Genomic DNA, 57,671 nt, shown 5'->3' on the forward strand with positions numbered 1-57,671 from the left:
GGGTCTTTAGCTGAACTTAGATCTTATAATCTGGCGGAGCTACTAGTTCACCTTTACTCTTCTGGTTAATCGGTATTGAAAATTAATGTTTTTATTTGAATGCAAATCTAAAGGCGGAGCTAGTTCGTTAGCCAATGACACCTTACATCGAACTGACGTTATTTAGATAAGCATGATCGAATTGCAAGTGCGGTGGCTTAAAAAACTATATATGTCAGCAAACGGAGACCTACAGAAAGGTTAACACACTCATCTTTTACTCGCTTTGCTCATGAGCGTGCTACGCTCGGTTATGCGAGGGGTTTTTTATTTTTCTTTTCGTTGTGTTGTCAAGTTACTTTGCTGCTAACTAACCGCTCTACTTTTGAGCCACACTCTTAATAGTATCCTCAATATACTTATCGGGTACTTGAATTGCAACAACTTCGCCTTTAACGGTTACCACACCATCTGCAATAACATCAACATCAATGGTTACCTTTTTTCCATCTATCTTTGTTATTCTACCGCGAATCTGAAGGGTACAGTTTATTGGGGTAGGCTTAATATACTTAACATTCAAGGAGCCCGTTAAAAATCGAAACGGTGGTTCAGTGTCCATTTCCCGATTTTCCTTCCTATACATCGCTCCCGCAGCTGAGCCGGTTGCATGACAATCAATAAGCGAAGCTAATAAACCCCCATAAACAAAACCGGGGATTGCGGTATGGTAATGTTTTGGGGTAAATGTTGTTAGCGTCTCATCCCCATCCCATACGGTTTTAATTTGATAACCATGCTCGTTTAGCTTTCCACAACCATAGCAGTGGCTTAGGTGATCGGGATAATAATCCTGAAATGCTTTAATTGCCATTATTAAATAGGTTTAGTGAACGTATAATTTTGCCTTTTATATTAATCTAATTTGCTAGTCACTGGTTGCAAGTTGCTAGTTTAGGGATTTACAGCATTTAATTCTTATTGCATTTAACTTTAATTCTAAGAAATAAAATCCTGTATTAACCAAAACATAAAACGCAAAGTATAATATCAGCAACTAGTACCTAGCAACTTGAACTATATAGAATGCTGGAAAGGTGAACTTATTTTCCTACATCCCATTTTCCTCATTCATCTCAATTCAATGAATGAACAACGTCTTAAATCGGCTCTAAGATAATATACTTGAACAATTCTTCCCAAAATATTGTTTGGAAAGTTATACCAAATTAAAGTTGTAGATAGGCCAAAGAAATTTACAACTTCTAATTTGGTTAATGCCGATGATAAATATATTTAGCCTAAACGAGTGAAGCGAAGTTTGGGCTATTATATATTTCCAAGCGGTATTAGCTTGGTTGATTTTAAGCACTATGCTATGCCCATTTCAAAAAGATAGTAGTTGAATAGCTTTGCTCAAAGGGGCACATTAACCAACTTACAGCGAAAATAACTATATTGAAGCCGTTTTTTTGGAAAAACTTAATTCTATTTCTATGAGAGCCCACTACCTACTACTCATTTTGCTGACTATAATGCTATTTGCTGGAACATCTACTAAACTTGCAGCTTTACCAGATAGGCAAGCAAGGTATGATTCAGCACTTGTTCGCGTTGAACAAGCCAATCAAAAGATAGAGCAAATAGAACTGATGATTAGAGATGGGAAACAAATGGTTAAGGAGGGAACCAAGGAAAAGAAGCGATTGACCAAAGAGATTAATTCTCTCACAAAGACTTACAATAAAAACGTTAAGGAGTATGCAGCCCAGCTAAGATCGAAGGATAAGGATGAGCGTGAAGAAGCCAAAAGTGCAGTGAATGAACTAAAAACAACGTATAGGGGCGAACTCAAAGAGCTGAAAAATTCTTTACGGGAGTTTAACACTGAACTGAACAAGGGGAATCAGCTAATCCTTAGAGGAAAAACAAAACTTAAAAGTGCTAAGGAACTCAAAAAGAGAGCCGAGCAAAAACTAAAGAGCGCAAAGCAAAACTTGAAAGATAAATGATAATTTGGAAACAAAGCAAATACGCTGTTAATGATTGGCAACTCCTACCCCGCTAGGGATCGAATGGCAAAAGGAGAGCATCGCAACTCCTATAAACACCCATTCTCGCTGGGATTGAATAACTTTGATCAATTATCGCATCTTGCGATAGGGGGAATAAATTAAGGGATTAGTTGGAAGACGGAACGTCGAAGTCAGAAGATGCTTAATAATTTGAAAATGGGGGAATTTGAAGATTTGAAAATTAAACCAATGACCCCACAGCAACACAGTAAAACAATTACATAGCATCACAGAAATACAACAACTACTGATTCCTTATTTTATTAGCTATAACAAACCCGAATATACCCGTCATTAAAATACCTAATGAGGATTGAATAACATTAAGAACGGTTAATCCAATGGAACCTGATTTTAATTCTGCGGGTGTTTGGGCTATCATATTAAAGAAACTACATAAAAACGAATACATTATTGAATTTAAGGGTACAATAAAATAGAGCAAACAAGCAAATATTGCAATTATGAAAATATACGCTCGTATGATTTTATATATGCTCTCTCCATATCCAAAGGAACAATCACAGAAATAATTCCAAAGAATTTTCCTTCTTATTTCCCTTCGCTCTTTGGATTTGAGTGTTAGTTTTAATTCGTTTTTCAGGCGTTTACGTTCTGCTCTTCTACCCTCAACGTATGCCCAGTTGGCATCGCCTAAAAAACCATTGCCAGCCCAAAGGGCATTCAAACTTTTAAAAATATTCTCGGCATGTTCTGGCATGGCAATTAATTCATTGTTGAGATTGTTAGGTTCCCACTTTGCCTTTGCAGTTGTTTTTCTAACTCCTGGCCCATTTTCCTTCCATTCTACAAGGAATTTTTTGTAATTATTTTCATCCTGCTGTAAGATGATACCATTTGCGATATTACTTTTTCTAATTATTGTTCCTTCAAAAAGGGTGTAATTAAGGCTTGAGGTAGCAATTATTGCTTTATTGAAAATATTGATTTTTAAAAAGTGTGCTCTGTAAAAATCGCAAAATGCGATATTTGAACCCTCGAATGTAGAGTTTGTAATCTCCGCATATCTAAAATCACTCCATTCAATTATTGAGTTACGAAATCTACATTTATTAATTATAGTTTCGGCAAAAGATACTTTTTTGATTGTTGGCACTAGATTATCTTTACTATATATCTGAAAGGAACAGCTTTCCATTACAGCATTATCAAACTGAATATTTTCAAGTCGGGCATCGGAAAAGTCAACATTTTTAAGCTTGGTATCTTTAAAAATAGCATTAGAAATAATTCTATCTTTTTGTTTCTCTTTTGAAAAATTTACATTGATAATGGTGCAGCCTGTAAAATTTCTGCCATTTATATCAATATCATATAAATCTAAATCTTCAAGATGTTTTTGTGCTATCAGCCGATCTAAAACATCAGAATCAATTTTTTTCATCTGTGTGAAATTTTATAAATAATTAATATAAAATCAGTTATCATTTTTCTTCGAATAATAATAATTACCTAGGCTCAGATTGAATGTCCATGTTTTGATCATTGTGTTTGATGTTCTTTACCAACAAGGACATTTCATATTATAATTCTATAATTCAATTTCTAATTGTGTTCCGTTGTTATTAATTTAAGTTTCAAGTCGCTAGTTTGGTGATTTACAGTATTTAATTTCAAAAGATAAAATTTTTTATAGATCAGAATATAGAATAAACTTCAAGATATCAGCACGTAGAGTTAATTTGGTGATTAATATATAATCATTAAATAATCTCGTAATATCAGAAATATCGATCGCTATAATGACGAAGATAGAGATTACTTCCATTTAAAAAGCAACCTTGTGGAAATTTGAATTTATCGATCAACCTATGTGAGTGATTTGCAATGTTAAAGTGCTTGATTTAAAGGTTTTTTCTGTAATTTTAGAATCGGTTAAATAACTTCTAATTTATATAGCCTGATAAGAAATATTGTAATCTTATCATACAATTTATAAATAATCAATCTTACAATAATCCCCAAAAAGAGAGAACGGCAATTAGTAACTAGAATGTTCATTGAAATATTTTGAAATTCCAACTCTTGTATAAATCATAATTTAAACATTTTATTTATCACATATTCAGCACATTCATATTTTTGCTATATTTGATTATTGGCATCTTTAAATTGAAATCGAATTTACTATGCTACTAATCCAATTTACAGGTCTTTCGGGTGCAGGGAAAACAACCATTGCGATGTTGGTAAAGGATAAACTGTTAGCCAAAGGGATTCGCATTGAGGTGATTGATGGTGATGAGTACCGAAAAACGCTTTGTAAGGGTTTAGGATTTTCTTACAACGATAGGGTGGAGAATTTAAGACGTTTAGGATTTGTTGGCAAACTCCTTCTAAAGCACGGTGTAATATCAATAATATCAGCAATAAACCCCTTCGAAAGCATTCGGAAGGAACTATCGGAAAGTTCAAAACAGGTTAAAACGGTATGGGTAAATTGTAATATTGAAGTATTAATTGAACGAGATCCAAAGGGTCATTACAAAAAGGCTTTACTACCAGATGATCATCCTGATAAGATATTTAATTTCACTGGGATAGACGATGTTTATGAAAAACCTATCAACCCAGATCTAATTCTTTTTACAGATAAGGAAACACCCGAGGTATCTGCTCAGAGGTTGGTTGGTTTTATAATGAAAAATATAGATTTAGTAGCAAAAAATTGCTAGGACTTATCTTATCCTTGCATGTTTATCGCTCTATCGAACCACTATACAGTCTGATATTACCAATCCAGAATGTGCTTAAACAATGTCAAATTTTATTTCTTGATAATCGATTAAAAAAGTCATTAACATATTTCATAAATTTAACATTGTTAATTATATTTGTGCTGTTAAAATAATTAACGCCGCAAAATAATGAGCAATAAAATAATTCAAGAGAAAAGGATGAAGGGGTACTTCATTCAAGCAGCAAAAGACATGCTTAAGGGGGAAGGATTAAAAAGCATTAGTGTTAGAAATATTGCCGATCAGGCTGGTTACTCGTATGCTACTCTATATAATTACTTTAAAGACATTAAGGATTTATTCTTCGAATGTGTTAATGATTTTCAGGATGAATGCGAAGAATTTGTATTGTTAGAAACTAAAAAAACACCTCGTGGGATTGAAAAGATAAGGGCAATAATAAGGGCATACTCAAAATATTTTATTCAATACCCAAATGTTTTTGAGCTTTTCTACCTTGAGAAAATTACAGGCATTGATAACAAACAGCCTACATCAGATCTTATTTGTAATTTTTTGGACAAACTTTGTGCAGAGGAATGGAGCTATTGCATTAAAGAGGATTTAGTAAATATTGTACAGGCAGATTCGATTAGGAGTATTATAAAGTATCAAATACCTGGCTTGCTTTTACTTCATCTCAATAGAAAAAACCCTTCTGATTATAATGATTTTCTAGCTCTTTTGGACAAACAACTCGATAAAATTGTAAAAGTTGATAAAGCAGCCAAAAAGATAAAATTAACTGAACCCGAAATTTTAAATTTCATTTTTGGAAATTGCGACAAAAACTTCTGTTTTATTCATTATACTAAAGATGAAGAAATTGCAAACAAAATTATTAATGAAGGGTTCAGATACGTTGAATCGTTCTATAATACTGCCGAACAAGTAACAAACGATAAGCTCCATTTAACCCATAAGCATAATACTTATAAATTATACGGAAATTATATTGTTGTAATTTGCATATCAACCAACCTATATAACTTCTTTAATGATGAACTTAAAAAGACTAAAAAGAATATTTCTGTTGAAAATATTTTAGCTGAGCAATCGCCCATTTTAAATGATAACAGCGATTATATTTATTTTCTTCCCAAACAGTTTGTTAAAGGTTATTTAAATTATGAAACTGGGAAAATAGAAATAAATCCAAGTTATAACCCAAATTATAATCCACAGATTTTTTACAATAATCTTAAAGAATTAATCATAAACCACAAATAATTAATCATCAATAAATGGGATGAAATTTTTATTATCAATTTTAATTCTCATTATAATTGATTTATAGAATTATTAAGGCATGAAATTGATTATAAATCTGTTCTTTATTTTATTGTTTTTATAATAAACAATTAGTTCAAAAGTTAATTATCGCAAAATGTGATTTATTATTCCTTCCATCAGTTCTACTCCATAGGGAATTATTTCATCTGGAAAATCGTAGCTATTGGTATGTAAATCGGGATGGTTTTCGCCAACTCCCAACCCAAAAATTATTGAGGGTAATGCAGATGTGAAATGTGCAAAGTCCTCGCTCCATCGGTTTGGTTGGTTTATAAATATTACTTCTCTGCTTTGTTTTTTCGCAATAACCTCAACAATATTAGATAATTCAGGATTGCAATCCGCCGCAGGGAATTCATCGGTAAACTGAATATCAACCTCTAGTTTATGTTTAGCTGCAATGTTTTGTGTTGAGGATACGGCATAATCCGATAGTTTCCGCATATGATCCTTGTCAAATGCTCTCAATGTAACCATAACTTCTGCATATCCTGGAGATGTTCCAAACGCAACATCACCAACTTGAACATGAACAATGGTGGCTAGTATATACTCACTGAAAAGTTTAATATATTTCACCCCATTCAAAACTTGAATTATCTCGGCAACAGCTTCAGAAGGGTTAATCCCACTTTCGGGATAAGCGGCATGGGCATTCTTGCCAGTTAGCTTAATTATCACTCCCTTTGATGCAGCCGAAAAGGTATATTTACCCAGTACAATACTGCCAAAAGGGTACTTAGGCATATTATGAATTGCAAATGCAAAATCGGTTAATAATCCTAGTTCCCTAAGTTCATTTATAGATTCCTTTGCTCCTTTGCCATTCTCCTCCTCGGGTTGGTAGAATAAGACCACCCTCCCTTTGCCAATTGGGTTTTCATGTAATCTTTTGGCTAAACCCGAAACCATTGCCATGTGGCCATCGTGCCCACACTGGTGCGAAACACCATTATTCATTGATTTGTATGGCAAGGCATTATGCTCTTCAACAGGCAAAGCATCCATATCGCACCGAAAAAGAAGGGTTGCTCCTACCTCTTTCCCATTGTAGACGGCAGCAACTCCCGAACCAGCAATATCAGTATACAATTCATCGGGTTTGTAATTCGATAGAAATTGGACTATCCGTTTGGCTGTTAACTTCTCGTTACCCGATAATTCTGGGTTTCTATGAAGTTCATGTCTTAAGTTTATTATTTCATCCATAATCAAAGTGTCAATTATTTGTATTTTTGTCGACAGTGAATGATGTAACCAGCGTTTCACCATCCCCATCAACTAATGTTAGTAAATGTTTTCCCTTGGAGGGTCGCAGAGCTAATTTATGAAATGTTTTGGTAGTTCCAACGTACTTATCGTCCAAATGCCAGTAAATAATAGCATCTGATGTTCGATGAACGGCTTCAAATACAATATCACTGGGTGTTCCATCGAGATTTAGAGGGATGCTAATCACTGCATTTAAAATCCTAGGGTAAAGCATAGCCATAGGTTTTTGTGGATTTTCGGGTTTGCAACTCTGTAAATATGGGGGTAGCATACTGTAATCAGGTTTTTTGCTTTTGTAGAACCATTCCATTGCTGGTGGAAGCACAAACCACGATTGGTGCTGCATCTTATCCCTATCGTAACACTTGTCGTTTACACGATATTTGCCTTTTTCATCAAGATGAATTATTCTGTGATATGGACATGGTGGGGTTTCGAGCCCTGCTATTGGTACCCAAACCGAATCGATAGGTTCGCAGATGTCTGTAGCTCTTTGTCCGCTCTGCTTGCAAACAGGGATGAATGCCATATCATCAACTGGTCGTTCAAACCATCCGCTTGGTGGAAGAAGCCCAAATACATCAAACATAATTGGAGCTGCTGCTGATACACCTGTTAAATCGGCACGACCTTCGCCACTAGCATTTCCCACCCAAACGGCAACAACCTGATTTGGATTAAGACCAATTGCCCATGCATCGCGATGACCGTAACTTGTTCCCGTTTTCCATGCTACTGAACGGGTTGATGCAAAGTATTTCCATCCTGATAATTCATCGGGACGGGCAACCTCGCGCATCGCCTCAAATGTTAAAAATATGGATGCAGCACCTAGGATTGAATGATCTTCGATTATTGGTGTTTTCTTTGTTGTATCGGAAATGTAGTTTGCAGGATGGATATCCAGCTTATTATATCGACTTTGAAGAGGTCGGAAATGATTTAACATCCTGGCAAGGCTTGAGTAAACGCCCGCAAGATCCCAAAGTGTAGCCTCGGCCCCACCTAAAACAAGCGATAGGCCATAACTGTCAGGCGAACGTTTTATGGTTGTTAAACCCACTTTATTAAGTATGTAGTGAAATTTAGGAACTCCATACATTTGAAGCATTCTAACAGCCGGAACATTAAGCGAACGAGCAAGAGCTCTCGATGCAGGAACAGCACCATCGTAAGTGGGGTAGAAATTTTTTGGTGCGTAGCTACCAATCTGGGTTGGAATATCGGGAATCAAAGTGTTTGGCAGGATAAGTCCATCGTTTAGCATTGCAGCATAAAGGAATGGCTTTAGAATACTGCCAGTGCTACGGGGTGATTTTATTACATCAACACTCTTTCCTGTCTCAGTACTATCGGGGTTTGTATTACCAATATAGGCTAAGGTATTACCAGTTTCGATATCTAAAACAAGAACAGCAATGTTATGAATGGAATTCGCTTCGAGTCGGGGTTTATGGAATTCAACAATACTATTAATACGACTTTGAAGATTACTATTAATTGTTGTTTTTACATTTTCCCCAGAATACCCCTCAATTATTGCTCGTGTTAGTAGATGTGGAGCAAGTTGTGGAAGTTCCTTAGGTTTCCCGGGCAATGGTTCTTGAATGGATAGGCTGTAGGTTAGAGAATCGATTTCACCAGCACTAAGAAGTTTTTTTAGTAACCGATTCCTTTTATTTTTAAATGCTACTTGGTTTTTTCCCGGAAAGATTATGGATGGTGCATTTGGGAGAATGGCAAGTGAGGCTGTTTCGGCCCAGTTAAGTTCATTTGCGCTGCGACCAAAGTATCGCCATGAAGCTGCATCTATTCCTACTACATTTCCACCATAGGGTGCATGGGATGCGTAGAGGCGGAGAATCTCGTCTTTCGAATGGGATATTTCGAGCCTAAGCGCAAGCACTATTTCTATTATCTTCTCAGAAAAAGATCTTGATTGCCCTTTTCGTGAAAGCCTTATAACCTGCATGGATATTGTACTTCCTCCGCTGACTATTTTTTTTGCCTTTATGTTTTGTACTAACGCTCGCCACATCGAGAAAGGGTTTACTCCGGGATGATGGTAAAAGTGTCTGTCCTCAAAGACAACAATGCACTTTGCAAACTTTAGTGGTATTGAGTCCGTTTCAGGGAAGCGATATTGACCATCGCTTGCAATGGTGGCATCTAACAAATTGCTCTGCTCATCGGTTATAACAGTACAGGTAGGATCGGAGAATAAAGGGGATGGTAGCAGAAACCAGAAACATGCGGTAACTAAAATGAATAGTAACAAAAAAAGGTAAAACCATTTTGTTTTGTGAAGAGGAAATGAGTTTGGCTTAAGTGGGAATATCATCAGTTAAATAGCAACGTTATTATTTTCACGAGAATAATTTATAATTATACGATTGTTTTATAGCAAGATGAAAATATCATGGCAAACGTTTATAAATTACAATCGTGGAACACTCATATTTTATTCCTCTCCTTTTGTGTTAGTCTATAACATGGGTGTTTCATTGGAATAATGGAAAGCTAGACTAAAAGCAAATAACTCCATCGTTTCATCGTTCCCAAACTAAAAAGTGCAGGGGAATTAGGGGCTACGTCGGTATCCACCGTTAAGAAATTTGCCAGCGAGTTAGGAACTTCCCATTGTATCATCAACCTCAATAATGTTCAGCATGTGTTGGCGTTTCGTTCTTTAATTTTCTCATGGGTTGTCGGATTAGCAAACTCTTTTGCAATTTTTGGATTCAGCATTGACTAGTGGAAATTGCAAATGTCCTTAATACATTGGATATATCATTATCGAAAAAAGAATCATACTCAGCATGGCGAAGAGGGCAATACATAGCGTTTTGTTTTCCCTCAGCAAAATTCGTTAGTTTGTCCTGTACAATTTTAAATGCATCATGCATTGATTCATAATCTGAAATATTTCCAAATAATAAACCTGTGTTAGTATCATAAGGACAAATAAGTACTTTGCCATCAAAATCAATTGTAAGACCATATTTTAAAAACCCACAAACCCCATCTGTTGTAACACCTGCTAGGCCTTGGTATGTTGATGTTTTACTACAAAGTTGTTTGAATTTCTCCAACTCATCTTCTCCGGCACACATATATTCAATATTTTCTTTAAAACTACCTTTTATCAATGGGTAATTTGAAAAGAAAATAATATCATCACCACAAAAAGACTTTACTGAATCTATGTCTTCCTCGCAAACATTTGAAATTGCCATATTAACGCCTAATCGATATAAGCGTTTTTCGCCGGAATTAACAACAGGAAGTTTTTTTCTTGCGTATTTTATATTGTCCATCACTTTGTCAAATACTTCAATTCCAGTATTTGTTAGGCGGCTATATTTTTCAGGATTTAGGGTATCAATACTTACGACAAGTGAAACATCAAAATCGGATAAATATTCAACCATTTCCTCTGTGAGATAATAACCATTTGTAAATTGCACAATGGCTATATCAAGTTCGTAAGCTTGTCTTATCAGTTTCTTATAATTTTCAAGTTTTATTTGAGTGTTGCCATTGCCTACGAGAAATGTTTCACCTGAACCTGATAAGTAAATTGTTTTTATTCCTAATTCTTTTTTTGCTCGCGTTAATAAATCGCAAACGTTTATAGGTTCAATAGTCGGCCTGATTTTGATAGATTCAGATTGCATACACTTCATGCAACGATAATTACATGTATCAGATGCATTTAAGCATAAATAATGTACACTACCATCAAATGGTTCATAGTAACGGGGTGTGTATTTTAATATTTTGACCATTTTAAAAATTTGATTTTAAAAAATATTCTCTGATTCTATTATTAACTTTCCTTTGGATTAACTAACAACAATGAAACTGAATTCCCATTTTTTTTATATCTTCAAAATATTTTTTAAATGATTCAATAACATCCTTATCGTAACTAAAAAATCCTTTACATTCCCCAGGCGTTTCGCTATTTACACTCCCCCAAACTACTGCAGTATCAGAAATTATCATGTTAAATGGATTTAAACTTGTCTCAAAAATTTTGGCACCCTCAGCACAAAGTTCTTGCACACGGTCTTTTATAGGTTTCCCAGTCCCATTTGGGAGATAGTCGGATGATACCGCATCGCTTCGGGATTTAATATTATTTAGAAAACCCATCCTCTCAATTTCTTTAAGAACGATTAGGCAAAGCTCCTTTTTACCTCCTTTTGTTGCATTTGCTAGGTTTTTAATTATATCATTAATATCTGTAACAGCTTGAAATTCTGTTCCTCTTTTTATTGGTTTTATTACATTATGTACGCATTCTACCAAACCGAAATAAGGATAAATAACCATTATACCATAAAAAGTTGATGGTTTTTCTAATATTTCATAACCAACCTTAACAAATTCTGCCACACTGGTTATGCTTTGGCGAATTCTTTTTTCAATCCGCTTTGCAATAAAAAAAGATAATAAAGAAAACATCCCTAAAATTACCGCCAAAGCTAATGAAATAAAGAATTGGGTTTCGATCTTTTCATACCATCCATTTAAGCAACCGAAGTAAATTAGAAAAAAACTGATACTTAAGAAAACCAAGAATGGAACCAAAGTATCATACACATCAGAAGGCAATCCAATTTTCCAAATAAACCATTTCTTAAATAGAAAAAGTACAAAAATGGATGTCAAAGCTAAAATTGCAATAATAAGAACACCAGTCATAAATATCCTCCTTAAGTTTATAAATTCATTTATATAAGCCGATTCGTTTCAACCATAATTCAATTATTTTAAATAACATATTCAACAAATAACCAAGTATTCCAAGAATTATTATTACAGCATACATTCTTGGCTTATCTGTTGGCATAGAATTAATAAGAACATCACCTAAACCATACCTTGCACCAAGAAGCATTTCTATAACGGTTGCAAGGATTAATGATGTAGACAAAGCTATTCTGGCACTAAGTAGTACCTCGGAAATAGTTTCCCAGAGAAGAAGTTTCTTAAATAACTCGTATGGTTTCCATCCCAATAAAGTAGCAACTTCCTTACGTGTTGGATTCATGTTCAAAACCCCTGATCGGCTTCCAATTGCCATAATAACACCACATGCTGTTCCAATAACTAGAATACGTGCAATTTGCCCCTGAAATAAAACGAGATACATCGGTATTAATGCAGCTGCAGGTAATGATCGAATAAAATCAACATAAAATAATAGAAGAGAATCGACTTTCCGATTAAGCCCCATAAACATACCTAAAGGAACCCCTATAATAATTGCAAGTAAAAAGCCACCAAGCATTAAACGAAGGGTCGCTCCTATATGTAGTAAAAAATCAGGAGTTACAAGTTCATGACCTAGATTAATAAATACATTGCTGGCAGGAGGAAGTAATGTTGGGTCAACCAACTCCAATCTGGATGAAAACTCCCAAATTAAAAATACAACTGCTCCTGTTATAGTATTTGCTATAATCTTTTTCATTTTATGACTCCTGCTGGATAGAGAGCACCTAATACCTCTTTTTTACATTCTAAAAACATTTTATTAACAAGAAATTCAGGATTGTATTCACCTTTAAATGGTGCTTCAATTACTTTTGTAATACCCTTAGATTCTGAGGTTAGTACTGCGATTCTATCTCCTAATAAGATTCCAACATCGATATCGTGTGTGATTACTATAGTAACGGCCCCGTTTTTTCTTGTTGTCTCAATTATTTCTTTTGCTGCTTTTTGAAGATTCCTACCATCCAACGCACTGAAAGGCTCATCCATTAAAAGAACTTTCATTTGTGGATGTACTAAGGCTCTTGCAATAGCTACTAATTGAGCTTGACCTCCTGAAAGTGCCCATGGTCGTTTTTTACTTATATCGTTTATATCAAATCGGCTGATTATAGATTCAATCTGTTTATTCTCCTCCTCTTCAGAAAAAACAAGCCCATTAAAATATTCAAATGACAAATGAATATTACGATACACTGTTCGCCAAGGAAATAGAGAATCACGATAGCTTTGATGAACTATTCCAATAAATGGTTTTTGGGAGTCAGGAAAGTTAAATTTGATGTATCCAGAATCTGGAAACAATAAACCAGCAATCATGCGTAGCAAGGTAGTCTTTCCGCTACCATTAGTTCCGACAATACTAATAATTTCTCCTGCATGGAAACTAATCGACAATTGCTTAAGAACTTCTTGTTCTACGCCTTGGTTAATGTACGATTTTGATATTTTCTCTAAAACAATCAATTGACTTCAAGGTATAGGGTGTTAGCATCTATTTTTTTTGATAATACACCTTTGCTAACAAGAAGATCGATTAGTTTTTGAAAATCGGCTCTGCTTGCTTCATTTGTTTTAACACAATTACCTATTGGAGTAAGCCTTGATTGTTCAAGTGTTAAAGAAGTGTATTTTGGAAGGATTGCTCTCATAGCTTGTTCATCTTCACGTATCAGATCAACTGCTTTTCCCATTGCTAATACAAATTTGTTAACAAGTTCAGGATTTTCTTTCAAAGCCTTAGTTGACAATGCGTGTAATGTAATATATAGAGGATTTAATACGTTTTTTTCAATAGGACCCTTTTCTATCATCACAATGTTTTTGCGGAAAGAACCGATTGTTCCAGTAGGTTCAAGCGGACAAATAGCATCATATTCTCCAGTTTCAAGCGCATCAAGCTGTAGAGGTGCTGAGACTCCTTGGACAATTATGTCTTTATCAGGTTCCCATCCAAACATGTCCTTTAAAAGAACTTCAAGTAACAATTTATTTGTCACACCAGGGAAAACACCAATCTTTTTGCCTTTTAAATCCTTCATAGTTTTTATTCCAGAAACCTTTTTTACTAATATGGAATACATGAAGTTTGAGGGAGTATAAGCAGTTTGGAGATATATCTTAAATCTACCAGGTTGCTCAACTTCTTTAGAAAGATAAATATCTGCAGGTCCAGGGCAAGCTGCAATAATTCGACCTGATAAAACATCTTCAGCCATTAATGCTCCATTCTGATATTTTACCATTTCAACATTAATTCCCTGTTCCTTAAACAATTCTTTTTCAATGGCAACAAATAAAGGTAAAGCAGCGCTAATTGGCAAATATCCTACCTTTAAGTTTCTGTTTTCAGTTGAATTTGCTTCATTGGTTTTACTACTATTCTTTTTGCTATAATTACATGCCTGCGAAATGAATGCTATTATAAAAACAGATAGTAGTAACTTAAATGACAAGTCTTTCATACAATATTTTTTAATGTTATTTATTCAAAAATACTAAATTAATCGTTTTTTTTTAATTTTATAATCTTTATTTCAGCATTGGTAAATTTTTAACTCTTTTAGTTTTTCAGCATTTTAACTTGTGTGTTGGCAAAAACCAAATGTACTAAATACATTTCGGTTGTCTTTATAATAAATACCATCTTTCAATAAGTAAGACAAGTGGTAAATCATTGTCAAAAGATCACTATTTTCCAACCAGTTCCACCTGATATAGTTTAGGCCAAAGTTTGCCAGTAACATACAACCGTTTCCCTACCGCATCCCAGGCAATACCGTTAAGAACATCAACATCATTAGTTCTATCGGAATCTTTGAGTAATCCTTTAAGGTCAATAACTCCTTTTACCATTCCCGTTTTGGTATCGATAATAACAATCTTATCTGTCATGTAAACGTTGGCGTAAATATCTCCATTAATATATTCTAACTCGTTGAGTTCACTGATAGCACCTTTGTTATCGAAAACCTCAACATGCTTTATTTCTGCAAAGTTTTCGGGATCCATAAAGTAGATGTTATTTGATCCATCGCTCATAATCAACTCTTTATCATTAGTGGTTAATCCCCAACCCTGAGTATTATAATGGAAAGTCCTAACCTGCTTAAAGGTTGTGAAATCGTAAACAAACCCAATTTCAGATGTCCATGTCAATTGATAAATTTTATCATTAAAAAGGGTTATTCCCTCGCCAAAATGCTTCTCTTCAAGGTTAACGCTTTGGAGAATCTTTCCAGTTTCAAGTTCAACCTTTCGAATGCTCGATGAGCCTTTTTGTCCCGTTCCTTCATAAAGAAAACCATCCTTATAGAAGAGTCCTTGTGTATATGCATCGGGATCATGAGAGAAGGTTTTAATTACTTTATAGGTATAGTTCTTTGGAATTAGGTTAGATTTAAGTTTTACCGATATAGATGCTGTTTGGTGCAATCCCTCTTTGTATGCAGTTGTCCTTAAATTTAACGTACCAAGTCCTAATCCGTTTGTTTTTAGTTTGTATGTTTGTTCCGATACTTTGCCGATTTTTTTTTCGTTAACGAAAAGTATAATTGAGTCAGGAATAGCCTTTTCGTCTTGTAGTTTTAATGTTAAATCAATATTATCACCTGAACTAAATAAAGTTCCATTTGATGGGGCGGAGAATTTTATTAGGTATATAGATTTTTGTGTTGATTGTTCGTCGGTGATAACCTTTTTATTGTTACCATTTTTACATGAGAATGCAAAAAAGGTCAAGATTACTGCAAGGAAAATGCCTGATTTAATTATTTTTATCATAGATGTGTATTTAGATTTAATTGAACATATTTAAACACGGAGGGGCAATGGTTTTTATTATTTTTCAAAGATTGAGTTAAATATATGGCACAAAATTCTATCTGCTAGTTCTTTTTCAATTAATTCTACCATATGATCTTAATTAAACTCCGTGTACCTCAATGGTGATTAACTTAGTGTTACTCAATTGTTTAATACTTTATTTTTTCCAAAAAAATCGATTAATCGATTTTTGTTTTTGCAACTTCTTAACTGCTTTGTTTTCGAGTTCAGCCATTTTTAGGTCAGGGAAAAGTATTTGCCACACCTCGCTCCAACCTGGAAAACCACCTAAATTTCTATCATCAATAAATATGTCAACTTCAATTTTCCGGGGTGCTGATTCATCAACTATTTCTTCAGGGTAGTTTTTATTAACCGCATAGAATTCAACCCCATTATTTCTGCAAAACTCAACAGCCTCTTCAAGTTCTTTACCAGTCCTAACAGTCCAGAGGATTAGAATGTATCCTTTTTTTTGAAGTTCTTTTAGAGTTTCAAATGCAAATAGTTTTACTTTACCGATACTAGGATAGCAGTGTTCAACAATTGTTCCATCAAAATCAACGGCAATCTTAATCATAGCTGAAATCATAACCAAATTACAAATATAACAAATTAGCTGTTTTCATCTGTCTGATTTCTTGTTTTTAAAGGTACAGATGGAACATCCATAGGATAGTCATTCCCATATGTATTAAAGTTAATCATGGATGTTTCATATTAATGTTTGAAGGAATCGAAACTCCAACGTATGGAGAAGATATTTGAATACCGAGAATAGCCTTGGCTTCCTGCATTGGTCATAGCATAATCTATATTTATACTTCGGAATTTAATTCCAACCCCAAGGCTTGGTTGTAGGGTTAATTCGTTACTACCGCTAAATCCGCTATTTCGTTGGATATTATTGGCACCAACACGAACAAAAACAATATTTCTATAACAAACCTCTAACCCAAAATGAGGATCAATACTTGTGGGTTTACCTGAAATTAGCGTATTACGTTTGCCATCGAAAGTAAAATCGAAATCGGTTTCAGCGGTAAGGTTAAGATTTTCGTTGAGTTTAAATGTACGAGCTATGCCTAATATCAATCTAGGTAAAGTAATTTCAAGATTATTTTTTGGAGCAGTATTGTAAGTGCTATCAACAACTGTTATTTCTAATGCTTTTGAATTAAACGACCATAAATTAAAAGTTGTTGTTATATCTTTTACCGTAGCACCGAATAGCCACTTATTAAGTTGGTATCGTGCCGAGGCATCCAGTCCAAAGCCCCAAGCGGAGGCAAATTTCCCAACGCTCCGATAAATTAGCTTAGCATTTCCGCCAACCCAAAGGTGAGAAATAGGGGTTGTTTTTGCATAGCTAAATAGAAAAGCATAATCAGCAATTGAAAAGGTTTTAAGTCTATCGTAATTAATATTCCCATTTTCATCAATTAGATCGATGGTATTTGGGATATCATCAACCCCAAAACGAATTACGGAGAATGCCATCGCTGAGGTTGAATCTGGTTTATAACCTAATGCGATATGGTTATAACTAGCCATTCCAGCAAAGTAACTAGCGTGTAATGCTTCAATCTGATACCGATTTTGCAACCCAATTAATCCCGAAGGATTCCAATATGCTGCTCCCACATCATTACATGAGGCAGAACCTATACTGCCCATACCCATCCATTTTGCACCAACCCCAATTGCAAGAAAGTCGTTACTATACTTTGCTGTTTGAGAAAAAACAGCAGCACTAGCAACAAAAAGCAACAAGAATAGGGCAATCTTCCGCATATATAGCAAGTTTATTACATGGTAAACATACAAAATCCGATTTTTATTACCAACCTTAGCTTTTTAACTTATTTTTGTGGTAAATATTGTAATTCACTCACTATGATTTCGAATAATAAGATTATTAGGCACTTGCCAAATGTTATTACTCTGCTTAACTTAGTAGCAGGCTGTTTATCGATAGTTTCAGCATTTGAAGGGAATCTTCAAATTGCCGGATTGTTGATTATAATAGCTGGAGTTTTTGACTTTTTTGATGGATTTACAGCCCGTTTGATTGGCGCATACTCAGCGCTTGGAAAAGAATTAGATTCCCTTTCGGATGTGGTAAGCTTTGGTGTTGCTCCTTCCATGATCATGTATCATCTTTTAAAAAATTCATTAGGATTAGATGCTTCTGAGGGTCTTTTAACAGGGCATTTAATATTGGCAGCACCATTTCTGCTTGCAGCATTCTCATCGCTTCGTTTGGGTATTTTCAATCTTGATCAACGCCAAACCTCCTCGTTTATTGGTCTTGCAACACCTCCAAGCGCATTCTTTACGGTAGGTATTGTTTTTGGGCTTCACAGCGGATGGAGTAATGTTTTTGAATACTTTACATCATCACCAACGCTATTAATATTGATGATAGTTATTCAATCAGCGTTACTCGTTTGTGAATTGCCAATGTTTTCGCTAAAACTTAAAACCTTAAAATTTTCAATTGCTTACAAGCAGATTTTATTACTTTCAGGCTCTTTGGTTCTAATATTAATATTTTACAAAGCATCGCTGCCGCTGATAATATTGTGGTACATCTTATTGTCAACTTTTTTCTGGATTCTTGAAGGAGGAGATAAAGGGAGTAGTAAAGAAGTTATTGGAAGTTAATTGGAATCTGTTATTGTCACTATATTGACTTTTGTAATATTGGTGACCTTTTTTTCATTCCTCTTTTTTAATCTTAAATTTGGAGTAATTTTGCCAACAGATAAAAATGTACAAGATGAAATTTATTGCAGAAATAAACGTGATGCCTTTAAAGGCTTTACTCGATCCGCAAGGAAAGGCTGTTGGGATGACCATGCATAGTATTGGCTATACCGATGTTACAAATGTACGTGTAGGCAAGCATATCACTATGGAAATTGAAGCTCCATCAAAAAATGCTGCTCTTGAAAAAGTTAACGAGGCTTGCTCTAAAATTCTTTCAAATCCAGTAATGGAAGGTTTTGAGTATACCGTTAAAGAGATAAAGGATTAATTAACGTGACCTCGATATAATAAATGTAATAATGTGTTTATTATTAATGATCTATGATTATTTAAGGTAATGATGGAATATTGGAGAACAAGAGATTAGATTTTTGCTTGTATCCTCCATTTTTGACTTCGTCGAACTCGCAAGCTCGGTTCCAATTTTCCATTATTCCATTGTTTCAAATAAAATAAATCGATTGATATTTAGATTAATACATTGTCCCTTACATCGAACTGACGTTAATTAGTTTACTCTGCGGATAACTTATCTTTTCTATTTAATATATCAACCTGCTTTCGGATGGATTCTTTATGAACTAGCTGGAGCAGGTCTTTTATATACTCATCATCCAGTCCCAAGCGTTTTCCACAATCAATTCTTGATTTTAGAATATTCTCCCATCTACGTAACTGAAAAACGCTAACATTATTGTTCTTTTTGTACTCTCCAATCTCCTCTACAATTCTCATTCTTTGAGCCAAAAGCTCTATCATTTGTTGATCAATGGAATCGATTTTATCCCGCAGTTGCTCAAGTTTGTCAATGAATTCAACATTTTGCGATGATGTGGATCTGAAAATCAACTCATTAAGCATTAATTCGAGTTGTAACGGGCTAATTTGCTGCTTTGCATCGCTAAGAGCAAGGGAGGGATTACGGTGAACCTCAATCATCAACCCATCCATTGATAGGTTAAGCGCTTTTTGAGCAATTTCAGGAACAAGAGATGCGTGTCCGGCAATATGACTTGGGTCGCAAATAATAGGTAGGTTTGGAAATTTACTTTTTAAATCGATAGCAAGCTCCCACTTGGGAATGTTTCGTAACCTACTTCTTTCATAGGGATAGAAGCCTCTATGCACTGCTGCAAGTTTAACAATCCCTGCTCGGTTAAAACGTTCAAGCGCACCAATCCATAGTTCAAGATCAGGATTTACAGGGTTTTTTACAAGCACAGGGATATCAATGCCCATTAACGCCTGAGCGATCTGCTCCACCGAAAAAGGATTTGAAGTTGTTCGAGCACCAACCCATAACACATCAACTCCAGCAGCAATTGCCTTCTCTACATGAATTGGAGTAGCAACCTCAACAGCCGTGAGTAGTCGAGTTTCCTTTTTTACACGTTTAAGCCATTGAAGGGCCTCATCCCCAGCGCCCTCAAAAGTGCCTGGTCGTGAACGGGGCTTCCAAATTCCAAGTCGAAGTATTTGAACTCTTCCAATTTTTGCAATTCCGTGGGCTGTTTCCACAACCTGCTCCTCGCACTCGGCACTGCATGGCCCTGCAATAAGGAGAGGCTGGTTTAATCCTGGAAACCAATCGGATAGTGGTAATATATTGAGTGTTGTAGTCATCCAAATGCAAAGATACCTGAAAAATAGATTCTTTTAAGATTATTGGAATATAATGCGAGTTTCCTAACCCTTCTTAAGTTTCTTTATCTCCTTACTCAGATCTTCGAGCATTTCTAGTTGAACTTCCTGGGTTTTCATCAATCGCGACCACTGATCAAGTAACAGGTGATCAACCTTTTCATGAAGGGTTCTTATTTCGATTTCGGCCTTAAGATTCACCTTGTAATCGTTCTCGGAACGAATCCTATCTTTAGTTTCCTGACGGTTCTGACTCATCATAATAATCGGCGCTTGAATTGCAGCAATACAAGATAGAATCAGGTTCATGAGAATAAAAGGGTAAGGGTCAAATGCTCTATTTAGCAACACAATGGTATTTACCAAAATCCACGCTAATAAAATACTAAAGAACGTGATGATAAAACTCCAACTACCACCAAATTTTGCAACCCTATCGGCAATATTATCGCCCAAAGAAGTTTTTTCGTCATAGGTTTTTATAGGATTCACCGCAAGCAACTCACTATTGTGAATACTATTGATAACCTCCTGTTCAAGTGATTCAATCTTACCCCTTTCCTCTGTAACTAAATTTTGAACATATACTCGTCGGAATCGATTTAAATCTTCGGAGCAAATATTGCATTCGTCAGTCCATTCAGGGTGTTCAACTTTTATTAACGCCTCCAATTCATGTCTTATCCCATAACCAGAAATTAGATGATTTTCTGAAAATACTTTTTTACATACACAACAGGTTGACTCGTCCTTGCGTTCCATAACTTACTTTCTTAACTCATTTTTAATCCTTTCAACATTAACATTCTTGATATATTCAGGGATGTTTTTAAAGTTATTATGAAACCCATAACCCCCATTCAACAGCTCGTTCAATGCATCTTCCTTTGTCCAACCCTGAAAAATAATTCGATACATTGCAACCACCACACCTGTTCTGTCAGCACCATGACGACAATGAACCAGCATGGGTTTTGGAGCATTGGCAATTACCTTTAAGGCTTCAATTATCTCCTTGTCGGTAAAACTTCCTGCATCCATAGGAACAAGATATGCCTTAAGGGTTAAGTTTCCTATTAGATCATCGTCCTTTTCAGTGGTTCTAAGGTTTAGGACACTTTTAATGCCCATACTTTTCAATTCAACAAAAGCCTCTTTGTTGGGCTGCTCCGAGCGATATAAATCATCGCTAACACGGTAAAGGTTATCAAGGTTTTTAGAAGGAACCTTTACACCCCAACTACTTGGACGGTTTTGAGTTTGGCTTAAGACAGGTTCTGCTATCGCAATCACAAAACAGATTAAACCGAATAGAATAATTTTTTTTCTCATAGTTCAGTAAGTAGATTTAGTAATCTTTCAGGAAAATATACTAACTCGAATGAAACTTGATTTTCCTTCAAATTTATACTGCCAAACAAATGTAAGTAGACTAGATTGTAAATGTAAATACTTTTCTGCTCTTATCAACACTACAATTATTAAGATGAAAAGTTCCTTATTAACTACTAAGAAACTGTTTTAATTTCTTTTAGAACCTTATTTTGATTATTCAACCCCTTTGGGGTTGGGTGTTTAATCTATTCATATCCCGTGGGTGTAACCCACGGCTATTCGTATTTATCCACCTGCCGGTGGATACTATTACTTTAAAGTCCGAAGGACTTGAATCTGAATAACCCCCAGTGAAACTGGGGGAGGTTAAAGCATAAATTTAAGAACCCTAAAAGGGTTCAATTTAACTGCAATTAAAACTTAAACAGTTTCTAAATATACCATTAACACCCATATTTAATCTTTTTAAATCTTTTTCAACATTTTACCAATATTCCAAAATTAATTACTACTTTTAATTTCCTTTATTAAAAGCCTATAAACCCTTTAACCATGAACAAGAAACGAAGAATCATCGCAATTGCGATTGTTGTAGTTATCATCGGCTCTTACTTTGCAATCTTTAATGGAAGACATCGTAAAAGCGAATCTCTTACAAAAGATTTTAGTAGCTATATATCTGCCTATACTAATGGCGTTATCTCGAATCGAAGTATAATTAGAGTTGTATTTGCCTCTGATTTTGCAGGTAATACAATTGTGGGAAAAGTTGCCGATCAGAATCTGATTAGCATCAGCCCATCAATTAAGGGTGAGATGATGTGGACAACCTCCCGCACCATTGAATTTACGCCTTACAATCCGCTACCAGAGGATAAGGAATACTCTGTAACAGTTTCGCTCAATAAACTTATCAAGGATATACCAAAGGGTTACGAGGAGTTTGACTTCTCGTTCCGTACCATAAAGCAGTCGATGGAGGTTATGGTTAATGGACTTGAGTTCTACCAAGAGGCAAGTAAAATGGAACGTCGCCTGAATGGGGTTGTAAATACTGCCGATTTTGCTGATGCCAACGAGATTAAGAAGACTATTGAGGCTAAGCAGGGCAGCGATAAACTTGAGATGACATGGGAAACATCCACCGATGGAAAAACGTACAGGTTCTGGGTTGAGAATATCAAACAAGGCGATACGCCTTCAAAAGTTATCTTAAATTGTGATGGCGACCCTATCAACACCGATTTCTCGAAAAATATTGAATATGAAATACCTGTAAAAGGTGTTTTTAGAATACTATCAACAAAGGTAATTCAAAACCCCGATCAATACGTTGAGATTCGCTTCTCGGAGCCAATTGATCAAAACCTTTCCCTTCAAGGATTAATTACTTGTGAAGAGATTTCCGATCTAAGGATGATTACCGAGGGGAATATCATTAAAGTATATCCAACTAACCGCCAAAACGGAACATTCAGTTTCAACGTAGCCGAAGGGATTAGATGCTTCGGTGGGCAGAAACTTGGCGAGGCAGTAGTTCTACCCATTCAGTTCGAGGTTTATAAACCTGAAGTAAAGATGATTGGTGATGGAGTCATTATCCCATCATCCAGCGGGTTACTTTTCCCATTTCAAGCGGTTAGCCTTAGAGCCGTTGATGTTGAAATTATCAGAATTTTCGAGGATAATATAGCCCAATTCTTACAGGTTAATAATCTTGGGGGAAGCAGCGAGTTGCATAGGGTTGGAAGGATGCTTTTAAGAAAAACCATTCTACTCAATGCCGGTGGTGAAGTGGATTATGGTGCATGGAACACCTTTCATATCGACCTTTCGAAGATGATAAATACCGAACCGGGTGCAATCTATCAAGTTAAAATATCGTTTCGCAAGAACTATTCTGCCTATGGTTGCGAAGGGAAAACGAATACTGAACCAATAAAAACTATTGAGGAGATATATGATCCAAGTGATGACTCACATCAATCATACTATTATGAGGATTACGAGGATTATTACTACGAGGATGGCGAAAGTTATAACTGGCAGGAGCGTGAAAACCCTTGCAATGTTTCATACTACCGAAACAAAGAGGTACGTAGGAATGTATTGGCCTCAAACCTAGGTATTCTAGCCAAGAGAGGCACTGATGGCTCTTCTATATTTGTTGTTACAGATTTACTAACAGCCAAACCCATTTCTGGTGTAAGCATTGAGATTTACAACTACCAACACCGTATTATGGCAACCGCCTCTACCGATGGCGATGGTATGGCTAAACTGGAATTTAAAGGTAATGAAAAGCCTTTCCTTCTAATTGCAAAGCAGGGAACTCAACGAGGATATTTGAAATTGGATGATGGATCATCGCTATCACTTAGCTCATTCGATATATCGGGCGAAGCGGTTCAACGTGGAATAAAAGGGTTAATCTACGGCGAAAGGGGCGTTTGGCGTCCAGGCGATACGCTATTCCTATCGTTCATTCTCGAAGACAAGAACAAAACTCTTCCCGAAAATCATCCAATCTCATTCGAACTGGTTGATCCACGCGGACAGGTTGTCTACAAAACTATATCAACCACCAGTGTTGATGGTGTATATGCCTTCCCTGTTGCAACATCTCAGGATGCTCCTACTGGAAGCTATACTGCTAGGGTCAAGATAGGTGGAGCAACGTTTACACAACCTGTTAGGGTTGAAACAATAATGCCCAACAGGCTTAAACTGAACCTCGATTTTGGGGTAAATGAGCTGAAAATGAATCGCAACATCTCCGCAAATCTCAAGGCAAAATGGTTGCATGGTGCTCCTGCAAGAAACTTAAAAGCAAAAGTCGATATTACCCTAAGTGCATCAACTACAACCTTTAAAAACTATAAGGGATATTCATTTGATGATGAATCACGCACCTTCTCATCGGAGGAGCAGAGCCTGTTCGAAGGAGTTTTAAATGAAAGCGGAGAAATTACATTTAGCCCACGAATTGATGTTAAGGCATCTGCTCCTGGTGTTCTGAAAGCCAGTTTCAAAGTAAGGGTTTTTGAGGAGGGAGGAAATTTCAGTATCGACAAGTTCTCCATGCCTTACTACCCATTCGAAACCTTTGTAGGCGTTAAGATGCCCGACCCTGGCACAAGAGGTAATATGTTTGTTACCGATACCGATCAAAAACTAAAAGTGGTTACGGTTAATGCCGATGGCAACCCAGTATCAAGGAGTGGTTTAAAGGTTGAAATTTATAAACTCGATTGGAGATGGTGGTGGGAGCAAAACTCCGATGATCTTTCAAACTACGTCTCAAATTCATATTCAAGGATTATTCAACGAGGATTTGTTAGCACAGGCTCCAACGGCGAAGGTGAATTCAATGTTCGTATCAATCAACCCGAATGGGGTCGATTCCTAATTAGAGTTATCGATCCTGATGGAGGTCATGCCGCTAGTACTATATCCTACTTCGATTGGCCAGGCTGGGTTAAACGCGATAAGAGTAGAAACCCAGAAGCTGCTACCATGTTGGTTTTCTCATCGGATAAGCAGGAGTACAAGGTTGGAGAGAACGTCAATCTTACAATTCCAACAGCCGAAGGTGGAAATGTATTTGTAAGTATCGAGAATGGCGTAAATGTACTTGAAACATATTGGGTTGAATCGAAAAAAGGGGAAACCCAATTCTCATTTAAGGTCACCGATAAGATGACCCCGAATATCTACGTACATTCTACCTTTATTCAGCCTCATGGGCAAACCATTAACGACCTACCAATTAGGTTGTACGGGATTATTCCTCTAATGATAGTTAATCCTGAAACTCACCTTAACCCAGTTCTATCATTACCCGATGAGTTAGAACCTGAAAAAAAGGTTAACATAACCGTTTCGGAGAAGGATGGTAAGGCTATGACCGTTACACTTGCCATGGTTGATGAAGGTTTGCTAGATTTAACCCGATTTAAAACACCCGATCCATGGGGTCGCTTTTATGCACGCGAGGCTCTTGGGGTAAAAACATGGGATCTATTTGATATGGTTATGGGTGCCGATGCTGGGAAGATGCTTCGCATTATCTCAATTGGCGGTGATGAGGCGTTAATCAATAAAGGTGACCGTTCAGCAAATAGGTTTAAACCTGTTGTGAAATATATAGGGCCATTTACCGTTGAAAGTGGTGAGAAGAAGAAGATTAGCTTTATAATGCCAAATTATATTGGTTCTGTAAGAGTTATGGTTGTTGCTGCTAAGGAGGGAGCATATGGCTCAGCCGAGAAAACAGCACCTGTGCGAAAACCGCTAATGGTACTATCAACGCTACCACGCGTTCTTGGCCCTGAAGAAGATGTTGTACTCCCAGTGACAGTTTTTGCAATGGACAAAAAAGTTAAGGATGTTAAGATTCGCCTTGAGCTAAATGATTTGTTGATACCCGTTGGTGAAACGGAAAAGAGTATCACTTTTAACGAGATTGGTGACCAGGTTATTAAATTCAACCTAAAAGTTGCTTCAAAATTAGGCATTGGAAAGGTTAAGGTAATTGCCACCAGCGGTCGCAATGAGGCAACCCACGAAATTGAACTCAATGTTCGCAACGCCAATCCTCCGATGACTCTTGTAAAGGAGATTGTTCTGAATGCAAATCAGAAGTGGAATCCAACGTACAAAGCCTTTGGAATGGAGGGAACAAATAAGGCATCACTCGAATTTAGCACAATACCTCCTATCAATCTTGGTTACAGATTAGCATATCTTATCCAATATCCACATGGATGCCTAGAGCAGACAACATCAGGTGCTTTCCCTCAACTATTCATTAGTAAATTAGGTGATTTTGATGTTGAAACTCGCAATAGAGCCGAAGAAAACGTTCGTTACGGATTAGATAAAATCAGAACATTCCGCACTATTGACGGAGGTCTATCGCTTTGGGCTGGCAGCCAGCAACCCGATGAGTGGGCAACCACATACGCAGGGCATTTCATGCTCGAAGCAGAGGCTCTGGGCTATAGCATTCCTGCGGGAATAATGGAGGGATGGAAACGATATCAGCGACAAAGGTCGCTAACATGGGCACCAGCATCAAGCAGAGATTACTATAACGGTGATTTGATGCAGGCCTACCGACTATACACCCTTGCGCTAGCAAAAGTTCCAGAACTTGGTGCTATGAACCGCTTACGTGAATATCCATCACTCTCGGTAAATGCACGTTACCGCTTGGCTGCTGCTTATGCTTTAGCTGGTAATCCAGAGGCTGCAATGAGTTTGATACAAGGCAAATCGGTTGAAATTCCATTCTACCGTGAGATGGGCTATACCTACGGCTCGCAAACCCGTGATAAGGCTATGGTTGCCGAAGCACTTGTTCTTCTTAAAGATTTAGAAAAGGTGATGCCACTCCTCCGTGATCTATCGGCACAACTTAGCAAGGATGAATGGATGAGTACTCAGGAGATTTCGTTCAGCTTACTCGCCTTCTCTAAGTATGCTGCTACAGTTAAATCAGGCGATGGAATTGATGTATCCTTTAAAGCGGATGACAATAACAACAAGAAGTTACAAACCAAACTAACCATTGCTCAGCATAACTTTAACCCTGTTCAGAAAGGCGAAGGAGAAGTTAATATAACCAATAACGGGAGCGGTGTTGTATTTGCAAGATTGATAACATCGGGTATTCCTGTAGCAGGGAACGAGGTTCCCCAATCGAACAATATCAAGATGGATGTTAGCTTCCACCAGATGAATGGCGTTGTAATTTCGCCCGATAAGTTGGAGCAAGGAACTGATTTCTATACTGAGATAAAGATTCATAACCCCGGAACTCGCAGCAACTTTGAGCAACTATCGCTTTCGGTTATTGTTCCTTCGGGTTGGGAAATAAGGAATACAAGGATGGAAGAGGCCTCCGCAATAGAAACCTCATCGTATGATTATCAGGATATCAGAGATGATAGGGTTTATACCTATTTCAGTTTGCCTTGGGGCAAGACAAAATCCTATAAAATTGTATTCAACGCTGCTTATGTTGGCAAATTCTATCTACCATCATTCGCTTGCGAAGCTATGTATGATAACTCCGTTTTTGCAAGGAATAGCGGAAAATGGGTTGAGGTTGTGAACCAAGGGGAATAGTCCTTTTTTCAATGTTTTTTATTGTGCCTACTGTGGTAAATATTCTAACCACAATAGGCACAATAGTTAAAAAGTATCTGCATTTAACAACTTTACCAAGCAGTTAAAATGGATAAATCAAACAAAATTCAACTATTTAACGATCGTAAAATCCGCTCTCTCTGGGATGAAGAACAGGAGAAGTGGTACTTTTCAATTATCGATGTGGTTGCCGTTCTTACCGAAAGCATTGATGCCAACGCCTATTGGCGTAAACTGAAACAGCGACTTAAAGAAGAAGGTAATGAAACCGTGACGAATTGTCACGGTTTGAAAATGCCCGCACCTGACGGTAAGTTACGCTTAACGGATGTTGCCGACACCGAGCAACTTTTTCGTTTAATTCAATCAATTCCATCACCTATCTTATAACAAAAATAAAGAAATAGAAGATTAATCTAGGCCATATTCATAAACTTTACAAATCAGAAAACTCGGAGAAATTCCGAGTTTTTTCCTTTCTACATGCTCAGTTCGGCGCAGGTTAGCGAAGCGCACCTGCGTCGTACTATTATTGCAGGCTGCGCCTGAGATCAAAACCAGCAAGACTATTAACCATTGTAAAAGCAGTCAATATTCAGACTCTTTCAGGTCTATCGACTCTGAAAGGTCATGCTCAATAGGATAACCTGATAGAGTTCGAAGAACCTATCAGAGTTTGCCTCCAAATCCCCATAAAATCGAATAACCCTAAGATATTATCGCATTTTGCGATAGGGTGGTAATTATTAACCATCAAAACTCTTAAAAAGATTATGTTGTCCAGAAAAGATAATCAATAACCGCAGAGGACACAAAGAAAAACGCAAAGAGCGCAAATACCTATTAAACAGACCATTGACTTTTGCGAACTTTGCGAAACCTCATAATACTCTGCGGTTAATTTATGCTTGACTTATTCTATAATCCCCAATTTTAATTTGTTGATTTAATGCTAAATATTATATTTGTTTAAGGATAACAAGGGAAAGTTCACATAACTACTCCCAAAAAACAACAACTATGAAGTGTTCAATTGTAGGTGGAAAATGTCAGCATAATATTGGTAAAAAAGATAAGTTTATATTCGTTATTATGCCCTTTAAGGATGAGTTTAATAATGTTTATGATTCAATTGAAAGAGCCGCTAAAGATATTGGTTATGATTGCGAAAAGGCAAATGAAAAATATACCGAAAATTCAATTTGGTGCGATAGGATTTGTAAGAATATTCAAAAAGCCCAATATGTAATTGCCGACACAACAGAAAAAAACCCTAACGTTTTTTACGAGCTTGGATTTGCACAAGCTCTAGACAATACACATCCAATTATTATTACCCAAAATGTAAAGGATGTTCCTTTTGATATTGCACCAATTAATCTGATTGAATATAAGGTCAATAACCTAAAAGAATTAAGACTCAAAATAAAAGATGCAATAGAAACTATAGCAAAAGAAGTTCCACCTGTTACAAGCAGAACCCCAGAAGAAACTATTGCAGAGTTAAGGAAACAGCTAATAGACGAAGAAAATAGAAGTAAGGGGTTTAAAGAAGAGTTAAAGGAAAGCGAAGAGAAAGAAAAAAAATTGAGAGGAATAATTAACGAGCATGAAGCAATAAAGGCTGATCCTGAAGGGCAATTTAAAGGTAAAATTATTGAACTTGAGAAAGAAATTGCAGAGTATAAAGCTAAACTAAAACTATCGGAGCAAGAGATAGAACAGGTACAAACACAATGGGAAGTGGAACTAAAGGAAAAAGAAGAAAAGTTAAAGATTTTTGAAGAGGAACTGAAGATTTATAAACAGGATAAGAATATTGAAAACATTGAGAATATTTTATTTAAAGACAATGAGGAAAAACTAGATGCTGTTAACTATTTTGATTTAGCTTATGAAGAAAAAAATATTGATAAAAAAATACTTCTTTACACAAAAGCAATTGATTTAGATAAGAATTATGCTTTGGCTTATAATAATCGTGGAAATGCATATTCAGGTAAAGGGGATTCTGATAAAGCAATATCAGACTACAATAAAGCTATTGAATTAGATAGTAATAATGCTAGTGCTTATAATAATCGTGGAGTTGCATATAAAGAAAAAGGGGATTTCGAAAAAGCAATATCAGACTACAATAAAGCTATTGAATTAGATAATAATAAAGCTAGTGCTTATAATAATCGTGGAGTTGCATATAAAGAGAAAGGGGATTTCGAAAAAGCAATATCAGACTACAATAAAGCTATTGAATTAGATAGTAATAATGCTATGGCTTATAATAATCGTGGAAATGCATATTCAGGTAAAGGGGATTTTGAAAAAGCAATATCAGATTACAATAAAGCTATTGAATTAGATAATAATTCTGCTGGGGCATATTATAATCGTGGAGCTACATATGGGGAAAAAGGGGATTTTGAAAAAGCAATATCAGACTACAATAAAGCTATTGAATTAGATAAAAACTATATAGAACCCTATCTCAATTTAAAGGAATCATACATCACTATCAATGAATATGAGAATTCCTTAAAGGTAATCTATGCCGAAATTGAGTCTAATGATTACGAAATAATTTATAACCTCTTGGAATACGCTGCTAAAGTTCTGCTCGGTTTAGAATGCACTCTCGAGCATAAAAAAGTTATTTCATTATTAGGATCAAAACCAAAATTAGATTGGTCTTTTAAACAACTTGAAGAATGGCTAGTCTCCCTGCCCGCCAGCGATTCAAAAAAGGAAATTGTGGAATTAATTGAAATGGTAAAAAATTGTGGCAAATAATACATAAAAAAACTCTGACAGGGTTTTAAACCCTGTCAGAGTTACGTAAGAAATATAGGTTTATATCCCCAACTCCATCTGCGTGGCAGATGCGGAATCATCATTATTATCCTCCCCATTCTCCTCAAAATCACCCTCCTCTTCATCCTCTGATGGGGGTAGCTCTTTTTGGAGTGGTTCAATAAAGGTAATAGCCTTAACCTCGTTGGTGGTTAGGCGTTTTCCTTTGGCTTTGTAGCCTTTTACGGCTATAAATTCATAAACATCTACCTGCTCGGGATCTTTCTTGGCATGTTTGCCTTTAAAGGTGATTTCGATGCAGGGGAAATCATCATCGCAAATTGCGATAAACCTAGAGCCTGTTTCCTCGGCTATGAACGATTGTGGTTTTTCTGTAGGATCAAACACGAATCGTTTCAGGTAGTAGAAATCCTGCTCACCATCAAAGTAAACGGCAGAGAATACCTTGTCGGCATCGTACTTTTCGATGATTATTGGGCTGTTCTCAAATCGTACCGAAAAATCGAATCCTGTTAGGTAGTAGGTTCCATCGCCATTTACAACAAGTATTTTCTCTCCATCAAGGAATTCGCCCAGATATTTACCACGGCTATCGGAGTTAAGGCGAAGGACATCTTCATCCAACCAAATTTTGTGACCTCCAAGGGTGCTTACGCCTCTCTCTTTCAGCTGAATCTTATGAATTGCGTAACGGGTAAAGATATTCCCCATTGAGCTGCGCCCTTTTATAGCCAGCTGGCTAAAATCCAACTCAATAATCAGGTTGCGTAGACGTGGCTTGGGTTTTAGGAATACCTTTAGAATTTCGGCTTCGCCATTGGGGTTTGCGCTCATATAGAGTATCGAAGAGCCATCGGTTCCCTTAGAAATATCGTACTCCTTATCGCGTGTAATACCAGTAATGGCGCATCGTTTCATCATAATTGAACCGTTGCGTCCATCTCTGTAAACCACATTGTAAATGGTGCGCTGGTCGTTTTTCTTAAACACTGCGATGTGAAGAATATCCTTTCCAACAAAAGCTTTGTCCTGTACTTTGGATATGAAATACTTGCCGCTTTTTAGGAATACAATTATATCATCAATATCGGAGCAATCGCAAACGAACTCATCCTTTTTAAGGCCTGTTCCAAAGAAGCCCTCCTCACGGTTAACGTAAAGTTTTTCGTTAGCTACAACCACCTTCGTTGCCTCAATTGTATCGAAACTACGAAGTTCGGTTCTACGCTCCTTACCCTTACCATGCTTCTTCTTTATCTGCTGGTAGTAATTTATTGTATAAGGAACGATATTCGAAAGATGATTCTTAACCTCTGCAATTTCATCAACTACTGCAAGGATATGCTCATCGGCCTTTTTGATATCAAACTTAGAAATCTTGCGAACAGGTTTTTCTGTTAGTTTAGTTAAATCGTCGTGAGTAATCTCACGCCTAAAGAGCTTTTTATAAGGATTAAAACCTTTGTCAATTGCTTCAATAACGAGTTCCCAGGTTTCGGTATCTTTCTCCAATTCACGATATATCCTCTCTTCAAAGAAGATCTTCTCAAGTGATGAAAAATGCCAATCCTCTTCCAGCTCATCTAATCGATTCTTCAATTCCCAGGTAAGAAGGAACTTGGTATGATCCACCGATGCTTTAAGGAGATCCTTAACGCCCATAAAGCGGGGCTTATCCTGATATATTACGCAGGAGTTTGGTGAAATTGAGATTTCGCAATCGGTAAATGCGTAGAGTGCATCAATGGTAACATCTGGCGAAACATCAGCAGGAAGATGAATAAGAATCTCGACATTTTGCGAGGTGTTATCATCAATCTTCTTAATCTTGATTTTGCCCTTGTCGTTAGCCTTTACAATGGTATCAATCAACGATGATGTTGTTTTCCCGAATGGCAGTTCGGTTATTGAAAGTGTTTTCTTATCAATCTTTTGAATTTTAGCCCGTACCTTAATTGCTCCACCACGAAGACCATCGTTGTAACGAGTACAATCGGCATGTCCACCAGTGATGAAATCGGGATATAGTTCAAAATCATGGTCTTTCAGATATAAAATTGCAGCATCAATAAGTTCGATGAAGTTATGAGGAAGAATTTTTGATGCCAAACCAACGGCAATACCCTCAACACCCTGTGCAAGTAGCAAAGGGAATTTCATGGGTAGCGTAACAGGTTCCTGATTACGACCATCGTAGCTGAGCATCCACTCAGTGGTCTTTACGTTGAATGCTACGTCAAGTGCAAATTTTGATAACCGAGCCTCGATGTAACGAGGGGCAGCAGCGCTATCGCCAGTAAGTATGTTTCCCCAGTTTCCCTGCTGATCGATGAGTAGATCCTTTTGTCCAAGCTGAACCAAAGCATCGCCAATTGAAGCATCACCATGTGGGTGGAACTGCATGGTGAAACCAATGATGTTTGCAACCTTGTTGTAACGACCGTCATCAAGGCGTTTCATGGCATGGAGTATGCGCCGCTGAACGGGTTTAAGTCCATCATCGAGATGCGGAACAGCACGCTCAAGTATTACGTACGAGGCATAGTCCAGAAACCAGTCCTTGTACATCCCTGTAAGGTGCTTTTTCTTTGCAGCCTCACCTGTTAACTTTGCAATTCGTGCATGCTCATCGGGGGTAGTTTTTCTTGTTCCGCCCGAGGCTAGTATTTCATCCGCCTCAAAATCATCTAAACGCATTATTCAGTAATGTTTATTAACGTCTATATCTTTTATCTTACTTTTATTAGTAAAGAGTGATAAGTGGAAAGTTGTAAGCGACAAGTGATGAATCTACTTTATTTTATTCGCAAGAGATTTTATCAAACTATTTAGCATTTTCTCCACCTCTTTACAATTTTCAATCAATGAGCGCAAATCGTTTTCACCTAAATATTTGATTCTATTTGAGATCTCTAATTGAGTTTGCAGTTCATAAAGAGAACCTCTTGCAATATGTAAAAAGCGAATATAATCCGGAGTCGTTTTTCTTCCAAAACCCTCAGCTATATTTGAGGGAATTGAGATTGCACTTCGCCTAATTTGCGATGTTAATGAAAACATTTCCTCTTTAGGAAATGAATTGGTTACTTGGTAAACCTTTTCTACAAGTTCAATACTTTTCTGCCAAACAATTAACTCTCTAAAATCATTCATCTAATATTATTTTAATGATCACACTTTAACTGACCTAAATCTCTTAACACTTTTCGCTTGTCACTTTCCACTTTCTCAAGCGACTTTCTCAGCAACTTCCTCTTCTAACTCCTCCTCAAGTGGAGGTTTCGATTCCTCAACGATATCCTCATCAATCTTGAGGTTTTCGATAATGAAATCCTGCCTTTCGGGTGTATTCTTGCCCATGTAAAAGCTAAGCAAATCGGCTATTACATCATCACGGGTTAATCGAACGGGGTCGAGTCGAATATTTTCGCCAATAAAGTTCTTAAATTCATCAGGGGAAATCTCACCAAGACCTTTAAACCTTGTAATCTCCGGGTTAGCACCTACATCTTTAATAGCTTTCTGCTTTTCATCATGCGAATAGCAATAAAAAGTTTTCTTCTTATTTCGTACTCTGAATAGCGGTGTTTGAAGTATGAATAGATGCTCTTGACGAATTAAATCAGGGAAAAATTGTAGAAAGAAGGAAATTAAAAGTAGTCGAATGTGCATACCGTCCACATCGGCATCGGTAGCAATTACCACCTTGTTGTAACGAAGGTTCTCGATATCATCCTCAATGTTAAGAGCAGCCTGAAGTAGGTTGAACTCCTCGTTCTCGTAAACAATCTTCTTTGTTAAACCGTAGGTGTTCAGCGGTTTCCCTTTGAGTGAAAATACTGCCTGAGTATTCACATCACGAGATTTAGTGATTGATCCACTAGCCGAATCCCCCTCAGTGATAAATAGCGTTGACTCCTCTCCTCTTTCATCCTTTGAATCGAGGTGAACTCGGCAGTCGCGCAATTTACGATTGTGAAGGCTAGCCTTTTTGGCACGCTCACGAGCCAGTTTTTTTATGCCAGAGATAGCCTTGCGCTCCTTTTCGGCATCAAGTATTTTTTGTAAAAGTATTTGAGCTGTTTCGGAGTTTCTATGCAGATAGTTATCAAGCGCATTCTTAACAAAATCGCCAATATACTGACGAACACCAGGGCCATTGGGCGACATATCCTTACTACCCAATTTCGTTTTTGTTTGCGATTCAAAAACTGGATCCTCAACCCTTACACTTAGCGCGCAGATTATAGAGGTTCTGATATCGGAAGCATCAAAATCCTTTTTATAAAAACCACGAATAGTGGTTACAATTGCCTCACGAAAGGCCGTAAGATGCGTACCCCCTTGGGTTGTATGTTGACCGTTTACAAAGGAGTAGTAATCCTCCCCATAGCCATTCCCATGCGTTAGCGCAACCTCAATATCCTCTCCTTTAATGTGAATTATTGGATATAGCCCCTCACCAGTCATGTTCTCCGTAAGTAAATCGCGCAAACCGTTTTGGGAGATAAAACGCTTATCGTTGTAGTTGATAACCAACCCTGTGTTCAGGTAGGTATAATTGCGAAGCATGGTCTCCACGTACTCATCCTGATAGATGAAACTACCAAAGATGCTATCATCGGGTACAAACTCAACTATGGTTCCGTTCTTCTCGCCATTTACATGGATATCCTGTTCGGAGATTAGTTTTCCGCCCGAAAATTCAATGAGTTTTCCTTGACCTTCGCGGATACTTTGAATTTTGAAACATGATGACAGAGCGTTCACGGCCTTAATACCCACACCGTTCAATCCAACAGATTTCTTAAATACTTTTGAATCGTATTTAGCACCTGTATTCATTTTAGAGGCAACATCAAGCAATTTGCCAAGGGGAATACCACGACCAAAATCGCGAACCCGGACTAACCGATCTGAGATAGACAAATCGATATTCTTTCCAAAACCCATCATGTACTCATCCACAGAGTTATCAAACACCTCTTTAAGCAGGATGTACACGCCATCATCGGGCTGAGTGCCATCACCCAGTTTACCAATGTACATACCGGGCCGAAGCCGAACGTGCTCCTGCCAGTCAAGTGTTCTGATACTATCTTCTGAATAGCTAGTATTTACTGACATTACAAAAAATTTGATGCAAAAATACTGATTTATTAATGGAGAACACTTAAGATTGACTATTTAAATATCAACAGGTGCTAACGATTTATAAACTGGGAGGTTATGTGTTAATAAATTTTTTGATTAGTTTTTAATTATTTTTTTACTTGTTAGCTTAAATACCTGACTGTTAATTATCTTATTGTCGTTTTTAAAAAATTTATATAGATACTGAATTCCAAATACTAAATCGCAAAGCATTAAGTTATATCTATGCTAAATTATTGTAACACCTAATCCAAAAATTATACCTTAGCAGCAGATTTGAATTTTATGTTTATTAAAAGGTCATCCATATTATTTACTCTTTTCCTGTTTATTGGTCAACTCTTTGCCCAGATTGGTGGCGAGGGAACCTACGATTTTCTCAACCTAAGCACAACACCACGCTTAGCCGCTCTGGGAGGAAAGATAGCCTCATCTGATGATCCAGAACTTGGGTTGGCTTTTTACAACCCATCCCTACTTAATGCTGATATGCATAATCAGCTTGCTTTTTCGTATATTGGATATTATGCTGGAGTTCGTTATGGCTCGGCGATTTACTCAAGAAATTTCCAAAAATTTGGAACTGTTGGGATTGGCATTATGCAGGTTAGCTATGGTTCGTTCACCGAAGCTAATGAAACAGGGATAATTTCAGGAAGTTTTACGGCTTCCGATATGGCAATCAACCTAATTTACTCCCGAGTCTTCGATAGTATCTTTACAGTAGGAATTAATGTTAAACCTATTTACTCCCATTTATATAACTACAAATCATTTGGCATTGCGGCTGATATTGGGTTTAACTACCATCATCAAAATGGGCTATTCTCAGCAGGTATTGTACTACGCAATATAGGTACAATGATAAAGCCTTATACACCTGATACATGGCAGAAACTACCATTCGAGATTGTTGTTGGGTGTAGCAAAAAGTTAGCACATGCTCCATTTAGGGTGATTGCAACGTTGCACCAATTGCAAAACCTGAATATGTATTATAAGCGCCCTAAAACCAATATTTCTTCACTTGGAGGAGAGGATACCTCGAAGGATAACAAAATTCAATCTATATCAAACGAGGCATTAAGCCATTTAATACTGGGAATAGAGTTTGTTCCGATTAAAAGTTTTTGCTTTAGAGTTGGGTATAATTACCAGCGAAGGAATGAACTAAAAGTTCAAGAAAATGTTTCAACAGTAGGGTTTAGCTGGGGATTTGGAATTCGTATCTCAAAATTTCAGCTTAGCTACGGACAATCCAGATACCACTTGTCTGGTACATCAAAATATTTCTCGATAACTACAGATCTTGACGATCTTTTTGGGTGGAGTAAGCTATAGGAAGATGTTTTAAGCCGAAAAACAAATTTTTATAATAAAAAAGTGGCAATAATCAATTGCCTCTTTTTATATAATCACATTTTATAATAATTTTGAGCAGAGTTAATAAATTTATTGTTTTGAATATTTTTGAATTTGAAACTTAATTTTTAATAAGTGAATAAAAAAATTGTAATAGCAATAGATGGATTTTCATCCTGTGGGAAAAGTAGTTTTGCTAAGCTAATAGCTCACCGATTGGGGTATCTGTATATCGATAGTGGTGCCATGTACAGGGCTGTTACTCTTGGTTTTATCCAGAAAGGGCTTATTGTATATGGCGAAGTAAAAAAAGAAGGATTACTTCAAAACATTAAACAATTTGATGTTGGCTTTAGCTACAATTCTTCAAAAAAAGAGTACGAAACCACTTTAAATGGCGTGGTTGTGGAGGAACAAATCAGGACTATTGGGGTTGCAAATTATGTGAGTATTGTTTCTGCAATTCCCGAAGTGCGTGAGTTGATGGTTGAACTTCAGCGTAAACTAGGAAAAGATAAGGGTATTGTGATGGACGGTCGTGATATTGGAACTGTTGTTTTCCCTGATGCTGAACTAAAAATATATATGACAGCTGATTCAAAAATCAGAGCCGATAGAAGAACCAAGGAAATAATGGTTAAAGGTCAAATTGCTAATTTTGCAGAAATCTTAGCCAATATAGAGGAACGTGACCGACTTGATCAAGCAAGAGAAGTGTCGCCTTTACGAAAAGCGGATGATGCAATTATTCTCGATAACAGTTATATGACTATTAATGAACAAATGGCGTGGGTGGAGAATTTAATAGAGGAGAGAATAAAGTAAGAAGAGAAGTTAATCGGCAAATATTCTGAAGTTATAGAAATCTCAAAAGTAATAGGCAATTTTTAGATTTACATCTAGCATGAAAGTTGAAATTGATTCAAGTTCGGGTTTTTGCTTTGGAGTAGTAAATGCTATAAATCAAGCGGAAAAGGAACTTCAAGTTGATAAAGATCTCTACTGTCTCGGTGATATTGTTCATAACAGCGAGGAGGTGACACGACTAGAATCAAAAGGGCTAATTACTATCAACAAAGAAGATCTAATCAACTTAAAGGGAAAAAAAGTATTGCTTCGTGCTCATGGCGAACCGCCTGAAACATACAAAATAGCGAAGGAGAATGGGATAACAATTGTGGATGCAACTTGCCCTGTAGTACTAAAACTCCAATTGAGAATAAAGAGAAGTTGGGATGATTTAAAAGGTAACAATGGTCAGATAGTTATTTTTGGAAAAAAGGGTCATGCTGAGGTTAATGGGCTTGTGGGTCAAACCGAAGGGAATGCAATTGTAATTGACAATACTGATGTAATTGATGGATTAGATTTCTCTAAGCCAATAGCATTATTCTCGCAAACCACCATGAGTTCGGATAAGTACCTGCTTTTAGCCGATAATATTCGAAAAATGATGGTTAAAACCCTTGGAAATGATGAAGTACCTTTAACTATTAACAGAACTATTTGCGGACAGGTTTCCAACAGGAAAAAAGAGGTTGAACAGTTTGCCCAAAAGCATCAGGTTATTGTTTTCGTAAGCGGCGAAAAAAGTTCAAACGGTAAAATGCTTTTTGATATTTGCAAGCAAACCAACCCAAATACTTTCCTTGTTTCAAACACAGAAGGTGTTCACAAAGAATGGTTTAATGGGTTTGATGATGTTGGTGTATGCGGAGCAACCTCCACCCCTGTTTGGTTAATGCAGTTGGTTGCGGAGAAAATACTCTCAGTAGCAAGTGGAAAATGACAAGCAGAAAGGGAAAAGACAATTCACAAAAAACATTAAACACAGAGTAAATGGAGTAAAGAACACGAAGTATCACGGAGTTGAAATGGCTTTTAGCCATTTCTGTTCTTTGCGTTCTTGGAAATATTCATATAGGCTTAAACTTTTTCTTTTTTGACAAGATTCTCGTTTTGAGAGATATTTGCTACTTTGCGGGCTTTGCGTGAAAAAAAGATTGAAATTTAAATAGTCTTTATAAGCGGCTAAATATTTAAAGCAACAAATAAACCACCCTCAATTAAAATGCCTTCGAAAATATTTGCCGATGTAATTCTTCCCCTTGCGCTGCCAAGAAGCTACACCTATTCAGTTCCCGAAGAATTTGAAGGCATGGTTGCATCAGGAAAAAGAGTGGTTGTTCAGTTTGGAAAGAAAAAACTTTACTCAGCAATTGTACATGTAGTACATGATAGGGCTCCAGAGAAGTATCAAACCAAAGATATCCTTCAAGTTATTGATGATGAACCTTTAGTAGTTACCAGCCAGATTCGTTTCTGGGAGTGGATGGCTGAATACTATATGTGTACCCTAGGAGAGGTGATGAAAGCAGCATTACCATCCGCCTTGAAGATGGAGAGCGAGACCTTTATTTGCAAGGGAGAAAATATCGATATTGCTTTTTCTGATAATGAGGAGATGCTCCTTAATCATCTAAAGGATGATAAAAAAATTTCAATTCAGGATTTACTCTCCGCCCTAGATCTCCCCAACCCAATGGGAGTGATAAAATCGTTGCTCGATAAGCAAGCAATTTCTATAAATGAATCCATCGAAAGCATTTATAAACCTAAGACTGAAACCTACATTGCTCTGCATCAATCTATTCGAACAGAGGAAGATGTCAATAAACTTTTTGAGAATCTAAATCGTGCACAGGCTCAGCAAAAACTTTTAATGGCGTTTCTTTCATTAACAACCTCAAAGCAATCAGTTTTTTCAACAAAAATTTTAAAGAAATTACTAATCGAGAAGGCACAGGTATCAACAGCAGTGCTGAATGCAATGATTCAGAAGGAAATTTTTCAGGAGGATTATCAGCAAGTATCACGCCTTGATGATGCAAAATCTCAAACCCAAGGTGAATATGAACTTTCACCCAATCAGCTAAAAGCATTAGAAGAGATAAAGGAGAACTTTGAAACAAAGCAGGTTACGCTACTGCACGGAATTACTTCAAGCGGAAAAACTGAACTATATATCAGGTTAATAGCTGAGGAGATTGCTAAAGGAAAACAGGTTCTTTACCTCCTACCAGAAATTGCATTGACATCTCAGATAATTAATCGTTTACGTAGAATATTCGGAAGTCGAGTTGGTGTTTATCATTCTAAATTCAGCGATTCCCAAAGGGTTGAGATTTACAAAGGGGTTCTTAGCGACGAAGCTAAACCAGGGCAACCTACTTTTGATATTATTCTTGGCGTCCGCTCATCGCTTTTCCTCCCATTTAAAAGACTTGGGTTGATAATTGTTGATGAAGAACATGAAAATACTTATAAACAATACAACCCAGCACCTCGTTATAACGCCCGCGATTCTGCGATAATGCTTGCATCAATGCATGGGGCAAAGGTTTTACTGGGTACAGCGACACCGTCCATTGAATCGTACTATAATGCACAATCGGGTAAGTATGGTCTAGTTGATTTAAATGAGCGTTACCTTGGGATGCAGCTACCAGCGGTGAAGGTTGTCAATACTATTGAGGCTCGTAAGCGAAAAAAGATGAAATCGCACTTTTCTGAAGATCTTCTTTTTGAGATTGAGCAGGTACTTGCTAAAGGGGAACAGGCTATTCTTTTCCAGAATCGTAGGGGTTTTGCACCTTTTATTGAGTGCAATGAGTGCGCATGGGTTCCAAAGTGCGAGTACTGCGATGTAAGTCTTACCCTCCATAAGGTTAATAATCAACTTATTTGCCATTACTGCGGATATGCCATTCAATCCCCCTCAAACTGTTTAGCTTGTGGCAGTCCTGCTTTGCAGACCAAAGGGTTTGGCACCGAAAAGGTTGAAGAGGAACTTGCCATTTTTTTCCCACAGGCAAAAATAGAGCGCATGGATCTTGATTCAACCCGCTCAAAATTCTCATACGATAGAATCATCTCAGAATTCGAATCAGGTAAAATTGATATACTGATAGGAACACAAATGGTAACCAAGGGTCTTGATTTCGATAAAGTTAGCCTTGTTGGAATTCTTAATGCCGATAATATGCTCAACTTCCCCGATTTTAGGGCTTATGAGCGAAGCTATCAGCTAATGTCGCAGGTAAGTGGTAGGGCAGGAAGAAAGAACCATCAGGGGTTGGTGCTAATTCAAACGGCCCAGCCCAAACATCCAATAATCGAGATGGTGGTAAACACCGATTATATGGGAATGTATGCAACCCAACTAAACGAACGAAAAGCCTTTAAATACCCTCCAATCTATAGGCTAATAAGTATCTCATTAAAGCACAAGAATCAACCAACTCTTAAAAAGGCTGCAGAACAACTTGCGTTAGGGTTAAAAGAAAAACTGGGAAATAATGTGCTTGGTCCTGAATCTCCTCCGATTAATAGAATTCAGGGAATGTATATCATGAATATTTTGATTAAGGTTGAACGCGAAACATCGGTTTCAAGAATAAAAGGGATGCTAAACTACTTTATCAATTACCTAAAGCAAAAGCAGGAATTTAGGGCTTTAGTTGTATCCCCTGATGTTGATCCGATGTAAAGCCTTAAAATAATACTTCTTAAATAACGTCAGCTCGATGTAAGATGTCATTGGCTCCGCCGAACTCGCAAGCTTGGTTCTGAGCGAAGCGAAGGATCTAATTATCTAAAATCCAGATGCTTCACTCCGTTCAGCATGACAAAGCAACAATCTGATTTTAAACTGAGAATCAATATATTATACTTACGTCGAACTCTCGTTAAACAAGGATCATCAGATTAGATAGATAACATCTACAATAAAAAACAGCACCTCAATGAATTGAGGTACTTGCTCAAAAAATCTTTTTATTTGTCTTTACCTTACTAAGAACGTTAAGGGTAACCTACCGCTACCAATAATTGCAGCAAGTTTATTTGCTTCCTTAGCCGAAAAGTCTCCTGTTATTTCGGCCTTTCCAGTCTTTATTGCATCTTGCACAACAGGTGCACAATAGACTCTATCATCAATAACAAAAACTATTGATTTACCAATATTCCTTTTTGTTAATTCAGCCCATTTGCTCCAGGTTTCCTCCTTAAAGGTCATTGATATACTATAAAGTTTATCATCACCAGAAACACATGTACTTTTTAATGATGTTTCATTAATACCCGTATCATCAGATGAAACAATGTAAAGTTCAAATTTTCCTGAGCCATTAGGATATTTGCCCCAGAAGAATCTTATATCACTTGGAAGCAATGATCTAATAAATCCCGAACTTAAAATACTACTGATACTGGAAGTATCCTTTTCTTTTGAATATCCAACAATATCAGCAGGGTAACTTTTCCCTTTTTCTGAAAAACCTAAAAGTGAATCAACCCGATGAATACAATCAGAATTGATTAAACTAACCATTACATCCTTGCTAGAAGTTTTGAGGAAATTCAACTTGCCTAGACTAGGTAGCATTTCTGCAAGATATTGAATATCTACATTTTCATCAAATTTTATGGTTAACTGCGATTTTTGATTATCCTGCTCAATCGTAAAAAGATTAATATTCAAACACTTTAATCTTTTAACCATAATCTCTTTTGATTCCGATAGCAAATCTGGCGATGCATTTGTGTTTGAACTTTGAAGGGTTATTGTTTGTTTTTGGTTTTCGGTTTCTAAATGCGAAACACATGAGGAGCCAATAACACATACTATTACTCCAATGAAAATATATTTTAATAATCTCACATTATTAGTTTTTAAATTAATTATTCACCACAACTACATTTTGTATGTAATTGCAGCAATTAGATGAAATAAAATTTCGGATTAACAGCTCAGAGTGAAATCATCTGATTTGGAATCGGCGAATATTAATCGCCTAAATACTTTTTTGAGAAGAGGTTTTGTAGTAAGATATTTTTCCTGAACAGTATTAAATTTTCTGTCCATTTGAAGATTAATTGAATAGTCGCTTATAAAGGATTGGCTTAAAATGATATGATTATCATCTGCAAAATAAGCCCGAATGGGCAAATCAATCGACGCAGGGATAATCGCTTGTGTGTATGGCTGAATGTCAACACAATGGTATATTGATGAATAAGTAATACGGGAACTACTTTCTTTATTGTTAATAGCAAATGTAAAAAAGATAAATGCCACTAAAACAAAAAGTATTATTGGAATGAAATTATCGGTTTTCCTATTAAAACAATTCATAAATCAAATTTACTCTTTTAATCAAGATCTAAGGCCACATTCAAAACTAGATTTTAAAATCCTTGAGCTTTTCATGCTTCTCCTCCATAGAATCGTTGCTCTCCCACAAATATATTAAACCATCCCATGTTTTTTTCGTTTTTGGTTTAAGCCATTGGTCAAAACCTGTATGGTAATCTAAATTTTCGAGACCACAATTATTTTGCAAACCCTCAAGAAGTCCAACAATAATTAATTCACGAGCCGTATCGTCTCCTGTCTCTAATATTTGCTCAGCAACTTCAAAAATAACCTTAAAGTCAAAAGTTTTACCTTCTTTTAAATTACCAACAATGTAGTCTACCATGGTAATAATATCAACCAAATCGTTCCGATTTTCAGCATAATTATCTCCGTATTCCTCATTAATAAAAGCATTCCAACATGAATTTATTCCATGGCTGCTTGAGATTAATAATTCAATAGCTTGATCGACGTTGATTTTATTCTCTTGGGTTTCAGTAGTCATCTTTTTTATTTTTAATCTTTATCGGATTGCAAAAATAATCTTTTATTAAGAATATAAATAATCATTTTTGCAACTATTTTTGTTCTGTTTTTTACATCAAACACTCTACAATCATCTCGATTAATATAAAATAAAAATAGATGTTTTAATATTGAGCAATAATACAGGACAATAAACGTGCTCTAATTTCCCAAAACTTCATTTATTGCATTTATAATAGTTTTTTTAGTGAACGGTTTGGAAATATAACCATCACATCCTAAGTCCAAACATTTTTCCTTTTCATCTACCATTGCATAAGCCGTTTGGGCAATCACTTTTACCTGATAACCTTTTTCCCTTATTTCTTTAATACATTGATATCCTGTTTTTAATGGCATATTAATATCTAGAAATACTAAATCTGCCTTTTCTTTTTCAAGAAGGTTGAGTAAAATCTGACCATCTTCTGCATGGATGATATTTGCTTTTGAGTCAAAGAGTAGTTCTTTCAAATAACAGAAGGAGTTATAGTCATCTTCGGCTATTATAAGAGTTTTGTCAGTAAGATCCTTATAGGTAATCGCTTTGGTTAATTCTATTTTCTTATTATTTGTATTAGATATATTATAGGGCAAGGTGAAATAGAATGAAGTTCCGATATTCACTTCAGACTCAAACCATATTTTGCCTCCTAAAAGGTCAATAAGCCCCTTCGATATGCTAAGTCCAAGTCCAGTTCCTTCGCGATAATCATTCTCTTCAACCTGTCTGAAACGTTCAAAAATAATATCAAATTTTTCTACTGAAATTCCAATACCAGTATCTTTAATGCAGAATTCAATAAATGCATTGTTCTCTTTAGATTTTATTTCAAGACTAACCTCAACAAAGCCCTCATTGGTGTATTTAATTGCATTGGATATTATGTTTATAAGAACCTGCTGGAAACGTACTTTATCGGTTTTAATAATCAGATCGGAATATTGAGCAGGAAGTTTTAAAATCAACTTAATATTAGGTTTGCTATGACAGATCTCGCTGTTTGAAAAAATTTCAATGATATTATTTAAAATGTCATACAAATTAAATTCCTCGTAGAACAATTTTAACTGCTTTGATTCAAGCCTAGAAATATCGATAATATCATTAATAATATGTAATAACTGCTGGCCTGAAGCATTAATAATATCAACAAATTTCTTTCTTTTTTCATTGGAAATAGATGGCTCACAAAGAAACTCTGAGAATCCCAAAATGGAATTAAGCGGTGTTCTAATTTCGTGACTCATATTGGCGAGGAAAACTGATTTGAGTATTTCACTCTCTTCAGCTTTTTCCTTTTGGTGAACTAGTTCATTCAGCGTCCGGGTATTATGAAGTGCCAGTGATGCAAGCTCTCCGTAAGCAGTAGCAATATCCATATCGTCATCAGAAAAGTCAACGTCTTTGTTCAAAAGACCTATGATTCCTACTATCTTTTTATTAATAATTAATGGGGCGAAAAGAACGTTTTTTATACTATTATATTTTGAAGACTTAAGTGTAGTCCGTTCCGTTTTAGAAAAATAATTTTGATACAATGGCTTGCCTGACTTATACACTTGCGCGTATAAATTTTTTACTAGTTGCGGTAATTCCGAATCTGCAATATAAACACTATCACAAGGATCGATGAGTATCACACGATCATCAGTATCGTTCTGGTTAAGTAATGCGACAAACCCTGAATCAGCACCAATAAGATCTTTGCAATTACTGAGTAGTTTACGGGCAGTTATCTCAAATTTTTCAAGATCGAGAACAAGTGTAGCAGCGTTTAGTAAAGATTGAACCTCATTATTTTTTTTGATAAGATTAAGTTCAGCCATTTTTCTTTCAGTAATATCATATATAATATGTACTGCCCCAGAAACCTTCCCCTTTTCATCAAATATTGGATCAATCATGCAATCATAATAACGATTATCCAACTCGTAACTCAATATCTCTCTTTCTTTGCTTACTTTCATTTTAACAAATGGACACCCTTCAATTGCACAACTAGTTCCGTGAACGGTACTATAGCAATAAGGATTTTTGCTTTGGTTGATTCGCCTTCCCATTTGATCTACTGCTGCTTTATTGTACTTGATTATTCTTTGGTTTTCATCAAGCACCATTATACCATCCTGAATGGAGTTGAATGTAGTATCCCATTGCTTATTTGACACCTGAAGGTCAATTTCTGCCTGCCTCCGTTCTGTGATATCATGCACCAAGGAAGCAACGCCAAAAGTTTTTCCATCGGAATCAACTAATGTTGTATTAAACCATTCACAGATAATAGTCGTTCCTTGTTTTGTAATATTTTCGTTGGTTGATCTATGTCCCCCATTATGTTTGATAAGTGATAGAGCAATTTCATTTACTTGATAAGGTCCATTAGGTTTGGTTAAAAAATTGAAATGTTGCCCTAATGCCTCCTCTTTTTTATATCCAAATATTTTTCCTGCTGATGGATTCCAGTCGGAAACCCTAAATTCTTTATCCCATTCAATTACTCCCAGAGGGGTTTGTTCAAAAAGTAATCTCATTCTCTGGTTCGATAATCGTAATGCTTCTTGAGCAATTCTTTGTTCTGTTACATCCCACAGTACGCCATTTAATCGTAAAGGGATTCCACTTTCATCGTATACCAATCGTCCACGTGAATTTATGTAGTGAATGCTACCATTAGGCCAAACAACTCTATATTCAGGATTATAAAAATCATTATTTTCAATTGTTCTGGTATGTGAATAAACAATTGTTAGTCTATCGTCCGGATGAATTACATTAAAAAACTCTTTCTCTGTTCCTTTAAATGTTTTTGGATCGATTCCTAGAATAGAACAGGTTTGACTATCAAAATATCTTTTATTTTCGATGATATCCCAATACCAAACCCCCATTTGCGCTGAATTAAGCGCTAAATCAAGTTTTGATTTGCTGTCCTTAAGAGCCTCTTCTGCTTTCTTTGTTTCAGTAATATCGTAGTTGATGCCAGTGATACGAATGGGAATATTTGAGGAATTACGAACTACTAAACCAAGTCCTTTCATATACCTTATACTATCATCTGGATGAACAATGCGAAATTCAATATTATAATCAGCATTGCCCTCAAGAGTTTGTTTAGTTATCAAACTAATTTTATCTCTATCATCCTCAAATATAGCCTCTAGCCAAGTATAATAGTTAATCGGAATTTTATAATTACCCATTCCGTATAAATCATACATTATGTCGTCCCAAATGAGGTTATTTTCCACTAGATCTATATCCCAAACTCCGAATTTAGCAGCAGTTTTAGCAAGTGTTAACCTTTCGTTCAACTTACTAATTCTATCCTCGGCAGCTTTTCGTTCAAGGATTTCTCTTTTAAGGTCTTCCATTAAATTTAATGTTGATACCTTACTGAATTCTAACTTATTAAAAGAGTGTTGCAATTCTTCTTCTGTTCTCTTCCTCTCTATTAATTCCTTTTCTAGTTCATGGGTTCGTTCTATTACTAATTGCGACAAACTATGGTTTTTACCAAGTTGAATATCCTCGTTTTTTTTAATCCTGAACATTATTTTAATTTGAGCAATTAGTTCTGGTTCATCTATGGGTTTCGAGAGAAAAGCGTCAACGCCTAATTCCAAAGCCTTAAAACGCAAACTATTATCTATCCTTTCATCAACAACCATTAGTATTGGAATGATTTTTAAATAATCATTCGTTTTCAGTTGAGTACAAAACTCAAAACCGTCCATTTGAGACCCATCGAGATTTATTAGGATAACATCGGGGGATTCGGCATGACATAACTCTAAACCTTTTTTACCATTTTCTGCAAAAAATAATTTTACATCGGGGAATACCTTTAGGAGGGTAACCTTAACATCATCTAGGTCACCTTTTTTACATTCTACTACTAATATTTTTGCCATCCTACTTTTCACCTAAATTCGTTAATTGTATTTTAAATTTCATTCTTTAACTTTTTGTTGAGATTTCTAATGTCATTGGTTAACAGATTCACCTTTATTCCTCGATAATTTGTAACGAAAATATCAAACTCAATTCTTTCATAAGATACTTATTATCGGTCTTAATGTCAACGGAATAAATCAAATTATTTTTATTTTTTTGCAGTAAACCCGTTTAATAACAATGTCTGATTATTAACACAGAACAATTTAGCTATTTAATTATTAGCTTAATATGTATATAAGGCTTAAAAAGCACAGAAATGATACAAATCACCATTTGTAAAATACAATGGAGAGTTTCGGTGTATTTTGTTAATAAGAGGAGAATCCTATGATTGAGTTTTAACTTTTTCTAAAATAAGATAAACCGCAGGGCAAACTTTTGCATTTTTAAGGGTAATGTCAAAAATTTGTTGAACTTTTCGTCTATCAGTATGTGGGTATTCACGACAAGCTTTGGGCCTATCCTCATAAATTAAACAGTAGTTATCTGAGCCAAGAAATGGACATGGTTGGTTACGGAAAACATAATCGTTATCCTCATCAATCTCCAAATATTTCGTAACAACCTCGGAGGGTTTTATTCTCAATGCTCGTGAAATCTTATCAATATCCCTATCCGTAATAGTTGGACTTATTGTACTACAGCAGTTGGCGCAATCGAGACAATTAATTTCCTCAAAAATCTTCTCATGGAGGGTGTGGAAAATCTCATCAACCTCATTAGAGGGCTTACGCTTTAAACTTTTTATAAGTTTTTTGTTATCCCCTTCGGCATTACCAGCTAGTCGCTTAAGTTCTTTTAAAAAGTTTTTAGTAGTCATTATTGTTCCGGCTAAACAGGGTTGTTATTGTTCTAGGATGAAACTGCGAAAGGAAAAGACCACCAATTACTACAACTATTCCAGTAATTTTCGTAAAATTCAAATCTTCGCCAAGGTATATCCATGCTAGTATTGCAGTAACTACTGGTATGGTATTGGTGAATATGCTGGATTTTGTTATACCAAGATGTTTAATTGAAAATGTGAAGAAAATAAATGCAAAAGTGGATGAAAAGATCCCAAGTTTTAGTAGTGGAATCATAACGTCCCAAGTAATCGCAACTGTTTTAAAATGGTTAAACTCAAAAATGAAAAATAGCGGTACAAAAAAGATTATCCCAAAAGTATTCTGGTATGTTATGATGCTAAACACACTATATCTTGTGGTCATCTTTTTAATAATCACTGAGTAACCAAGAGCAGCAATTACGGCAACAAACATCAATGCAACGCCTAAAGGATTTGCATCAATTGCACCTATCCCATTATGAAAAATAACAATACCAACTCCAATTATTGATACTACAATTCCCATGAAGTTCATCATCGATATCCGTTCATTGTGAAAGTAGTACGCTCCAATAGGGTTAAAAAGTGGTATTGTTGCTACAATCACTGCGGCTAATGTCGATGGAATCAGGCTTACACCAAAACTCTCACCTATAAAGTACAAAAAGGGTTCAAAAAAAGCGAGAAGTAAAAAATCTTTTACATCGGCCAGTTTTAAGGAATTTAATCTTTTGAGCGAAAGTGTTAGGATAAACAAGAAAACACTTGAGATTACCAACCGGAAAAGAACTAGGGTTATAGGTTTGTAGAACACAAATACTTCTTTATACCAGATAAAAGAGTACGACCAAAATATCATTGCTATAACTGCACTAGCGTAGATTGAAAAGGTTTTTTTGTTCATCAATTTTTATAATAAATCGGCTGATAATTATTTGAATAAAACGTTATTCCGCTTTTTTAAAATGGGTGCGAAGTTACTAGTTTTATTAAAAAGTGAATTAAAATATAGAATAATAAAGATGGACATGGTTTAATATTCAACTTCAAAAAAACTGTTTTTACCGTGCTAATTAGGATAATATTTATTTTTATTTCGATCTTCCGTTACAGTTACTTACTTTTGGATAAAATCCAAAGAATATGAGAGTAGAATCGGATTACCTTGGGTCACGTGAAATCCCTGATGATGCACTATACGGAATCCACTCTTTAAGGGCAAAGGAGAATTTCCCCGACACAACCGCTTTTCATATTGAGTGGTACAAAGCAATTGGATTTGTTAAACTTGCATGTTACCTTACCTATAGGGAGTTTACTAAGGCATTAAATAGTGATTCGGAGATATCCCAAAAGGATTTTTCGTTGATTGATGATAATACTATCGCTTTACTAATTAATGCCGCAAAAGAGATTATTGAAGGAAAGCATTTCGATCAGTTTATTGTACCTGCCATTCAGGGTGGTGCTGGGACAAGTATCAACATGAATGTGAATGAGATTATTACAAATCTTGCCCTTACAAGTATTGGTCAAAAACCGGGCAACTACGCACATATTGATCCTATTGAGCACGCAAATATCTACCAATCTACCAACGATGTTATACCAACAGCGTTAAAGGTTGCCACATTGCAACTTCTAACAGTACTTGAAGACTCGATTAATACACTAAGATTTAAAGTTGAAGAGCAAGAAAAGAAACATCGGGGAGATTTAAGATTGGGTTATACCCAAATGCAGGCTGCTGTTCCCTCATCGTGGGGACAACTTTTTAGCATCTACAGCGAAGCTCTTTCGCGCGATTGGTGGAGAGTTTCCAAATGTTTTGAGCGAATTAAAGTAGTAAATTTAGGTGGCGGGGCTATTGGAACGGGAATTGGTACCCCACGTTTCTTTATTATGGAGGTGGTTAACCAGCTTCAACGACTAACCAACCTTCCAATTACCCGGAGCGAAAACCTTATTGATGCAACAGCCAACTTAGATACCTTTGTTGAGGTTCATGCCATACTAAAAGCACATGCAGTAAATCTCGAAAAAATTGTTTCCGATTTAAGATTGCTAGCATCGGATATTGCTTGCAATCAAATTTCTATTCCAAAGCAACAAGTTGGAAGCTCCATAATGCCTGGAAAGATTAACCCTGTTATTGCTGAGTATGTGGTTAGCGTATCACATAGGGTTTACAGCAACGATCAGTTAATATCAGGATTATGTGGTCAAGGAGTGCTTGAACTGAATGCCTATATTCCTCTTATAGGTCATGCCTTGCTCGATAGCCTTAAACTACTTATTTCGGCAAACAATACCTTATCATCAAACATGATTCAGGGTATTGAGGTTGATACCGATAAATCAAACGAGCAACTTTTCCGAAATCCATCCATCACCACTGCATTACTACCATACATTGGCTTTAACAAGGCTGCAATTCTTGCTAACGAGATGAAAAATTCGGGTTTAAACATTTTTAAGGCCAATGAAAAACTCAAACTTATTGAGGAATCAAAGTTAAAGGAAGTCCTTAAACCCGATAATCTGCTTAAGCTTGGGTTTTCGGTGAAGGAGGTATGAAACTCTTATAGTCTTTTATTTATGTCGTAAATTTCAAAAGTAGTGGAAGGCGATGTATATTTTAAGTCTTTTTTTTTGTGCTGGCAAAAAATATTTGTGAACCTTTGTGTTATAACTATTCCACAAAAAACGCAAAGTAGTCACAACACACACAAAGTGATATGCAACAATTGGACGAGAATAAGCTTTCTAAAACCGATTCGGCACGCTACAGGGCGGTCGATCGGCATTATACTAAATCTAACTCTTGGTATATCTTTTTTGTGTGAACGCAATTTAGTATAAGCCACCAGCATCTAAAATCATTTTTCACTTAAAATGTCGAATAACCTAAAAAACGGTAGTAGTTAATAATTTTGAGGTTTTTTTCGGATGATTTTGAAAATCTATGACTTTTTAACAATTGTTGTTTACTCTGTTAAGCCGTGGTTATAGATAAAAGATAAATCCTTCAGTTAAGATTTCTGCCTTAGTTTTAAATATATGCAGGCTAAGCCTGCAAGAATAGGAAGGACGAGGCTCAGCCTCGTCCTAACAGGGTTAATTCCAGAAAATAATTTATGGTTGGACCTGACAAAGTGGACCCGAATTATCGCGGACACACATGTTGAAACTACAACACCAACCAGGCCAGCAATAATGAATTCCATCACCACAATGCTGATATCCTCCAGCAACAGATTTTTGTTCGTTTTTGCTAAGAACCTTAACGCCTTTTAATTCTTTTAAGTTTTTCATAATAAAATAATTTTAAGATTAATAATTTACACTGATCATTTTAAGACACTCAGGTTTGTGTCTACTCCTCGCGAGAGAATATTGTTAATACAGACCTTAAGTTGTTTTGTTATAAATCTCTATTAATTTCAATGCTTTTCTTGTGTCAACAGAACTGTAATCGTCTTTTACATTAACCTGAATAATAATTTGAACATTCTTTTCATTTCAGAAAATTTCCAACAAGTTCGTGAGCTTCTTTACAAAATCAGCACAGAGGATTGGTAATAATTACAATGCTTAAAAGTGAACTTTTGGTACTTAATACAAAATACTATATCACAATACAATACATTAAATATACATAAATTTGTTGTATAATAAGCAAAAATAATTAAACTTATTTTAGAATATGCGGAAAATTAAGCACATAAAAAAACAAGCCTGTCAGATCGTTAAGATCTAACAGGCTTGCATTAAGAATCTATGTTTGCTATTTCTTTCTCTTCTCTTTTCCTTGACCTGGTTGTCCGCCCATTCCAATTATTTGATACCCAGTAAGATTTATAGATTTAGGGTTGGAAGGTTTGATATCTGTAACCACAAGATCCGATTGGGCTTTTGAACGTGAACTCCTAAAGTGCATCTCCATCATTGTTCCAAGTCCATAGCCAGTACCTCCTGAGGCAAGTGTTTGCATACCGCCCATGTGACCGTAAGCTGTTGAATAATCGAAAATAACATCGTTGGTTGCCCATATTTCACCTTTACCTTGGGTGTTTTCATAAACATACTCCTTACAACTATACCCTGCAATAGTTTTGGTACGCCCAGTTGCCTTATAGTTCATGTTCTCTGGATGGGTTTGAGTCTTACTTGTAGGCTTATTCTGTTGCGCTTCAATTGAAGAATCCTTTGCCATCTGCATAGCTATACCACTTTTTTCATTGTTCCCTTTATCACCAAGAATTAGCATTGCCCAGTTCTTGTAATCAAATATCATCAAACTATTTTGCTTTTTACCCGATTGTTTATCAACGCCTTCAAACTCCATTGCAAAACTCTTACTGTTCTTGTCAAAAAAATTAGTATAAAGTACTTTATCGGATTTTTTACCAAGGGAGTCTGTAGCTTGCATTTCCATACTCATACTAGAGGTGAAATTGTAAATCATTTCATACTTAACATTATTCAATCCCATCATTCCCATCATCTTTTGCTGCATAAAGCTATTTGCTGGATTCGAGTTTGATTGCTGCTGATTTTGTTGTTTGGGTTGTTGGGTGTGTAAGGTATCTTTCTTTTTTTGCTCAGTTTCATTTCCCTTTTTTGTCCCTTTGTTTAAAGCGTTTATTGCTTTATCTTTTAGAAAAGATCCAATTTGAGCAGATGCTTGATTACTACCTATTAGCAATCCTGTAACAAGCATCAATACAATAATCCTTGCTTTCATCATCTTCTTATATTAGTTATAGTTAAATGGTTGTTTTAGCCTGATAAATCAAAAGAGCAAGATACAAACTTTTTAATTTGCCATATACTATTTTATCAAAATATGAGTATCCCATTATTTCACAGAGAATAAGATATTGAAATCATATAAACATAATTCAGTAATTATCCTTTATTTTGCTAAATATTTAAACCCAAATGGCAAAAGGTAAAGAATCTAAACCACATATTGGAATTTACGGTAGACGTAATAATGGCAAGAGTTCGCTGATTAATATGCTTTCCGGGCAAAATGTTGCTATTGTTTCAGATTTTGCTGGAACTACAACCGATCCAGTGAAGAAATCATTTGAGATTACAGGTTTTGGGCCTGTTATTCTAATTGATACTGCAGGAATAGATGATACTGGAGAGTTGGGTGCAAAGCGAGTTGAGAAGACCCTTGAATCGATAAATCATATCGATTTGGCAATACTGGTAATCTCAGCTAATATATGGGGCGAGTTCGAGGAGATGCTGGTTGCAGAGTTTAATAAAACCGATACCCCATTTATTCTTGTTCATAGCAAATCGGATATCGAACCAATAAGTAGTAGCCTTAAGGATAAATTACTTCAAAAATATCATGGGGGTAGGATAATTGAAACAAATATTAAGGATAGGTTGTGTATTGAGGTTCTGGTTTCTGCAATACAAGAGGCAATTCCAGAATCGTCCTACAAAAACCCAACGTTACTGGGCGATTTAATATCCTATGGGGATATTGTTTTGCTCATTACACCCATAGATGTTGAGGCTCCTGCTGGCAGGCTTATTCTTCCTCAAGTTCAGGCTATACGTGATGTCCTCGATAATGATGCTGTTGCAATTGTACTGAAGGAGCGTGAGGTAGATGCATTCCTTCGGAAAACAATGATAAAGCCAGCTTTAGCGGTCACTGACAGCCAGATATTTGTTAAGGCGGATGCTTCAATTCCCAAAGATATACCACTTACCAGTTTTAGCATCCTACTTGCAAGGTTTAAGGGCGATTTTGAGAATTATATCAAGGGAACTCCAAAAATTTCGGAGTTGAAGGATGGTGATAGAATACTACTCCTTGAAAGTTGCACCCACCACGTTTCTTGCGATGATATTGGACGAGTTAAAATACCTCGATGGATTAGCAATTTTACTGGTAAGAAGTTAGAGTATGAGGTTGTTGCTGGGTTGGATAAACTTCCTCGCGATATTAGAGAGTATGCGCTAGTAGTTCAGTGTGGAGGGTGCATGATTACCCGTAAGCAGATTTTTAATAGGCTTCGACATGCTACAGATGCGGGTGTTCCTGTTACAAATTATGGAATGGCAATTGCCTATGTTCAGGGTATATATCAACGTGCAATATCCCCATTTATCTCAGCGAATGCAAGTAAAAACAGCTATTTGTAGATTTTACTCAATCCTAAATTTGATTGTCTTTTCGGAGCTATTACCTAAAATGTCAATACTCTTTATTAGCAAAGTATAGGTTGTATTGGGTTTAAACTTTTCAATAGGAGAGTTATACCTTACCTCATTAGTATTGTTGAGTGAATAAGTCAACCTTTCAACCCCCGAAATGTTATCGGTTGCCGCCAAATATAGTTTTAATCCCTTTGAGAAAACGGGGATCTCCTCACCATTTTCCTTTATCCAACCTGTTGGTTCAAGGCTATAGTGATGGTAAATTATTGGTGCTTTATTATCGACCCCAAAAGTGAATGAGATAAGGTTTACATTGTCAACATTATCATACGCCGTACATAGAATATTTTGTATGCCTAGAGTATCAATTGTAAATGGTTTCGTGTATAACTGTTCATCCCTGCCCTTTATCTTATAGTTTACCTTATTTAGACCGGCTCCAATATCATTAGTTCTTATCGTAATTTTTACCTTTGGACCAATCCAAATAGTATCCTTTAAAGAAATCTTAGGATCACTAAAACTGTAATATATCTGAGGACCAGTAATATCAACTGTGGGCATTGTAAATACCTCGGATTGGGAATCGGAAACGCTTTTATTCCCAACATTATCAACAGCGTATGATTTAAGGCTAACTGTACCCATAATATCAGAAAGATAAACAGGCTTATCATATTGCCTAAACTCACTACCATTCAATGAGTAATTAATCTCTTTTACACCGGCTTTATTGTCCACAGCAGCAATCCTCAGCTGACTTCGACCAGATGAATACTCCTTCCCTGCAAGGATATATGTATTCCCTGCCACCTCTTCAAAAACCATAGGTGGTGTTTTATCAACATAAAAAACGAATGATTTTATGGGCTCAGCATTATCAACCTCATCTACTGAATACCAATTAATTGTATGCTCCCCTTCGCTTAAGGGTGATGTTTTGATCGGTTTTACATAAGGAGTCATTTTACTAGAGTCAATACTGAAAAATGTTTGTTTCACTTCATTTGCATCTACTGATGAAATGGCTAGGTTTGAACGCCCCGAAACAATGTTCTCGAATATATCACCATTCATATCAAGTCGCGATAATGGCGGCGTATTGTCTACAACTATATTATGGGCAGTTATTTCCTCCCTATTCCCAACATTATCAATTGAGAATACAGAAAATTTATAGTTCCCTTCGTTTTTTAGCGAAATAGGTTCTATATACTTGATATTCGCCCCATCATTAATGGAATAGAAAATTTCTTTAAGTCCAGCATCAGGGTCTGTTGCGTTTAGTTCAATGATACACTGACCCGATAGGTAAGTTGTATTATCTCTTTGAAGGTCTTTACCTGATTCGTATTTAATTGAAGTTTTCGGAGGAAGAGCATCAGCAAAAAGATCAAGGCTAACTTTACGACCTAAAAATAGATTAAGGTGTGTGAGCTGCTTTAATCCGTGTCCACTCCAATGCAATGGCTGGTTGCCATTATCTCCCTTCAATCTAAAGCCTTTATCCCCCTCGGGTGTAATACCAACATATAGATAAACATGTGAGCCAGTTGCAACAAATAGTTTTCCGGTTGAATCTTTATAAAAAGATGGTATAGAATCGGTTTGTGCAATTAGGTTTATACTAATGAAGCAAAGAATGATAGTTGAAGAAAACTTCAGCATTAAAATTCTGAGTGATTTATTTTTAGCAAACATAATTGGAATCTATTTTATCGGAAGAATTTTAAATTCAACTCTTCGGTTTTCCTGATGCTTCTCTTCGGAACATGTTATACCCTTAATACATTCGTTAATGGGGTTTGTATCCCCAAAGCCTTTAGATGTTAATCGATTTTTATTTATGCCTTTATATATAAGATAGTTAGCGACAGCCTCTGCGCGTTTTTCGGAAAGAATTAGGTTATATGCTGCATCTCCTCTACAATCGGTATGGGCACGGAGTTCAATTTTTATGCGAGGAAATTCCGTTAGCACCTGTGCTAAATCGTTGAGCTCATTTTTGCTTTCAGGTCGTAGACGTGAACTGTTTGTATCGTAGTATATATTAGCAAGTTTAACAACTGAGTTTATTGAAGTTAATGCTCTGAATTGAAGAGTGTCACTGATATTCCCAACGTTATCAATTGCGAATACTTTTACATGATAATCAGCCCCATTACCGAATAAAATTGTATTTGTGTTTACGAAATCGGAACCATCTAACGAAACATATATGCTTTTAACCCCAGAAAGGTTATCCTTTGCAATAACCTCTGCTTTTGAACCCTCCTCAATAATATATTTTTTAGGGGAATTCATATAAAGACCTTCCTTGAAATGGATTGATATTTTAGGAGCGATACCATCGGCAAGGATTTTGAAACTAACCATTTTATTAGTTTCAGCATCTAGGGTTTTGATATAGTGAATACCATTGCCATCAAAGTACATTGGGTTGGATTTTGGATCCTTACTTGTGATTAGAGCTCTCGATTCCTTCTTACCATTGGGTGCAAGGAAAAAGTATGCCGGCATATTTGCTTGAATATATACTTGCCCTAAACTATCAACATAAATACCCTCTACGTTTTGCTGCCCTAAGGCAAACTCAGATATAACAGTCAGCAGTATTATTTGTAATGTAATTCTTTTAATCATAAATTACGAAAATTCAATAGGTTTATCACCAAGTTTAAAACCAATAACGATAATATCATCAAGTTGCTTGCTATTTTCACCCATCCAATCTAATATTCTTTGATTAAGT

The 57,671-nt window shown here is 36.2% G+C and carries 42 protein-coding genes and 1 pseudogene (1 of these 43 running past the window's edge); 14 read left to right on the forward strand and 29 right to left on the reverse strand.

What is annotated here, in order from left to right; all coding sequences use genetic code 11:
- Positions 1-358: 358 nt before the first annotated feature.
- The gene (locus HOO91_08560) at positions 359-853 is read right to left on the reverse strand and encodes a PaaI family thioesterase (protein NOU17596.1); all 495 of its coding nucleotides are present in this window, start codon (positions 851-853) and stop codon (positions 359-361) included.
- 622 nt (positions 854-1,475) lie between these two features.
- On the opposite strand from HOO91_08560, the gene HOO91_08565 reads away from it, so the two are divergent.
- A complete protein-coding gene (locus HOO91_08565) occupies positions 1,476-1,991 on the forward strand; it encodes a hypothetical protein (protein ID NOU17597.1) in 516 nt (171 codons plus the stop codon).
- A gap of 307 nt (positions 1,992-2,298) precedes the next feature.
- Here the strand turns inward: HOO91_08565 and HOO91_08570 are convergent, their stop codons facing one another.
- Positions 2,299-3,459, reverse strand: coding sequence for a pentapeptide repeat-containing protein (locus HOO91_08570; protein ID NOU17598.1), 1,161 nt, complete (start codon positions 3,457-3,459; stop codon positions 2,299-2,301).
- A 745-nt stretch (positions 3,460-4,204) separates the two neighbouring features.
- Between HOO91_08570 and cysC the strand changes: the two genes are divergently transcribed.
- Both cysC and HOO91_08580 read left to right on the forward strand, forming a co-directional pair.
- Entirely contained in the window at positions 4,205-4,750 is a 546-nt protein-coding gene (gene cysC, locus HOO91_08575; protein ID NOU17599.1) for an adenylyl-sulfate kinase, read from the forward strand.
- A 192-nt stretch (positions 4,751-4,942) separates the two neighbouring features.
- Complete coding sequence (locus tag HOO91_08580; protein ID NOU17600.1) at positions 4,943-6,043, forward strand: TetR/AcrR family transcriptional regulator; 1,101 nt, start codon at positions 4,943-4,945, stop codon at positions 6,041-6,043.
- 147 nt (positions 6,044-6,190) lie between these two features.
- Here the strand turns inward: HOO91_08580 and HOO91_08585 are convergent, their stop codons facing one another.
- From HOO91_08585 to HOO91_08630, 10 genes are all read right to left on the reverse strand, one after another.
- Positions 6,191-7,315 (reverse strand): amidohydrolase, encoded by a 1,125-nt coding sequence (locus tag HOO91_08585; protein NOU17601.1) that lies wholly within the window; start codon positions 7,313-7,315, stop codon positions 6,191-6,193.
- A gap of 10 nt (positions 7,316-7,325) precedes the next feature.
- On the reverse strand, positions 7,326-9,719 hold the full coding sequence (pbpC, locus tag HOO91_08590; protein NOU17602.1) for a penicillin-binding protein 1C: 2,394 nt from the start codon (positions 9,717-9,719) through the stop codon (positions 7,326-7,328).
- A 400-nt stretch (positions 9,720-10,119) separates the two neighbouring features.
- Positions 10,120-11,166, reverse strand: a complete 1,047-nt coding sequence (locus HOO91_08595; GenBank protein NOU17603.1) for a radical SAM protein — start codon at positions 11,164-11,166, stop codon at positions 10,120-10,122.
- A gap of 61 nt (positions 11,167-11,227) precedes the next feature.
- A complete protein-coding gene (locus HOO91_08600; protein ID NOU17604.1) occupies positions 11,228-12,088 on the reverse strand; it encodes a hypothetical protein in 861 nt (286 codons plus the stop codon).
- 25 nt (positions 12,089-12,113) lie between these two features.
- Positions 12,114-12,860, reverse strand: a complete 747-nt coding sequence (locus tag HOO91_08605) for an ABC transporter permease subunit (GenBank protein NOU17605.1) — start codon at positions 12,858-12,860, stop codon at positions 12,114-12,116.
- A complete protein-coding gene (locus tag HOO91_08610; GenBank protein NOU17606.1) occupies positions 12,857-13,630 on the reverse strand; it encodes an ABC transporter ATP-binding protein in 774 nt (257 codons plus the stop codon). The genes HOO91_08605 and HOO91_08610 overlap by 4 nt, the downstream gene beginning before the upstream one ends.
- Positions 13,627-14,628 (reverse strand): ABC transporter substrate-binding protein, encoded by a 1,002-nt coding sequence (locus tag HOO91_08615; protein NOU17607.1) that lies wholly within the window; start codon positions 14,626-14,628, stop codon positions 13,627-13,629. The genes HOO91_08610 and HOO91_08615 overlap by 4 nt, the downstream gene beginning before the upstream one ends.
- Before the next feature lie 226 nt (positions 14,629-14,854).
- Entirely contained in the window at positions 14,855-15,946 is a 1,092-nt protein-coding gene (locus tag HOO91_08620; GenBank protein NOU17608.1) for a glutaminyl-peptide cyclotransferase, read from the reverse strand.
- A gap of 199 nt (positions 15,947-16,145) precedes the next feature.
- The gene (locus HOO91_08625) at positions 16,146-16,568 is read right to left on the reverse strand and encodes a hydrolase (GenBank protein ID NOU17609.1); all 423 of its coding nucleotides are present in this window, start codon (positions 16,566-16,568) and stop codon (positions 16,146-16,148) included.
- 140 nt (positions 16,569-16,708) lie between these two features.
- Positions 16,709-17,782, reverse strand: coding sequence for a PorV/PorQ family protein (locus HOO91_08630; protein ID NOU17610.1), 1,074 nt, complete (start codon positions 17,780-17,782; stop codon positions 16,709-16,711).
- Positions 17,783-17,884: 102 nt separating this feature from the next.
- Between HOO91_08630 and HOO91_08635 the strand changes: the two genes are divergently transcribed.
- Positions 17,885-18,655, forward strand: coding sequence for a CDP-diacylglycerol--serine O-phosphatidyltransferase (locus HOO91_08635; GenBank protein ID NOU17611.1), 771 nt, complete (start codon positions 17,885-17,887; stop codon positions 18,653-18,655).
- Positions 18,656-18,770: 115 nt separating this feature from the next.
- A complete protein-coding gene (purS, locus tag HOO91_08640; GenBank protein NOU17612.1) occupies positions 18,771-19,028 on the forward strand; it encodes a phosphoribosylformylglycinamidine synthase subunit PurS in 258 nt (85 codons plus the stop codon).
- Between the two features lie 245 nt (positions 19,029-19,273).
- Here the strand turns inward: purS and HOO91_08645 are convergent, their stop codons facing one another.
- The 3 genes from HOO91_08645 to HOO91_08655 form a co-directional block, all read right to left on the reverse strand.
- The gene (locus HOO91_08645) at positions 19,274-20,383 is read right to left on the reverse strand and encodes a bifunctional 3-deoxy-7-phosphoheptulonate synthase/chorismate mutase type II (protein ID NOU17613.1); all 1,110 of its coding nucleotides are present in this window, start codon (positions 20,381-20,383) and stop codon (positions 19,274-19,276) included.
- Between the two features lie 63 nt (positions 20,384-20,446).
- Positions 20,447-21,163: a DUF1003 domain-containing protein gene (locus HOO91_08650; GenBank protein NOU17614.1), complete on the reverse strand. Its 717-nt coding sequence runs from the start codon at positions 21,161-21,163 to the stop codon at positions 20,447-20,449.
- Between the two features lie 3 nt (positions 21,164-21,166).
- A complete protein-coding gene (locus HOO91_08655) occupies positions 21,167-21,733 on the reverse strand; it encodes a protein tyrosine phosphatase (protein ID NOU17615.1) in 567 nt (188 codons plus the stop codon).
- A gap of 555 nt (positions 21,734-22,288) precedes the next feature.
- Here HOO91_08655 and HOO91_08660 point away from each other — a divergent pair.
- The 3 genes and pseudogenes from HOO91_08660 (at position 22,289) to HOO91_08670 (ending at position 30,676) form a co-directional block, all read left to right on the forward strand.
- Positions 22,289-27,868 carry a hypothetical protein gene (locus HOO91_08660; protein ID NOU17616.1) on the forward strand — a complete coding sequence of 1,860 codons (5,580 nt, stop codon included), beginning with the start codon at positions 22,289-22,291 and terminating at the stop codon, positions 27,866-27,868.
- A gap of 108 nt (positions 27,869-27,976) precedes the next feature.
- Positions 27,977-28,270: pseudogene (locus tag HOO91_08665) on the forward strand (hypothetical protein).
- 639 nt (positions 28,271-28,909) lie between these two features.
- The gene (locus HOO91_08670; protein NOU17617.1) at positions 28,910-30,676 is read left to right on the forward strand and encodes a tetratricopeptide repeat protein; all 1,767 of its coding nucleotides are present in this window, start codon (positions 28,910-28,912) and stop codon (positions 30,674-30,676) included.
- 60 nt (positions 30,677-30,736) lie between these two features.
- Here HOO91_08670 and HOO91_08675 read toward each other — a convergent pair whose 3' ends face one another.
- The 3 genes from HOO91_08675 to HOO91_08685 all read right to left on the reverse strand — a co-directional run bounded on the left by HOO91_08675 (position 30,737) and on the right by HOO91_08685 (position 35,824).
- Entirely contained in the window at positions 30,737-33,394 is a 2,658-nt protein-coding gene (locus HOO91_08675; protein NOU17618.1) for a DNA gyrase/topoisomerase IV subunit A, read from the reverse strand.
- Positions 33,395-33,487: 93 nt separating this feature from the next.
- Positions 33,488-33,850 carry a four helix bundle protein gene (locus HOO91_08680; protein NOU17619.1) on the reverse strand — a complete coding sequence of 121 codons (363 nt, stop codon included), beginning with the start codon at positions 33,848-33,850 and terminating at the stop codon, positions 33,488-33,490.
- A 75-nt stretch (positions 33,851-33,925) separates the two neighbouring features.
- On the reverse strand, positions 33,926-35,824 hold the full coding sequence (locus HOO91_08685; GenBank protein NOU17620.1) for a type IIA DNA topoisomerase subunit B: 1,899 nt from the start codon (positions 35,822-35,824) through the stop codon (positions 33,926-33,928).
- 312 nt (positions 35,825-36,136) lie between these two features.
- Between HOO91_08685 and porQ the strand changes: the two genes are divergently transcribed.
- From porQ to priA, 4 genes are all read left to right on the forward strand, one after another.
- Positions 36,137-37,192 carry a type IX secretion system protein PorQ gene (gene porQ / locus HOO91_08690; protein NOU17621.1) on the forward strand — a complete coding sequence of 352 codons (1,056 nt, stop codon included), beginning with the start codon at positions 36,137-36,139 and terminating at the stop codon, positions 37,190-37,192.
- Between the two features lie 156 nt (positions 37,193-37,348).
- Complete coding sequence (locus HOO91_08695; GenBank protein NOU17622.1) at positions 37,349-38,038, forward strand: (d)CMP kinase; 690 nt, start codon at positions 37,349-37,351, stop codon at positions 38,036-38,038.
- A 79-nt stretch (positions 38,039-38,117) separates the two neighbouring features.
- Positions 38,118-39,002 (forward strand): 4-hydroxy-3-methylbut-2-enyl diphosphate reductase, encoded by an 885-nt coding sequence (locus HOO91_08700; GenBank protein NOU17623.1) that lies wholly within the window; start codon positions 38,118-38,120, stop codon positions 39,000-39,002.
- Between the two features lie 282 nt (positions 39,003-39,284).
- Positions 39,285-41,762: a primosomal protein N' gene (priA, locus tag HOO91_08705; protein NOU17624.1), complete on the forward strand. Its 2,478-nt coding sequence runs from the start codon at positions 39,285-39,287 to the stop codon at positions 41,760-41,762.
- Between the two features lie 297 nt (positions 41,763-42,059).
- Here the strand turns inward: priA and HOO91_08710 are convergent, their stop codons facing one another.
- From HOO91_08710 to HOO91_08735, 6 genes are all read right to left on the reverse strand, one after another.
- Positions 42,060-42,935, reverse strand: coding sequence for a hypothetical protein (locus HOO91_08710; protein NOU17625.1), 876 nt, complete (start codon positions 42,933-42,935; stop codon positions 42,060-42,062).
- 81 nt (positions 42,936-43,016) lie between these two features.
- Positions 43,017-43,409, reverse strand: coding sequence for a hypothetical protein (locus HOO91_08715; GenBank protein ID NOU17626.1), 393 nt, complete (start codon positions 43,407-43,409; stop codon positions 43,017-43,019).
- A gap of 46 nt (positions 43,410-43,455) precedes the next feature.
- Positions 43,456-43,917, reverse strand: a complete 462-nt coding sequence (locus HOO91_08720) for a hypothetical protein (GenBank protein ID NOU17627.1) — start codon at positions 43,915-43,917, stop codon at positions 43,456-43,458.
- Between the two features lie 182 nt (positions 43,918-44,099).
- The gene (locus HOO91_08725) at positions 44,100-47,852 is read right to left on the reverse strand and encodes a PAS domain S-box protein (GenBank protein ID NOU17628.1); all 3,753 of its coding nucleotides are present in this window, start codon (positions 47,850-47,852) and stop codon (positions 44,100-44,102) included.
- Positions 47,853-48,223: 371 nt separating this feature from the next.
- Positions 48,224-48,718 carry a YkgJ family cysteine cluster protein gene (locus HOO91_08730; GenBank protein NOU17629.1) on the reverse strand — a complete coding sequence of 165 codons (495 nt, stop codon included), beginning with the start codon at positions 48,716-48,718 and terminating at the stop codon, positions 48,224-48,226.
- Positions 48,708-49,631: a DMT family transporter gene (locus HOO91_08735; protein NOU17630.1), complete on the reverse strand. Its 924-nt coding sequence runs from the start codon at positions 49,629-49,631 to the stop codon at positions 48,708-48,710. Before HOO91_08735 ends, HOO91_08730 begins: the two co-directional genes overlap by 11 nt.
- A 239-nt stretch (positions 49,632-49,870) precedes the next feature.
- On the opposite strand from HOO91_08735, the gene HOO91_08740 reads away from it, so the two are divergent.
- Positions 49,871-51,304 carry an aspartate ammonia-lyase gene (locus tag HOO91_08740; GenBank protein NOU17631.1) on the forward strand — a complete coding sequence of 478 codons (1,434 nt, stop codon included), beginning with the start codon at positions 49,871-49,873 and terminating at the stop codon, positions 51,302-51,304.
- Positions 51,305-51,862: 558 nt separating this feature from the next.
- Here the strand turns inward: HOO91_08740 and HOO91_08745 are convergent.
- Complete coding sequence (locus HOO91_08745; protein ID NOU17632.1) at positions 51,863-52,042, reverse strand: hypothetical protein; 180 nt, start codon at positions 52,040-52,042, stop codon at positions 51,863-51,865.
- 472 nt (positions 52,043-52,514) lie between these two features.
- The gene (locus tag HOO91_08750; protein ID NOU17633.1) at positions 52,515-53,474 is read right to left on the reverse strand and encodes a DUF4412 domain-containing protein; all 960 of its coding nucleotides are present in this window, start codon (positions 53,472-53,474) and stop codon (positions 52,515-52,517) included.
- A gap of 197 nt (positions 53,475-53,671) precedes the next feature.
- Between HOO91_08750 and hydF the strand changes: the two genes are divergently transcribed.
- Positions 53,672-54,904, forward strand: a complete 1,233-nt coding sequence (hydF, locus tag HOO91_08755) for a [FeFe] hydrogenase H-cluster maturation GTPase HydF (protein NOU17634.1) — start codon at positions 53,672-53,674, stop codon at positions 54,902-54,904.
- 3 nt (positions 54,905-54,907) lie between these two features.
- Here hydF and HOO91_08760 read toward each other — a convergent pair whose 3' ends face one another.
- The 3 genes in view from HOO91_08760 to HOO91_08770 are tightly spaced (at most 9 nt apart) and all read right to left on the reverse strand, a layout consistent with a single transcriptional unit that may run on beyond the window.
- Entirely contained in the window at positions 54,908-56,620 is a 1,713-nt protein-coding gene (locus tag HOO91_08760) for a hypothetical protein (GenBank protein ID NOU17635.1), read from the reverse strand.
- A gap of 9 nt (positions 56,621-56,629) precedes the next feature.
- Positions 56,630-57,562 carry an OmpA family protein gene (locus HOO91_08765; GenBank protein NOU17636.1) on the reverse strand — a complete coding sequence of 311 codons (933 nt, stop codon included), beginning with the start codon at positions 57,560-57,562 and terminating at the stop codon, positions 56,630-56,632.
- Between the two features lie 3 nt (positions 57,563-57,565).
- Positions 57,566-57,671 carry the end of a tetratricopeptide repeat protein gene (locus HOO91_08770; GenBank protein NOU17637.1) on the reverse strand. It continues 1,817 nt past the right edge of the window, so the window shows 106 of its 1,923 coding nt (coding positions 1,818-1,923); the start codon falls outside the window, past its right edge; the stop codon is at positions 57,566-57,568.

The sequence above is a fragment of the Bacteroidales bacterium genome (assembly GCA_013141385.1).
GTDB lineage: Bacteria > Bacteroidota > Bacteroidia > Bacteroidales > Tenuifilaceae > UBA8529.

Coding starts and splice junctions, on each gene's coding strand:
- HOO91_08560 (NOU17596.1), bottom strand. CDS start 853: ATGGCAATTAAAGCATTTCAGGATTATTATCCCGATCACCTAAGCCAC.
- HOO91_08565 (NOU17597.1), top strand. CDS start 1,476: ATGAGAGCCCACTACCTACTACTCATTTTGCTGACTATAATGCTATTT.
- HOO91_08570 (NOU17598.1), bottom strand. CDS start 3,459: ATGAAAAAAATTGATTCTGATGTTTTAGATCGGCTGATAGCACAAAAA.
- cysC (NOU17599.1), top strand. CDS start 4,205: ATGCTACTAATCCAATTTACAGGTCTTTCGGGTGCAGGGAAAACAACC.
- HOO91_08580 (NOU17600.1), top strand. CDS start 4,943: ATGAGCAATAAAATAATTCAAGAGAAAAGGATGAAGGGGTACTTCATT.
- HOO91_08585 (NOU17601.1), bottom strand. CDS start 7,315: ATGGATGAAATAATAAACTTAAGACATGAACTTCATAGAAACCCAGAA.
- pbpC (NOU17602.1), bottom strand. CDS start 9,719: ATGATATTCCCACTTAAGCCAAACTCATTTCCTCTTCACAAAACAAAA.
- HOO91_08595 (NOU17603.1), bottom strand. CDS start 11,166: ATGGTCAAAATATTAAAATACACACCCCGTTACTATGAACCATTTGAT.
- HOO91_08600 (NOU17604.1), bottom strand. CDS start 12,088: ATGACTGGTGTTCTTATTATTGCAATTTTAGCTTTGACATCCATTTTT.
- HOO91_08605 (NOU17605.1), bottom strand. CDS start 12,860: ATGAAAAAGATTATAGCAAATACTATAACAGGAGCAGTTGTATTTTTA.
- HOO91_08615 (NOU17607.1), bottom strand. CDS start 14,628: ATGAAAGACTTGTCATTTAAGTTACTACTATCTGTTTTTATAATAGCA.
- HOO91_08620 (NOU17608.1), bottom strand. CDS start 15,946: ATGATAAAAATAATTAAATCAGGCATTTTCCTTGCAGTAATCTTGACC.
- HOO91_08625 (NOU17609.1), bottom strand. CDS start 16,568: ATGATTAAGATTGCCGTTGATTTTGATGGAACAATTGTTGAACACTGC.
- HOO91_08630 (NOU17610.1), bottom strand. CDS start 17,782: ATGCGGAAGATTGCCCTATTCTTGTTGCTTTTTGTTGCTAGTGCTGCT.
- HOO91_08635 (NOU17611.1), top strand. CDS start 17,885: ATGATTTCGAATAATAAGATTATTAGGCACTTGCCAAATGTTATTACT.
- purS (NOU17612.1), top strand. CDS start 18,771: ATGAAATTTATTGCAGAAATAAACGTGATGCCTTTAAAGGCTTTACTC.
- HOO91_08645 (NOU17613.1), bottom strand. CDS start 20,383: ATGACTACAACACTCAATATATTACCACTATCCGATTGGTTTCCAGGA.
- HOO91_08650 (NOU17614.1), bottom strand. CDS start 21,163: ATGGAACGCAAGGACGAGTCAACCTGTTGTGTATGTAAAAAAGTATTT.
- HOO91_08655 (NOU17615.1), bottom strand. CDS start 21,733: ATGAGAAAAAAAATTATTCTATTCGGTTTAATCTGTTTTGTGATTGCG.
- HOO91_08660 (NOU17616.1), top strand. CDS start 22,289: ATGAACAAGAAACGAAGAATCATCGCAATTGCGATTGTTGTAGTTATC.
- HOO91_08670 (NOU17617.1), top strand. CDS start 28,910: ATGAAGTGTTCAATTGTAGGTGGAAAATGTCAGCATAATATTGGTAAA.
- HOO91_08675 (NOU17618.1), bottom strand. CDS start 33,394: ATGCGTTTAGATGATTTTGAGGCGGATGAAATACTAGCCTCGGGCGGA.
- HOO91_08680 (NOU17619.1), bottom strand. CDS start 33,850: ATGAATGATTTTAGAGAGTTAATTGTTTGGCAGAAAAGTATTGAACTT.
- HOO91_08685 (NOU17620.1), bottom strand. CDS start 35,824: ATGTCAGTAAATACTAGCTATTCAGAAGATAGTATCAGAACACTTGAC.
- porQ (NOU17621.1), top strand. CDS start 36,137: ATGTTTATTAAAAGGTCATCCATATTATTTACTCTTTTCCTGTTTATT.
- HOO91_08700 (NOU17623.1), top strand. CDS start 38,118: ATGAAAGTTGAAATTGATTCAAGTTCGGGTTTTTGCTTTGGAGTAGTA.
- priA (NOU17624.1), top strand. CDS start 39,285: ATGCCTTCGAAAATATTTGCCGATGTAATTCTTCCCCTTGCGCTGCCA.
- HOO91_08715 (NOU17626.1), bottom strand. CDS start 43,409: ATGAATTGTTTTAATAGGAAAACCGATAATTTCATTCCAATAATACTT.
- HOO91_08720 (NOU17627.1), bottom strand. CDS start 43,917: ATGACTACTGAAACCCAAGAGAATAAAATCAACGTCGATCAAGCTATT.
- HOO91_08725 (NOU17628.1), bottom strand. CDS start 47,852: ATGGCAAAAATATTAGTAGTAGAATGTAAAAAAGGTGACCTAGATGAT.
- HOO91_08730 (NOU17629.1), bottom strand. CDS start 48,718: ATGACTACTAAAAACTTTTTAAAAGAACTTAAGCGACTAGCTGGTAAT.
- HOO91_08735 (NOU17630.1), bottom strand. CDS start 49,631: ATGAACAAAAAAACCTTTTCAATCTACGCTAGTGCAGTTATAGCAATG.
- HOO91_08740 (NOU17631.1), top strand. CDS start 49,871: ATGAGAGTAGAATCGGATTACCTTGGGTCACGTGAAATCCCTGATGAT.
- HOO91_08745 (NOU17632.1), bottom strand. CDS start 52,042: ATGAAAAACTTAAAAGAATTAAAAGGCGTTAAGGTTCTTAGCAAAAAC.
- HOO91_08750 (NOU17633.1), bottom strand. CDS start 53,474: ATGAAAGCAAGGATTATTGTATTGATGCTTGTTACAGGATTGCTAATA.
- hydF (NOU17634.1), top strand. CDS start 53,672: ATGGCAAAAGGTAAAGAATCTAAACCACATATTGGAATTTACGGTAGA.
- HOO91_08760 (NOU17635.1), bottom strand. CDS start 56,620: ATGTTTGCTAAAAATAAATCACTCAGAATTTTAATGCTGAAGTTTTCT.
- HOO91_08765 (NOU17636.1), bottom strand. CDS start 57,562: ATGATTAAAAGAATTACATTACAAATAATACTGCTGACTGTTATATCT.